The following is a 53,556-nucleotide window of genomic DNA, read 5'->3' as shown; positions in this document are numbered from 1 at the left end:
CGCGAGGGGGTTTACCCCGCGCCGCGGGGCTACGACCGCACCCGCGAGGCCTTCGACTACGTGGCGTTCTACCGGACGGCACCGGTCTCGGCGATCACCCACTTCGCGCCCGTCACCGATCGCGTCGAGCAGTCCCGCGGCGAGTCGGGACCGATGACCGGGGCGGACTGGGCGGCGCTCGTCGACCCCGTCTCCGACGCCGAGACGGTCGTCGTCTTCGAACTCGGCGAGCTCGTCCCCCTCGATTCGCCGGTCGAGAACGACCGCTCCGGCGTCCGCGGGGCGTGGTACTGTACGGTCGCGGACCTTCGGGCGGCGGCCACGCTCTCCGAACTGGCCGGCCGATAGAGTGACTCAGTCCCCGACGGCGTCGGCGAGTGGGTCCTCGATATCGAGCAGGTCGGCGCTCCGTTCCCAGAGCGCCCGCGCCAGCTCGGGGTCGCGGGCGGTGCCCGAAGGGGTCTTCGACCGTTGTTTCGCGAAGTAGCGGCCGGAGACGCCGTCCAGGTCCGGGGCGACGGCGGCGTTGAGCAGGGCCGCGGCGCCGTCTTCGACGCTCGTCACGAGTGGGATGGCCTCGAACAGTTTCAGCGCGCTCGCGACCGGTCCGGGGAGAAAGCGCGCGAAATCGGAGCCGGGAATCGCGCCGGGGTGGACGGCGTTGGCCGTCACGTCGCGCCCCGTCGCTTCGAGCCGGCGGTCCAGTTCCCGCGTGAACAGGACGTTCGCGAGCTTCGAGCGGTTGTACGCGGACAGGCCGGAGTAGGAGTCGACCGACGCGACGGCGTCGAGGTCGAGACTCCCGCCCCGGTGGGCCTCCGAGGCAGTGGTGACGATTCGCCCGCCCTCGGGGACGACGTCGAGTAACTCGGCCGTCAGAAGGTACGGTGCGAGGTGGTTGACGTGGAAGGTGTACTCCACGCCGCTGTCGGTCAGTCGCCCCTCCCGGAAGAAGCCGCCGGCGTTGTTCAGGAGGTGGTCGAGGTCGTCGACGGACTCGCGAACGGTCGTGGCGAGGTCGCGGACGGCGGTCACGTCGGCGAAGTCCGCGCGGACGAACTGCGCGTCCGCCCCCGTCGCGTCGAGGTCCGCGACGACGGCCTCGCCAGCCTCGGCGTCCCGGCCGTGGACGATCACGTCGGCGCCGAGTCGGCCCAGCGCGAGCGCGGTCTCCCGTCCGATGCCGCTGGTCGATCCCGTCACGAGGGCGGTCGTCCCGTCGAGGTCGGCGTCGGCGACGCCGGCCCGTTCCTCCGGTGGTCGTGCCATCACACGCGCTAGGGGCGCGACCGACAAACCGTCGTCGCCGGAACGGGGGCCCCACCCCAGAAGCGGGGGGCTAGTCGGCGTTCTGTTCGTCGCGACGCCGTTTCCGGACGCGCTGTCTGCGAATCCGGTCGGCGACGTCGCCGTCCGTCGAGGCTGTGTCGGTCGTCATGGGGACCACACCGACAGGGCGGCTGTCGGCGTTTCGACGGTCGGAACCTGGAATAAAAGCCTTCACGGAGACTACAACGTCGATTGTACCGACCGGGGCGACACGAAACGCTCATTCGCCTCGCGCGGGGACCCTCGTCCGTGACCGACAGGACCCCGCTCCGGTACGCCCTCCTCGGACTGGGGTCGCTCGCCTACACCTGCCTGATGTTCGTCTGGTTCTCGGTGGCGGCCTTCCTCACCGAAATCGTCGCCGCGCTGTCGCTGTCGCCCACGCAGGCCGGCCTCCTGACCGGCGCCGTCCCGCTCACGTACGTCCCCGTCGCCCTCTTCGCCGGGTATCTCACCGACCGAATCGGCCCCTACCGCGCCATCGGCGGCGGGATGCTCCTGTTCGGCGGGGCACAGGTCGGGCGGGCCGGCGCGACCGGGTTCCCGGCCATGCTCGCGCTCACCGTCGTCGTCGGCCTCGGCGCGACGACCATCACCTTCGGCCTCCCGAAACTCGTCTCCGAACTGTTCCCCACCGACGAGGCCGGCCTCCCCTCCTCGATCTACGTGCTCGGCTCGTTCGCGGGCATCGCGGCGGCGTTCAGCATCGGGAAGGGGGTACTCGGGCCGCTGCTGGGCGGCTGGCGCCCGGTCTTCTCGCTGTCCGGGCTGGTCGTTCTCGGCTACGCCGTCCTCTGGCTGGTCGTCGTCCGACTGGTACCCCTCGACGCGCTCCGGGTGGCCGACGCCGAAGCCGCCGCTGCTGCCGCCGACGGGGGCGGCGAGGCGGGGGCGGCGACGGTGACGGGACTGGCGTCGCTCCGGCGGAACCTCGGGTTCGTGTTCGGGAGCCGCGGGATGCGGCTGCTGGTGGTCGTCGGCGTCGTCTACCTGCTCGTGGTTCACGGCCTCCAGAACTGGCTGGCGACGGTGCTCGAGGCCCGCGGCACGGGGGCGACGCTCGCGGCGACGGTGACGACGGGATTCGTCGCGGCAGAGGCCGTCGGGACGCTCGCGGTGCCGCCGCTGTCGGACCGACTGGGCGACCGCGGGGGCGTCGTCGCGGCCTGTGGCGGGGTCTGTGCGCTCGGGATGACGGCGCTCGCGGTCCCTGGTGTCCCCTTCGCCGGTGCCGTCCTTGGCGCGCTCGTCGTCGGTGTCGGCGTCGGCGGCCTCTCGCCGCTGGTGCGGCTGATTCCCGCGGAACTGGAGGACGTGGGGCCAGCCCGGACCGGCACCGCCGTCGGACTCGTGTTCGCCGTCGGCGAACTCGGCGGCTTCCTCGGCCCGTTCCTCATCGGGTCGCTGTTCGGACTCAGCGGCTCGTACGCGCCCGGGCTGGCGGTGCTCGCGGTCGGCTGTCTCGCGGCGGTCGTCGCCGGCTGGCGGCTCCCGGTGTGAGTCAGGGGACGACGACGGTACTACGGGACTCCCCGCCCCGCGTCACTCGTCGGCGAGCGGGATGGCCGGCGCGGGGGCGTCGCCGCCCCGTTCCTGCTGGTAGCGGTCTGCGAGTGCCTGCTGGTGTTCGCGTCGCCGCTCCTTCGCCGAGTCGGCCATCATCTCCTCGCGCCAGTCCATGCCCGCGTCCGTCGCGAGCGTCACCTCCTCGACGCCGTCCAGCGAGCCGACCCGCTCCTGGGCCTGCTCGATGAAGTAGCCGACCATCATACACGACGGCGACGTGATGCGCAGGTCGATATGAACCGACCCGTCCTCGACCTCGATGGCCTTCAGCAACCCCATCTCGACGATGCTGATGTCGGTACCTCGGGCCTCGCTACAGGGGTCGACGATCTCGTCGAGTCGCTCGCGGACGGCGAGCGGCGACGGTTCCCCGGCCACGTCAGTACACCTCCGCGGCGGCGTTCGTCCGCGAGAAGGCGTCGGCCAGGCCCTGCTCCGAGACCTCTTTGCTGAAGTCGTCGTCGGCGATGGCTTCGCGTGCCTCGTCGATGTCGATGCCCACGAGGTCGGCGTAGTTGCGGCCGAGCATGTTCCGCTTGTGCTCGTCGGTGATCTCGGGCATCGGGCCGAACTCGATACCGCGCTGGCTGATGTCCTCGGGCCAGCTGAAGTCCCGGAGCGCCTCCAGCTCGGGCTGTGGGTGGTAGGCCATCGCGGCCGACCCCCAGTACATCCGGTCGAGAACGGCCTCGCCGCCGATGGAGACGATCTTCGCCAGCGTCTCGGCGAAGGCTCGTTCGTTCGCGGCCAGTTGCACGCCCAGCGTCTCCATGTTGATGTGGAGGTTCGGGAACCGCGCCATCTGCCAGGCGGTCTCCTCGGTGAACGCGAGGCCGCCGTGGACGATGCCGAAGTCAAGCTCCGGGAAGTTCGCACACGCGTCGTCGACGTCGCCGGGGTGGTAGGGGTCCCGCGGAACCGGCCCGAACGGGATGGCCTTGTGCACCTCGATGAGGTCCAGGCCGAGGTCCTTCGCCTTCTCGAAGACGGGGTAGGCCACGTCCTCGTCGTCCATCCGCCAGCCCTCGTGGAAGTCCTCGCCCCAGTGTGAGGGGTAGAGCTTCAGTCCCACGGGGTCGAGGGCGTCGACCTGCTCCTCCAGGGAGTCCTCCCAGCCGTCCCGGAGCGGGTCGACGTTGGCGAAGGGGATGAACCGCTCGCCGTACTCCTCGTCGGCCTCGATGGCCTTGTCGTTGCCCGTCAGTCCGTCGTGGAAGGCGTACAGCGGGAGCGACTGGAACGTCGCCAGGTCCGTGTTGCTCTCCAGGAAGAGCATGTTCGCGGTCTCCTCGACGGTCCAGTCCCGGATGTAGCCGTCGCGGGTCACGCGATAGCCCGGCGGGGACGCCGCGTCGACCGTCCCGTATATCATCTCGGTGATGCCCTGTGCGTGCTGTTCGTTCCGGTAGTTCGACGGCGCGAGGTTGTACGCGTGAACCACCGCGTCGATGATGAAGGTCTCGTCGAGGTCTATCATCGTGTGTCGGGTGTCGTCTGTCGAGTCGCGGGTCGTGTTTGTTGGTAACGATGCCCATGCAAAGATGGGGACGATTTACAAATAGTTACCGGTGAACCGGGGGGCAGTACCGTGGCACGTGGTACCATAACGATTACCTCATCGCCCCCGTATCGTGTGGTCATGTCGGAAGTCCCACCGAACATTCGACCGCCGACGCCGGAGGAGATCAGGGAGAAGGCCGCGAAACACCACATGTCGCTGTCCGACGAGGAGGTCGCCGACTTCGCCGAGGCCATCGCCGGGACGCTCGAGGGGTACGAACGACTCGACGAGATTGCGCCGCCCGAGCGCTCCAGCGAGTACACCGACCGCGACCCGGGCCACCGTCCGGACCGGGAGGAGGACCCGCTGAACGCCTTTGTCAGGAAATGCGAGGTGACGGGGGCGGACTCGGGACCGCTCGCCGGCTACGAGGTCGGGCTGAAGGACAACGTCGCCGTCGCGGGGGTCGAGATGACCTGTGGCTCGAAGATGTTCGAGGGGTACGTCCCGCGCGAGGACGCGACGGTCGTGACCCGCCTGCTCGACGCCGGCGCGACGATCACCGGGAAAACGAACATGGAGGACATGGCCTTCTCGGGGAGCGGCGAACTCTCCGCGACCGGTCCCGTGTTGAACCCCCGGGACGACGACTACATCGCCGGGGGGTCCTCGAGCGGCTCCATCGCCGCCGTCGTGAACGGCGACGTCGACGTTGCCATCGGCGGCGACCAGGGCGGCTCCGTCCGCATCCCGGCGTCCTGGAGCGGGGGCGTCGGCCACAAACCGACACACGGCCTGGTGCCCTACACCGGTATCGCCGGGCTCGGCCGCTCGTTCGACCACACGGGGCCGATGGGTACCTCCGTCGAGGACTGTGCGCGCGTGCTGGACGCCATCGCCGGGGCCGACGGGCTCGATCCGCGCCAGGGCGCGACGCCGACACAGGAGTACGAGGCCGCGCTGGGGAACGATCCGTCGGACCTGACCGTCGGCATCGTGATGGAGGGGTTCGGCCACGAGGAGAGCGAACCGGGCGTCGACGAGACGGTCCGCGAGGCCCTCGACGCGTTCGCGGACGCGGGGGCCGACGTGACGGAGGTCTCGGTCCCGATGCACCTCGACGGCCTGCCCATTTGGAACGGGATCGCGATCGAGGGGACGGCGGCGACGATCGACGCCGACGGCATCGGCCACTACGGCAAGGGCCACTACGACACGGCGTTCATGGACGCGTTCGGTCGGTCGCGGCGGGCCAACGCCGACGACTACCTGAGCACGCTGAAACTCACGCTCGTCCTCGGGCAGTACCTCGCCGACGAGTACCGGAGCCACTACTACGCGAAGGCCCAGAACCTGGGCCGGAAGCTCGCCGACCGGTACGACGAGGCGCTCGCCGACGTGGACGTGCTGGCGATGCCGACGACGCCACAGACCGCACACGAACACCGCGAGCACCTCTCCCGGCTGGAGGTCATCGAGCGGGCGCTGAGCATGCTCCACAACACCGCGCCGTTCGACGTGACCGGCCACCCGGCGCTGTCGGTTCCCTGTGGCACCGCTGACGGACTTCCCGTCGGGCTGATGTTCGTCGGCGAGCGGTTCGACGACGCGACCGTCCTCGGTGCTGGGGATGCCTTCGAGGGGAGCGTCGACTGGCAGTCGAACTGATACCGGCGACCGAGCGCGGCGACGGAGCGAGCGAACGCGTCGGGCGTTGACGGGACGAGGGAAACCTTTTATTCCCGGTTCGGGCGAGAGACGAGTATGCGCGAGGCCTACGTCGTGGGCGCGGCCCAGACCGACTTCGGGTCGTTCCCGCGGGAATCCTACCGATCACTGTTCAAATCGGCCTTCGACCGGGCGGCCGACTCGGTCGACGGCGCGTTCGACCGCACCGAGGTCGACGAGGCCTACGTCGGCACGCTCGGCGTCGGCGGCCGCCAGTTAGGCCTGCCCGGCCCGGCCGTCACGGAGTACGCCGGCCTCGACGGCGCGGCCTGCACCCGCGTCGAGAACGCCTGTGCCGCCAGCGGCACGGCGCTCCGGCAGGCCGTCATCGCCATCCGGGCCGGCGTCGCCGACATCGCCGTCGCCGGCGGCTTCGAGGTCATGACCGACATGAGCGGCGACCGCACCCGCTACTGGCTGGGCGTCTCCGGCGAGACCGAGTGGGAGCGGATGGCCGGCACCACCTTCGCCGGCGTCTACGCCCAGATGGCCGACGCACACATGGCCGAGCACGGGACCACGCGCGAGCAACTCTCCCGCGTGGCGGTCAAGAACCACGGCAACGGGGCGGAAAACCCCCACGCACAACTGGGATTCGAGTGTTCACTGGAGGACGCGATGGACGCGACCGTCGTCGCCGACCCGCTCAACCTCTACGACTGCTGTCCCACCTCCGACGGCGCGAGCGTCGCCATCCTCGCCTCCCGCGAGGCCGCCGAGGCACTCACCGACGACCCGGTGCAGGTCACGGGCGCGGGCCAGGCCAGCGGCCGCGTCGGCCTGTTCCAGCGGCCCACGCTGACGGGCATCCCGGCGACCGGGGACGCCGCCGAGGAGGCCTACGAGGACGCGGGCGTCGAACCCGACGACATCGAGTTCGCGGAGGTCCACGACTGCTTCTCCATCGCGGAACTGCTGGCCTACGAGGACCTGGGCTTCTGTGAAAAGGGCGCGGCCGGCGAGTACATCGAGAGCGGCGCGACGGAGCCCGACGGCGAGCGCCCGGTCAATCTCTCCGGCGGCCTGAAATCGAAGGGCCACCCCATCGGCGCGACGGGGACCGGCCAGGTCGTCGAGGTGTTCAAGCAACTCCGCGGCGAGGCGGGTGATAGGCAGGTCGACGGCCTCGGTCGCGGGCTGGCGCACAACGTGGGTGGCTCGGGCGGGGCCGTCACCGTCCACGTCTTCGAGGAGGGGTGGGCGTGACGGGGATCGCCGCCGCCGGGGCCTACGCGCCCCGGTTCCGGATCACCGCCGACGAATTCGCCGAGGCGTTCGGCTCCTTCGACGCTGCCGGGGTCTCCGAGAAGGCAGTCCCCGCCGCCGACGAAGACAGCGTGACGATGGCGGTCGCGGCGGCCCGTGACGCGCTGGCCGGCGGCCCGGTCGACCGCGACGAGATCGCGGGGCTGGCGGTCGGGTCGACGACGCCGCCGGTCGACGAGGGCGACGTGGCCGCGCGGGTCGCGGAAATCCTCGGACTCGGTCGCGGCGTCGAGACGAGCGTCCACACCCAGTCGACGCGGGCGGGGACGCGGGCGGTCGTCGACGCCGCGCGGATGGACGGCCCGGCGCTGGCCGTCGCGGCGGACGCCCCCCGCGGTGACCCGGACGACGCGCTCGGCCACGCCGCCGGCGCGGGCGCCGTCGCGCTCGTCCTGGCCGACGACGGCCCGGCCTCGGTCGAGGAGACCGCCCACTACACTCGGGAGTTCGCGGGGACGCGCTTCCGGGAACGCGGTTCCGACACCGTCGACGCCTACGACGCGACGGCCTACGAACGGGACGCCTACGCCAGCGTCGTGGCGGGCGCGGTCGACCGCCTCGATTCGGTCGGCGAGGTCGTCGCGCCGACCGCCCCGGACGGGAAACTCCCCTACCGCGCGACGAGCGGTATCGACGCCGACGCCGAGGTGGTGCAGGCCGCGGACGAACTGGGCGACACGGGCGCGGCGAGCCCGCTGTTCGGCCTGTGTGCGGCGTGGGCGGACGGTGCCTCGTCGGTGACTGTCGTTGGCTACGGCGACGGCGCGAGCGCGGACGCGCTGACCGTCTCCGGCACGCTCGCGGCCGACTGGGACCGCGAGACCGAGCAAGTGACCTACGCCGAGTACGCGCGCAAGCGTGGCTACGTGATCTCCGAGGGGGGTGACCACTGATGGGGGCGTACCTGAGCGCCCCGACGTGGTGGCGGAACCTCGACGGCCGCTACCGACTCGTTCTCGGTGAATGCGAGGAGTGTGGCGCGGCCAACTTCCCCGCGGAGGGTGCCTGTGCGGCGTGTAACGCAACGGACGGGTTCACGGAGTTCGAGCCCGAGGGGACCGGCGAGGTGGTCACGCGGACGGTCATCACGGGCGGCGCGCCGCCGGAATTCGGCGACCTCATCGACCGGGAGGGTCCCATCGGGACCGTCATCGTCGAACTCGACGAGGGCGTGCGCGTGCCCGGGATGTTGACCGACTGTGACCCGGAGACGGTCGAGCGCGGCGACCGCGTTCGTGCCGTCGTCCGCCGCATCTACGAACAGGAAGGCGTCGTCCGCTACGGCTTCAAGTTCCGCCCGGGCGAGTGAGTACAGTCGCTCGGCTCGTCGGTTTCGCCGGTCTGTCCTACCACACCAACTGCTCGGGAACTGAGAGAGTGAGAATGTGTCGCCGGGTCGGGGTGGGGGATGACCCGGCGACGGGGGGTGGGGGTGGGGGGTAGCGGCACGTTGCGTGCCGTATCAGTTATTGACCGGTCGAGGGTAATAAAAGCACCCCTCGAATTATCAGTGTTGATTCTACCCCCCGCGGTCGACGGGGAGTGCGTTCCCGAGGCGCCGGCCCAGTTCGTCGCTGGCGGCCGCCGCGACGGCGCGGGCGTCGAGGACGTGCCAGCGGTCGGTGAAGGCGGCCAGCCGCGGTCGCGTCCCGTACTCGCGTGCCGTTCGCCCGGGCGAGACGGCCTCGACGGCCTCGACGTACACGAACTCGGTCCCGCCGAGAGCCACCGTCAGCGGGTCGGACGCGAGCAGCTCCGCCGGGAGGTCCGCCCGGGCCACGAGCGTCGCGCAGTGCCCCTCCGGCATGAGCAGTGCCGTCCGGCAGTCGAACGCGTCGGCGGCGAGCAGGCCGGCCAGGAGGACGGCCTTGTCGTCGCAGTCCCCCTCGCCGTCGACGAGCGTCTCCGCGGGGAAGCGGACGTACTCCAGTCGTCCGGTCGATTCCCGGTCGGTCGCGTAGTCGATTCCGGCGGTCAGGGCCTGCACCGCGCGGAGTCCGGCCCCGCGGCTCGCCGCGAGCCGGCGGATGCGGGCCGCCAGCCGGTCGAGCACGTCCCACCCGCGGGCGGCGGCCATCGCCGCGGCGAACGAGTGGGTCGCGCTCCGGGCGCGGCGGTACCGCCCTGCGGGCACGTCGACGCCGACCCTCTCGTGCCCCTGCTCGGCCGGGACGGTGAACGCCCGCTGTATGGGTTCTTCGCCGCCGCCGGAGCGACCCCTGGCGACACACCCGGCGAGGGCCACCCCCGCGCCGAGAGTGCCGAGCAGTCCCCGCCGCGTCCACCCCGCCCCACCGTCCGTTCGGTCGTCCGTTCGATACGACGGCGTCGAGTGGCGGCGCGACTCGTCCATCGCGTTCGTACGGCAGGGCACACGGTGCGCGAAAAACGACTGCTATGACCGGTATAGCGGTCTGTATTGAGACACGTACACAATAGTCAGCGACGAGAGGCGATCTCCCGGATACGGTCGCTGTCGGCCTCGACGAACCCGCCGTGGTAACAGAGGACCCGCTCGATGCCCCGATCGGCCAGCCGCGCGGCGGAGTCGAGCGCGCGGTCCATCTCCGGCGTGAACTGCTCGCTCGGACCGGCCAGCCCCTCCTCGTCGGCGGTCAGGGCGTCGGCGGCCAGCAGGAGGTCCGCGTCGGGGAAGTACAGGGAGACGTGGCCGGGGGCGTGGCCCGGCGTGAATACGGCGTCCATCGGGCCGGCGTCGGTCCGGAAGCTGACGCCGTCGACCAGTTCCACGTCCACCTCGACCGGCGGGTAGCGCTCGCCCTCCGAGGACTTGATCGGCTCTTTCCGGCCGTCGAGGTAGGGTGCGCAGTTCGCGTGGGCGTAGACGACCGCGCCGGTGCGGTCCACGACCTCCCGGAGCGCGCCGGCGTGGTCGCCGTCCTGGTGGGTGACGAGCACCGCCCGCACGTCGTCGAGGCCGAGGCCAGCGTCCTGGAGTGCCGCGTCGAGCTGGTCGAGCTCGCCCGCGTACCCGGCGTCGACGAGCAGGAGGCCCGTCGGCGTCTCCACCACGGCGGGGTGGATCGTGACCGTCCGGTCGCCCCGCTCGACCGTCTCGGTCAGCGCGTGTACCCCTGGCGTGAGTTCCATGCCCACGGCTACGTAACGGAGCGTGTTACCGTTTACCGTGGGTGCCTACGCGAGCGAGCAGGTCCAGCAGGTCCGCCTCGGTCGCGTTCCCGTCCCGGACGGCCTCCCGCGGGGCGCGGGGGACGGGCGCGTTCTCGACGGCCGTGACGGCATCCGCCGGTGCCAGCCCGCGGTCGTGGACGAGCCACGCGGCGGCGACGACGCCGGTCCGCCCGAGACCCGCGTTGCAGTGGACGGCGGCCCGGCCCCCGTCGGCGGTCGCGGCGTCGAGCCGTTCGAGCGCCCGCCGGAGCCGGTCGGGACTCGGGAGGTGACGGTCGCGGATCGGGACGTGGGCCGTCTCGAAGGCGTCGGCGTAGCGGTCAGGGAGCTTCCAGCGCGAGGCTTCGCCCGCCGAGAGGAGACAGCAGACGGTGTCGACACCGCGGTCGGCGAGTGCGGCCGTCCACGCGTCCACGTCGCCGCCGAGGTGGCCGGGCCGGCAGGCCCCGAAGACGGCGGCGTCGGGGGCGACGGGACCGAGGTTCGCGCGGTTCACAGCCGTCGCTAGGCGGCCGACGACAAAAGGAACGCGGCCCCGCGCCGCGCGGCGGCGCCCCGGTATCGGTGGCGCGCCGCCTCCGGCGAGTGGCGCCCCCGGTTTCGGGTCGGGTCCGGCGAGCCGAACCCCCGGGCGTCGACCGCCTACAGCAGGCGGTCGGCGATGATGTTCTTCTGGATCTCGCTCGTGCCCTCGTAGATCTTCGTGATGCGGGCGTCGCGGTAGTACCGCTCGGCGGCGTGGTCGGTGACGTAGCCGGCCCCGCCGTGGACCTGCAGGCCCTCGTCGGCGACCTCGACGGCGCGCTCGGAGGCGAACAGCTTCGCCATGCTGGCGTACTTCGCGGCGGTCTGGTCGTCGCCCTCCTCGACGTGGGTGGCGGCGCGGTAGGTCAGCGAGCGGGCGGCCTCGACGTCGGTCGCCATCTCCGCGAGCTTGTGCTGGATGGCCTGGAACTCGCCGATCTTCTGGTCGAACTGCTCGCGCTCGCCGGCGTACTCCGTGGCGGCGTCGAGCGCGCCCTGGGCGGCGCCGACGGCCTGGGCGGCGACGCTCGTCCGGCCGGAGGCGAAGAAGTCCATGAGCTGGTAGAAGCCTTTGTTCTTCTCGCCGATGATGTTGTCCGCCGGGACGCGGACGTCGTCGAGGATGACCTCCGCGAGGTCCGAGGCGCGGATGCCGAGCTTGTTGTTGATCTTCTCGGTCTTGACGCCCTCGGTGTCCATCGGGACGAGGAAGGCGGTGATGCCGGCGTGGCCCTCCCCGGGGTCGGTTTTCGTCATGCAGACGCCGACGTCCGCGACCGTCCCGTTCGTGATCCACATCTTGCTGCCGTTGATGACGTACTCGTGGCCGTCCTGCTCCGCGTGGGTCTCGATGCCGGCGACGTTCGAGCCGTGGGCGGGCTCGGAGATCATCGAACAGGACGCGGAGTCGCCGGCCGCGATGGCCGGCAGGTACTCCTCTTTCATCCACTCGTCGCCGTACTTGACGAGCATGTCCGTCCCGAACCCGGCCGAGCCGACCGCGCTCCCGATGCCGGGGTCGGCCCGCCAGAGTTCCTCGGTCACGAGGATCGACGACCCGAGTTCCATCCCGGCACCGCCGTACTCCGTCGGGATGTTCGGCGCGACGAAGTCGTACTCGGCGGCCTTCCGCCGGATCTCCTCGGGATACTCCTTGTTCTCGTCGTGTTCCCGAGCGACCGGCTCGATCTCGTCCTCGGCGAACTCCCGGACGGCCTCCTTGATCGCGCGTTGTTCGTTGGACAGCTGGAACGACATATCCCGTCTTTAGGACTTCACTGTAAAGTAAATTCCGCCAACTAGCAAACGGTGTTAGGTTCATCTGACGACTGTCATTTGCTGTTAAAACGGTCGTGTCGGGCAACATCCCAGAGCTGTCGGGCGGTTTCGGTCGTGACGGTGGGGTTTTGTCGCTCCCGACCCTCGGTTCGGAGGTGGACCGCTCCGAGCGCCGATTCCACCGCCGTCTCGGTCGCGCCGTCGTCGCGGCCGGGGTCCTGCCCCACGAACTCGGGCACGCGCTCCCGGCCGCGCTCGCTCGGCTCCCGTTCAGCGTCACGCTCCTCCCGGAGTGGGAGGGGCGCGGGCGCCCGCTGGGGCGGTTCGACGCCGACATCGACGCCGCGACGCCGTCGTGGCTGATCCGACTTGTCGCCGTCGCGCCCCTCCCGCTGTACGTGGGGCTCGCCGCCGTTCTTCGGGTCGCAGTCCCCCTCCCACGCCCGGCCGCGGTCGCCGTCTTCCTCCTGTGTTCCTACTGGGCGACGCTCTCGGCCGGCGACCTCGCGGTAGCGGCCAGCCCCGACGAGGTCAGGGAAAGCGGGGGCTTCCTCGTCACCGTCGCCGGGTGGGAGACGACCGCCTCCGACATGCTGACGGTCGTCACCGTCCTGGTCGTCGCCGTCGTCACGTTCGCCTGAGCCAGGCCGCCGCCCGCTCGGCGACCGCCGCGTGTCCCGCCCCGTTCGAGTGGACGCCGTCCGCCGTCCGGTCGTGCCACGCCGCGACCGGCCGCGCCACGGACAGGTGCGTCTCCACGGCCGCGGCCAGCAGGTCGTCGTACCGCAGCGACCGCGCCGGCTGCTCGTCGCCGAACGGCACGCTCCCCCGTTCGTCGAGCGGGAGCAGCGGCACGAGGCCGACGAACGCGTGGCGCGCCACGCCCGGCTGGGCCGCGAGCGCGCCGTCGAGGGCAGCCGCCTCCTCGCGGAAGGCTGCTTCTTTGACCCGTGGCTCCTCGCCGCTCACCTGGGCGTCGTTGTGGCCCGCGTGGACGAGGACGACGGTCCCGCCGTCCGCACCGGCGAGCGTCGCCTCGACCTCGTCCACGAGGTCGACCAGCGCCGTCCCCATCCCGCCGTGGACGCGAACCGCCCCCGCGGGCAGCGCCGACACGAGCCCCGGGAGCCGGTCGGGCCAACGCGTCGCGTCGGTCCGCTCGCCGGCGGGCACGCTGTCGCCCAGCACGAGCACCCGCTCGACCATCTCAGTCCTCCGCGACCGTGACCGGGACCGCGCCCTCGTGAGTCCCCTCGCGGCCCGGGAGCCGCCAGTCGACGGCGAGCGCCCGGTCGGGGAACGCCGGCGTCGCGACGACCTCGAAGGTGGCGTCCGCGGCCGCCTCCGTCACCGGCGCCGCGGCCAGCAGCCGAGCCACGTCCGCCCGGGCGACCGCGCCCCACAGTTTCGCGCCCGGCTCGGCCACGGTCACGTCGTCGGTCCGTGCGCCGTCGGTCAGTATCCCCGGCCTGAGGATCGTGTGTCTGAGCGGGGCGTCCCGGACGGCGGCCTCAGTCTCGGCTTTCGCCCGCTGCACCGGGCCGATGAACAGGTCGAACGCCGCCGCCAGCGGACTCGCGGGCTCGTCGCCCACGCCCAGCGCCGACTCCATGACGAACGCCTCGACGCCCGTCTCGACCGCCGCGTCGAGCAACGCCTGTGCGCCCTCGCCGTCGACGAACGGCCCCGCCGAGCGCACGTCGGTCACGCTCGACCCGACCGCGCTCACGACGGCGTCGACGCCGTCGAGGGCACCCGGCAGGTCCGACGGGGCCAGCAGGTCGTCGACGACCACCTCGTCCGCGCCCGCGGCCCGGAGCGCCCGCTCGTTCTCCGGCGAGCGCGTCAGCGCCCGGACGGTCGGGACGCGCGGCCCCAGCAGTCGGAGCAGTTCCCGCCCGGTCCCCCCGCTCGCGCCTGCGACGAACACGGTGTCGACTTCGGATGATTCCATACCCGTCGTTGGGCCGCCAGCCACAAGACCGGTCCGCTCAGTCCTGGGCCCGCTCCTCGAAGCCGACCGCGAGCGCACCGCAGACGAGCGCGAGGACGGCGGTCGCCAGCGACGCCCCACGCCGTCCGTCCCTGCGTGCGAGTACCGCCACCGCCGAGAACGCGCCGGTCAGCGCCCCGAAACTGTACGCCCGTCGCCGCGCCGTCGAGAGCGTCATCGGTGGCTGGTAGGGAATCGACGGGCATGAACGCGGTGCCCGCGGAGGACGGTCCGGAACCGCCGCCTCACGGTGTACGGCCCGGGACCTCGCACTCGCGGTGTACGGCCCGGGACCGTCGCACCGCGTTCAGTCCGCGAGGCCGTGCTCGTCGACCGTCTCGACGTAGGTCAGAAGCGGGCTGTCCTCGCGCTCGACGTACTCGTAGTCGAGCGATTCGAGCGCGTCGAGGATCTCGACGCGGAGCGCGGCCCGGATGCGGTCCTCGTCGGCGTCGCCGTCGATGGCACCGTGGTCGAGCAGTGCGTTGTCGTGGGTCAGGAAGCCGATGCGGTCGACGGCGATCTCGTCGATGGTCTCGAACAGCCGGAGGGCGTTCTCCACGTCCGCCGGCGGGTACTCGTCGGCGGCGTGGTAGGCGTACCCCTCGGTGGTGGGGTTGTCGACCCGCAGGACGACCACGTCGTCGCCGTCCCGGAGCCGCGCGGCCAGGTACGGGTCGTCGAGATCGTCGGGCGTCTCGGTGAGGCGCTGTTCGTAGGACTCGGCCGCCCCGAGCGCGGCGAAGGCGTCGCGGTGGAAGGCCGCGAGTTCCCGGCGGGCGCGGCGCTGGTCGGCCGCGAGGTCGCGGTAGTCGGCCTCGCGTTCGGGGAACAGCGTCGCCGGCCCGACCGAGTCCCGCCGCACGGCTTCCTTCTCGGGCGTCGAGAGCGGGTAGGTCCGCTCGGCGGCGTCGTGGAGCGTCTCGGCGTTGGCCGTGCGGAAGGCCTCGGTCAGCTCCTCGCGCGCCGCCCGTCGCTGCTCGGCGAGATCGCGCTCGACGGCGCGCAGTTCCCGCTCGATATCGAAGGCCTCCTCGAAGGCCAGGTCCGCGTCCATCTACCCCGCCGTACCGGCCCGGAGGCCTTGGCTCTTGGCGTGGTCTCAGCGCTCGCGGTCGGCCGCGGTCAGCACCTGCCGGTAGACCAGGTAGCGATACCCGCCGTAGAGACAGCTGAGGACGCCAAGGATGGTGAGAAAGCGCGCGGACGGCCCGGGCCCGCGAAAGACGAGCAACAGCACGCCGAAGGCGAGCGCGAAGATGCCGATCCGGACGAGCGGCAGGAGGGCGACGTAGGCGGTCTGGACGGCGCGCTGGCGCGGTGTCGTCGACCCGTCGCCCGACTGCCGGGCCGCGATCCGGGCGGCGTGGCGCGGCGGCGACGGCTCCCCGTACTCGGGGAACGGTCGCGCGTACTCCTCGAAGGGGTCGTCCGGTTCCTCCGGCCACGGATCGCCGAGCATACCCCCGATAGGGCCGCCGGTGACAAAAGCTAGAGGTCGGGCTGTTCGACGTGGCGCTCCCAGAAGGCGGGCTGGCTGTACTTGGCGTAGCCGCCGCGATAACCCCGCAGGCGCGCGACCGGCGCGAGCGCGTCGACCAGCGGCTTCGCGATACGCGGGTCCGTCTCCGTGAAGACGGTGTCGCCCTCCAGTCGCTTCAGGAGCGCGGCCTGCTGGAACCGGTCGTCGGCGTCGACCGACGGGTCGTGTGCGAGGCCGCCGAACGTCGGGAGGACGTGCCCGATGCGGCCCGGGGGCGCGATCTCGGTGCGCATCGCCGCCATCCCGCCCTCGGGACAGCGGAAGCCGTGGACGGTCCCCGTGGGCACGGTCAGTGACCCGCCGGCCGAGACGCGCTTTTCGGTCCCGTCGAGGTCGAAGGCGACCGTCCCGTGCTCGACTTCGAAGCGCTCGGTGCTGACCTCGTGGTAGTGCTCCGGCGGGCCCGCGTAGCCGGGACCGAGGACGCTGAGTGCGGTCATCCCATCGCCGCCGTCGGCCGGCGTCGGGAGCGTCCCCCACGACGGCCGGGTCGGGTGGGAGGTCAGGGGCCCCTCGCGCTCGCGGAGGAGGTCGGCGATGGGGCCGTCGGCGTCGACGGTGAACCCCGTCCCGTCGATGGGCTGGCCGTCGGCGTCGAGCGTTCGCCCCGCCGTGATTGAACTCATGTGAGCCAGTTGGGCGCGACGGGCGAAAGCCTTGCTATGGTCGCCGCCGGTCGCGGTCCGGCGGCGAGCTTTAAGTATCAGCGGGGCGAGAGGTGGTGATATGAACGAGACTGACGAGGAGCCGGATCGCGGCCGCTCGCGACGGCGCGTCCTCGCGGCCGCCGGGTCCGCATTCGGCGCGGGACTCGCGGGCTGTGGCGGCGACGGCGGGGCCGAGACGGAGGCGGACGACCCGGACCAGATCGAGACCGACGAGACGACCCCGGAACCGACGGCGACGACCGCGACCACGACGGTGCCCGCCGAGCGAGGCGGCGATGACTTCCCGCCGCTCGGGAACTACCCCGTCGAGGGCGACTCCGTGACGTACGGCTTCACGGTGCCGGTCTCGGGGCCGTTCAGCGCGCTCGGCGAGGCCGAACGCCGGGGGTACGAACTCGCGGTCCAGCACCTCAACGAGGGGGGCGGCTGGGCCGACAGTTGGACGGACCTCTCGGGCGACGGCGTGCTCGGGTACACCGTCGAGGGGGTCGTGCGGGACACGGCGACCGACCCCGCCGAGGCCCGGCAGGCCGCGGCCGAACTCATCGACCGGGACGAGGCGCTTCTCGTCTCGGGCGGCGCGTCGACGGCAGCGGCGTTCACGATCCAGGAGGTCTGTCAGCAGGAGCGCGTCCAGTACATGGCCGCGCTCACGCAGTCGCCGGTCCTGACCGGCGAGCAGTGTGCCAGGTACGGCTTCCGCGAGATGCACACGGTGTCGATGGGCGCCTCGGCGCTGGCGACCACGCTCACCGACGAACTCGGCGAGGACGGGACCTTCTCGGTCCTCTACCCGGACTACGCCTACGGGCAGTCGGTTCAGGAGTCGGTGCGCCGGCAGTTCGAGGGCCGCGGCTGGACGACGGGCGAGACCGTCTCGACGCCGCTCGGCACCGAGGACTACACTACGTTCCTCGAGTCCATCCCACAGAACGAGACCGACGTGCTGGTCCTCGGGCAGTTCGGGAATCGCGGTGCGCAGGTCCTCCGGCGAGCCACCGAGATGGGGCTCGCCACGGACACGACGCTGGCGGTCCCGTTGATAGACCGGACCTTCCTCGAGACCGCCGGGTCCGCTATCGACGGTGTCTACGGCACCGCCGATTGGCACTGGACCCGCGACGAGCGATTCTCGAACGCGTTCACCGAACGGTTCCGTGCAGCGTACGACCAGCCCCCCTCGTCGGCGGCAAGACTGGCCTACGCGGCGACGATGCGGTACTCCGCCGCCGTCGAACGCGCGGGGACCTTCTACCCGCCCGAGGTCATCCGCGAACTGGAGGGCAACAGTTACGCGAACACCGGCCTCGGCAGGGCGCTCTCGCGTGCCTGTGACCACCAGTCGATCCGGAGCGTGTACGTCCTCCGCGGGCAGGAACCCGACTCGGGGCCCGCACCGGTCGAGATCGCCGAGACCGTCGACGGCTCCTCGGTCGCGTACGCCTGTTCCGAGTCGCCGGCCAGCGAGTGCGAACTCGGCGACTACCGGTAAGCCTACCGGCCACGCGGCCCTGTCTCTCGTCGTGTCCACACTCGACCGCGTGCGGGCACGCCTCGCCCGCGCCCCCTCCCGCTACGAGCGTGCCTGGCTGACCAGCGTCAACCTCGTCGGCCTGGTGGTCGTCCTCGGGGTGCTCTTCGATCTCGACCTCGTCCTCGGGAACGGACAGACCGGCATCTTCCGGCGGGCGCTCTACCCGCTGGTCCCGCCCGCGGTCACGCTCGGGGTCGCCCTCTGGGGCGGCCACCGCCGCGGCGCAGGGCTGTCGGCGGCCCTCCTCGTCGGCTACGCCGTCGTTCTCGCGCTCGTCGGCACGCTCGGCCCGATGCTCGCGACGGCACCGGTGTACGCGGCCGTCGGCGTCGCCGGTGCCGCGGTGCTGACGCTCGGGAGCTACCTGCTCGCCGGCTGAGTCACGTGCCGTCCCCGTCTTCCCGCGTCCCCTCGACGACGGCGACGCCGAGCGCGAGGAAGACGCCGGTGGCCGTGACCTTCCAGAGCGGCCCCGGGGCGTAGACCGCCGCCGCCAGCGCCATGCCGAAAAACGAGAGCGCGAACGCCCACACCTCCCACTCCGGCGGGTCGCGGTCACCGTCCGGTCCGTACGGTCGGCTCACGGGCACGGACAGGGACGGCAGGGACAAAGGCGCGGCGGCGCTACGGCTCCAGAACCACGCGGAACCGCGCCTCGTTCTCTATCATGCGGTCGTAGGCCTCGGCCACGTCTTCGAGCGGGAACCGCTCGATCTCGGGGGTCACGTCACGGAGCGCGCTGAACTCCAGGGTGTCCTGTGAGTCGCGGGCGTGGCCCGACCCCCAGCCCTCGACGGCGCCGCGGGTCCCGACGAGATGCTGTGTGTTCACCGGCACCTGCTCGCCGGGGACGCCGACGACGATCACCGATCCGTCGGTGCCGATCCCCTCGACGACCGACGCGACGGCGTCGCTCGCGGGTGCGGTCGTGAGGACGACCTGCGCGCCGCCGAGGGCCTGTAACTCCTCGGCGGGGTCGGTGTCGGCGGCGTTCACGAAGTGGTCCGCGCCGAGGTCGCGGGCCAGCGGTTCCTTGTCGGGACTGCGCGAGATCGCGACCGTCTCGAAGCCGGCGGCGTGGGCGTACTGGACGCCGAGGTGACCGAGCCCGCCGATCCCGAGGACGGCGACGAGGTCGCCAGCCCGCGCGTCGCTGTTGCGCAGGGCGTTGTAGGTGGTGATCCCGGCACAGAGCAGGGGCGCGGCGTCGACGGCGTCCAGGTCGTCCGGGATGGCCGCCAGCGCCTCCGCGGGGACGGTCGCGTACTCGGCGTAGCCGCCGTCGAAGGTGAGGCCGGTGATCTCGCCGTTCTCACACCCGAGGAAGTTACCGCGGCGGCAGGGATCACAGGTGAAACAGTGGCCGCCGTGCCAGCCGGCACCGACGCGGTCGCCCTCGCTCCAGGCGGTCACGTCCGCGCCGACGGCGTCGATCCGGCCCGCGATCTCGTGGCCGGGAATCCGGGGATAGCTCACGCCCGGATAGGTCCCTTCCTTGACGAACTCGTCGCTGTGGCAGATGCCACAGGCCTCGACCGCGACCCGAACTTCCGTCGGTCCGGGGTCGGGCACGTCGCGCTCGACGACCTCGAACTCGCCGCCGGCTTCCGGTACCACCGCTGCACGCATGGTCTCTGACATCGTTTCCTAGACGGCCGACGGTCGCAAAAGCCTGTGTGTCGGCGGCCCGACGGGTCACGAGCGGTACCACGACCGGTGGCTACAGGACGGTTCGGCCCCGAGCCATCGTATGACAGACCGGTCCGGCCGCTTTCGCGTCTACCGCGTCGTCGACTCCGTGCCACACTACAACTTCCAGGCCGTCGACACGCCGACGCTGTACACCGTCTACCAGTCCGGCTACGACGCCCTCCAGCCGGCGGTCGACGACCTCCGGACCGGCGATCTGGTCGCGGCGACGCTGACCGGCGACCCCGGGCGGGAGGACGAACCCTGGCGGCTGACCGACCTCGACCGACGCGACCGCGTGGACATGGCCTTCGCGACCGACGTGACGCCGCCCGAGGCCGCCCGGGACCTCTGGACGCCCGGCACCGAGGAGCCGACGTGTGTGGTCCTGCGGGAGGACGGGACTGCGGTCGGGGTCTGCTGTGTCCAGCCCCGCGCACACCTCCCCGAGGGCGCGTTCGTCCCGAACGTCCTGACCGGCCTCCTCCCGCTCGAATCGCTCCTGATGGACCTGCCGGAGATGGGCGAGCCGGCCGCCGAGGCGCTCTTTCTCGACCCCGACCCGCCGGACGCGGAGGCGTACTCGGCCCCCTACGGCGTTGCCCTGCTGTTCACCGACGACGCCGTGGCCCTCCCCGACCGCTTCCGCGAGGCCTACGACTGTCCGCGCGGCGCCGACACCAGGCCCGATTTCGACCCCTACGGCCTCTAGACCACGACGACGCGGTCGGTCTGCCAGCAGTCCGGAAACGCGCCGGTCGCCTGCAGCGAGACGCCGAACTCGTAGGTCACGGTCCGGCCCTCGCCGGTGACGGTCACGCGCTGGGTCGCGGCGTTGCCCTCGCGCTCGACGGGGCCACGGACCGCCTCCTCGTGGTCGATCAGCGGACTGTACTGCGATGACTCGACCATGCGGACGAAGCGGTCCCGCGGCCCGGTCGCCCGCCGGTTCGCCGGCGAGGCGAAGTTGTAGGCCGTCAGCACGCCCGCGTTCGCCCGCGGCTCGTCGTTGGTGGCGAGCGCGTCCAACTGGAGCGCAACAGCGTCCCCGGGCCCGTACGTCGGGTCCGGGGTCGGCAGGTCCGCCACGGGATAGTCGTCGGACATGGCCCTCGTAAGGCCTCGACGGGCATCAACCGTCCGTCCGGGGCGCGGTAGCACCACTTATCCCGCCGGCGCTCCGTCCCACCGACGATGACGGGCACTCGACGGATCGCGGCCGACACGGGAGGGACCGACCGGTGAAGATACTGCTCACCAACGACGACGGCATCGACGCGCCCGGCCTGCGGGCGCTCGCCGACGCGCTCGCCGACCTGGGCGACGTGACCGTGGTCGCGCCGGCCACGAACCAGAGCGCCGTCGGCCGCGGCCTCTCCTACGGCCGGATGGGACCGGACCGGGACGGCGGCGGCGCCACGGGACTGGGCGAGGGCGACGCCGACCCGTTCACGGTGGAGATTCCCCACGAGGAGCACGACCTCGGCTACGCCGTCCACGGGACGCCCTGTGACTGTGTCATCCTCGGCGTCGGCGCGTTCGACCCCGACATCGTCGTCGCCGGCTGTAACGCCGGCGCGAACCTCGGCGTCCACGTCCTCCCGCGGTCGGGCACCGCCAGCGCCGCGTGGGAAGCGGCCTCGCTGGGCGTCCCCGGCGTCGCCGTCTCGATGGACGTCCTCGGGATGGACCGCGAGAATCTCGCCCCGGCGGACTTCGAGCGGGCCGCCCGGGTCGGGCGCGAGGCGGTCGCCCGCGCCGTCGAGGGCGACGCCTTCGGGACGGCCGACTACCTGAACGTCAACGTCCCGCGGCCGGAGCGCCCGCTCGCGGGCGTGGCGGTCACGGCCCCGACCGACCGCTACGATATGCACGCCGACCTCGCGGACGGCCGGTTCAGCATCCACAACCCCCTGTGGGCGGAGATGGTCAGCGGCGACCTGCCCGACGACGAGGGGACCGACCGGCAGGCACTGCTCGACGACCGGATCAGCGTCTCGCCGCTGACGCTCCCGCAGGGCGGCATCGACGACGCCGCGCGCGAGCGACTGGGGGGGCTGTTCGACGACCTGGTGGAGTAAGTGGCGGGGTGGCGCGGTGGGGCGGCTACCGCGCGGCAGTCACTCGCAGGCCAGCGATTCGGCCAGGTCGACGCTCTCCTCTCTCGAGAGGTCGCCGAAGAGGCTGTACGTGGTGTCCGCACAGGGGAGCACGAGGACCGACGTGGTGGTCTCGTTGTACTCGAACTCGGTGTAGTAGGCGGTGTGGTTGCCGACCGAGGCCGCCTCGTACCTGTCGCTCTCGCCGTAGTCGTAGTCGATGGCGGGCCGTTTCGAGACGTGGAGACGCTCGTCGCCGTCGGTGTACCGGAGTGTGATCGCGTGGTAGTCGTCACCCTCGACGACGGTCCCCTCCTCGAAGTCGAACGCCGCGGGCACGTCCGGGTCGGGGACCGAGCGGTTCGTCCCGTTCCGGAGGGCCGACAGCGAGTCGTAGGTCGTTCGCTCCGGCGTCGAGTAGTCAGGTACCTCGGCGTCCTCGGGAACGTCGATGGTGAACCGGTCCGCTGGGATGGAGGCGTTCAGCGTGACGTTCCGGAACTGGGCGTCCATCTCGTAGTCGAAGCTCTCGCTGTCGGTCTCGACGTGGGCCGCCTCGGGAAAGTACGTCTCCGTGTCGACCCAGACGGTCGCGTCGACGGACCCGGACATCGAGCCCGTGTTCGTCGGCTCGACGCTCAGTCGGTAGGTCGCCTCGCCGTCGAGACGCTCGCGGCCCTCGTAGCCGAGGTCGCTACCGTTGAGCAGTCGGTCGACGGTCGTCCGCGGGCCGGCCTCGCCGTCGTTCTCGAACCGATGGACCCGTTCGTTCTCCACGTCGTAGGTCACCGTCCAGCTCTCGTTACGGACGGTGATGGTCTCGGTCCGGTCGGTCTCGGTCTCGCTCCGGAGCCGGTCGTTCTCGTAGTCGACCCACGTCCGCTGCTCGGTGGACGTCGTCCGATCCCCGTCGACCGTCACGTTCGTCTCGACGGTCATCACGGCCGTCTCTAGCGAGCCGAGACGCTCCCGGAAGCGCTCGACGACCTCGCCACCGGCGGGCGGTGCCGAGTCGTTCGCGTCGTCGTCGGCCGCGCCGTCTGTCGCGTCCGCGGGCGTCGTTGCGTGCTGTTCCGCATCCGTCGATCCGTCGGCGATGGCCGCCGCTCCGGTGCCGATACCGGAGAAAACGACCAGCGCGCTGAAAAGCACCGCCACCGTGGCAGTGCGAAGGGTGTCGGGGACCATTCCGCTCGCACCTCCTGCCCACACCGGAATAAAACGGAACCGGCGGATTCCGACCCGGAACCTCTCCCCCAATATATAAATATGTACAGAAGTCGGGACCGGACTGCGGCGGTCGCCCGGGGGGGAAACCGGTGGACAGCGGTCGGACGTACATGAATCTTCGGGGGCGTGTCCGGCCGGGAAACCCCGCTGTCCGGTTTATGTAGCCGCCCCGACGAGTGACGGGTATGACGGCTATCGACGCCACGGGCGTATCGAAGCGGTACGGCGCGGTCCACGCGCTGGACCGTGTCGACCTCTCGGTCGCGGAGGGGGAGACCTTCGGCTTCCTCGGGCCCAACGGGGCCGGGAAGTCGACGTTCCTGAACATCCTGCTCGACTTCGCGAAACCGTCCTCGGGGTCGGTCGAGATCTTCGGCCGGGACTGCCAGCGCGAGAGCGTCGCGGTCCGGGAGCACATCGGCGTCCTCCCGGAGGGGTATTCGGTGTTCGATCGGCTCACCGGCCGCCAGCACGTCGAGTACGCCATCCGGTCGAAGGGGGCCGACGACGACCCGATGGAGATACTGGATCGGGTCGGTATCGCCGCCGTCGCCGACCGGAAGGCCGGCGGCTACTCGAAGGGGATGGCCCAGCGGCTGATCCTCGGGATGGCGCTGGCCGGCCAGCCTGACCTCCTCCTGCTGGACGAGCCGACGACCGGGCTGGACCCCAACGGTGCCGCGGAGATGCGCCGCATCCTCAAGGAGGAAAACGACCGCGGCGCGACGGTCTTTTTCTCCTCGCACATCCTCGAACAGGTCGAGGCGGTCTGTGACCGCGTGGGCATCCTCCAGGCGGGCGAACTCGTCGCCGTCGACACCATCCAGGGCCTGCGGGAGTCGCTCGGCGGCGGGACCAAACTCGTCATCGAACCGGATCGGCTGGAGAACGGGACGCTGTCGAAGATTCGGCGGATCGAGGGGGTCGAGACCGCCGTCGCCGAGGACGGCCCGACCATCGAGGTGACCTGCACGAACGACGCGAAGATGGACATCCTCGTCGCGCTCCGGGACGCCGGCGTCGAGGTGGTGAACTTCCGCACCGAGGAGGCCTCCCTGGAGGACATGTTCGTCGAGTACACCGGGGGCGGGCGATGACGTGGTCGGTCGTCGCACGCCACGACGGCCGGACGACCGTCGGCGAGCGTTCGGTGCGGCTCCTGCTCGGCCTGCTCGCCTTCGTGATCGTCCTCGCGGGCTACATGTACCCGCTGGCGGGGACGCCGCCGTACACGACCGCCCGCTTCGGCGGCTTCGCCGTCGGCTGGCTCACCACCGTCGTCCCGCTCGTGGGGCTCCTGCTCGGGTACAACGCCGTCGTCACCGACCGCGAGTCCGGGGCGATCCGGCTGTCGCTCTCTCTGCCCCACAGCCGCCGGGACCTCCTTCTCGGCACCGCAGTTAGCCGGGTCGGGCTCGTGGCCGCGACCGTCGTCGCCGCGATGGTCGTCGCCGGCTGGCTCGTCGTCTACCCCTTCGGCGAGCTCGCGCTCCCGCGGTTCGTCCTCTTCGTCTGCCTGTCGGTCGTCTTCGGCGCGATCTGGACCGGACTGGGCATCGCCGTCTCCTTCACCGTCGCCACCAGACGACGCGCGCTGGTGCTCGCGTTCACCCTCTTTTTCCTGTTCGTCCTCGTCTGGGACCCGGCCGTCGAAGTGCTCGAACTCGGGCTGAACACGGTCGGTGCCGTCGACGGCGACCTGCCCGCACCGGTGCGGTTCGTGACGGGGCTCACGCCGGGTAACGCCTTCGAGCGGGCGACGACCGGCCTCGTCGACCCGAGCGCGAGCGTCGACGGGCCCTGGTATCTCGGGCCGTGGGTCGCGCTCGTCCTGCTCGCCGCCTGGGTCGTGGTCCCGATGGAACTGGCCTTCCGTCGCTTCGCCGGGAGTGATCTGGCGTGAGCTGGCGCACCATCGCGCGGAAGAACGTCGCCGACGCCGCCCGGTCGCGGGCGGCGTGGGTGCTCACCGCCCTGCTGGCGCTGCTGTTCGTCGGCTACGCGTTCGCTCACGGCTTCGTGGGGGACCCGACGTTCGTCGCCTTCCTCGACCGGCAGGCGCAGGCGGTCGTGAGCCTCGTGCCTATCATCGCCCTGCTGCTGGGGTACAAGTCGGTCGCGGCCGACCGCGACAGCGGCGCCCTCTTTCTCACCCTCTCGCTGCCCCACAGCCGCCGGGACGTCATCGCCGGCACCTTCGTCGGCCGGACCGTCGTGTTGCTCGTGCCGACGCTCGCCGTCCTGACCGTCGCGAGCGTCGTCGCCGCCGTCCGCTACGGGACCGACGGCGCGCTGGTGTTCCCGTGGTTCCTGCTCGCGACGGCGCTCTATGGAGCCGCGTTCGTCGGCGTCGCGGTCGCGCTCTCGGCCGCCGACTTCACCGACCGCCGGCTCACGATGGCCGCCGTCGGCGCGTACCTCTTTCTCGTCTCGTTCTACGGGAGTTTTCACTCGCTGATCATGGTCCTTCTCCACCGCGGGGAGGTCCAGGTGCTGCAGAACCTCCCGGACTGGGCGCTGCTCTTTCGCCTGCTCCAGCCCGGGGAAGCCTACTACCGGCTCCTCCGACTCGGGTTCGACATCGAGGCGGCGAGCCAGTACATCGCCCCCGACGCGCCGCTGTACGTCGGCTGGTGGATGGGAGCCGTGATCCTCCTCGTGTGGGCGCTCGGGCCGCTGGCGCTTGGCTACCGGCGGTTCCGTGCCGGTGACGTCTGATCCGGGCGCCACCTCGTGGGTCCCGGCCGCCGTCCGCCTCTGGCTTTTTGTGGGACGGGTCCTCACGGACGCACATGAGCGATGCCGAGGACGGCAACGTCGGGGAACGGCGCCAGCGCGAGATCTTCGTCAACGGTGCGGCCGGCGTGGAGCCGGACGTGCCCATCAGTTTCGAGGCCCTGGAGGAGGCGGCCCTCGAAGTCATGGACGACACGGCGGCGGACTACGTCGCCGGCGGCGCGGGCGGGGAAAACACCGTGGGCCGCAACCGCCGGGCCTTCGACCGCTGGCGGATCGTCCCCCGGTTCCTCCGGGACGTGAGCGAGCGGGACCTCTCCGTCGAGGTCTGCGGGCAGGAGCTCCCGGTCCCGCTCATGCTCGCGCCCATCGGCATCCAGTCCATCGCCCACGAGGACGCGGAACTGGCGACCGCCGAGGGCGCCCGCGAGGCCGGCGTGCCGATGGTCCTCTCGTCGGTCTCCTCGGAGACGATGGAGGACGTGGCCGAGGAACTGGGGGAGACGCCGAAGTGGTTCCAGCTGTACTGGTCGTCGGAGCGGTCGGTCGCCGAGAGCTTCCTCGACCGCGCCGAGGCGGCGGGCTACGACGCCGTCGTCGTCACCGTCGACACGCCGGTCCCGGGCTGGAAGGAGCGGGACCTCCAGAAGGGCTACGTCCCGCAACTGGACGGCAAGGGCGTCGCGAACTACTTCACCGACGACGCCTTCCGCGAGTTGCTGGACCAGCCGCCCGAGGACAACGAGTTCGGCGCCATCCAGACGTTCCTCGACGCCTTCGGCGACCCCTCGCTGACGTGGGACGACCTCGACTGGCTCCGCGAGCAGACCGACCTCCCCATCGTGGTGAAGGGGCTGCTCCACCCCGACGACGCCCGGCGGGCAGTCGACCACGGCGCGGACGGCGTGATCGTCTCGAACCACGGCGGCCGGCAGGTCGACGGCGCGGTCTCGGCGCTGGAGGCGCTCCCGGCGGTCGCCGCGGCGCTCGAGGACACCGGCGCGGACGTGCTCTTCGACTCGGGCATCCGCCGCGGCGCGGAGGCGCTGGTCGCGGTCGCGCTCGGCGCGGACGCGGTCTGTCTCGGCCGGCCGTACGTCTACGGGCTGGCCGTCGACGGGGCAAACGGCGTCGAGGCGGTCTGTGAGAACGTCCTCGCCGATCTGGACCTCACGATGGGGCTGACGGGCCGGACCGCCGTCGCCGACATCGACCGCGAGTTCGTGGTCGACGAGCGACGGCTGTTCGCGGACCCGACGGCGCTGGACCGGTAGTGGGCTTTTCCGTCCGGCGTCCCTCGTTCCGGTATGTCCGACCAGCAGTACGTCTACACGACACACGAGACGGACCCGCAGGGCCGCGACGTGGGCGACTTCGACGCCGTCGTCAACGAGTACGCGAGCGAGGGCTGGCGGTTGAGCGAGACGCTCGAACGCGACGGGACGACCGTCGGACTGGTGTTCGAGCGCGCGGTCTGAGACGTTCGAGCGCGCGGTCCGGACGCGAGCCGGACCGGCGACTCGGTACGGTGCGACCGCACCGGTTCCCGGGGGTACGGTCGCACACTGAAGCCGGACGCGGTGGGTCGAGACCGCGGCCGGAACGGACCGGACCACCAGCACCCGCGGACAGCACGTCGCAGGGGCCGGGTAGGTGGAGAGGTAAAAACCCGTACCGGCCCGGGTCGGCGGATGCGTGGAAGTCCACCCGAACGATGGGGCCGATGACACAACCGTCTTCGGTATGGTGTATCATGCCACTCCCAGTTCGGCCCTCAGAGGTTCGCCAGGTCCCAGCCGACGAACTCGGTTTCGAGGTCGACGTCGAGGGCGTCGAAGACGTGTGCTAACCCCAGGTAGTTGCCGGCGAGCGCCCCGACGCCGAGGACCGTCGGCTCGTCGAAGTGCGTGGCGAGGCGGTCGTGGGCGTCGTCGTCGACGGCGCCGGCGACGAACGCGGTCACGTAGTCGACGAGCGCCGCGCCCTCGGGGGAGAGCCGGTCCGGTTCACCGCGGGCGACGGCGAGGATCGTTTCGACACGCAGACCCTCGTCCAGTGCGACCCGGACGTGCTGGTGCCACTCGTAGCGCGAGTCGGTCGCCCGGGCCGTCGCGAGGATCACCAGTTCCCGCTCGTGGGGCGTGAGGCCGGCCGCCGTCCAGACGGTCCCGAGGTACTCCCGGAAGCCCGCCAGGATGGCGGGATTGCGCCCGAGCAGGCGGTAGACGTTCAGGCGGTCGCTCCGCAGGTCGTGGGCGGCGCCGCTGTCACCGCCGTCGTCACTCCCGGGTTCGTCGTCGTCGCCACCGCCGTCCTCGTTCGCCATCGAGTCGAGCAGGTGGCGCTTCTCGGCGGGCAGGTCCTCGGGGTCGGCGTAGTCGATGCGAGCCATGGTCCCTCGTCGGCCCGGAACGGTATATGAGCGGTGGCGCGGCGCGGCCGAACGGCGTGCGGGGTCGCCCCTCGCCGACGCCCGCTTCGTGACACAACCCATATTGTTCCGTACTCCCAGCATGGGATATGGTCGACAGCGAGCGGTTCGGCGCACAGCGGGTCAACGAGGTGTACCGCGAGGGAATGCTCGAGGGCGAAACGACCGACTTCCCGGTGTCCTACGAGGACCTCCGTGAGGCGGCCCACGAGGCGATGAGCGAGGCGGGCGTCGCCTACGTCCACGGCGGCGCCGGGAGCGACGAGACCTTCGACCGCGGGACGGACTTCTCGCAGTGGCGGGTCGTCCCCCGGATGTTGCGCGGCGTCGAGACCCGCGACCTCTCGACGAAGCTCATGGGCACCGAACTCGACGTGCCCGTCGTGTTGACGCCGCTCGGCGTCCAGACGCTCCTCCACGACGAGGCGGAGATCGGCACCGCCGAGGGCGCGGCCGAACTGAACGTCCCGCTCTGTCTGAGCTCGCTGTCCTCGACGCCGATGGAGGACGTGGCCGAGGCGCTGGGTGACACGCCGAAGTTCTTCCAGTTCTACTGGTCCTCGTCGGACGCCATCGCCAAGAGCTTCCTCGACCGCGCCGAGGCGGCGGGCTACGACGGCATCGTCGTCACCGTCGACGCCCCCATCCTCGGCTGGCGGGAACGGCTCATCGAGCGGGGCTACTACCCGTTCCTCGAAGGCGAAGGCGTGGGCAACTACTTTTCCGACCCGGAGTTCCGCGCCCAGCTCGACGAGCCCCCGGAGGACGACCCGGAGGCGGCCGTCGAACACTTCCTCGACATCTTCGGCGACTCCAGTCTGACGTGGGAGGACCTCCAGTTCGTCCACGACAACACGGACCTCCCGGTGTTCATCAAGGGCGTTCTACATCCGGAGGACGCACGGCTGGCGGTCCAGCACGGCGCCGACGGCGTGGGCGTCTCCACCCACGGCGGCCGCCAGGTCGACGGCTCCATCACGGCCGTCGAGGCACTGCCCGAGATCGTCGACGAGGTGGGCGACGAGGCCGACATCACGCTCGACAGCGGCGTCCGCCGTGCCGCCGACGCGTTCAAATCCGTTGCGCTGGGCGCCGACGCCGTCCTCCTCGGGCGGCCGTACGCGTACGCACTGGCCGTCGGCGGTGCCGATGGCGTCGCCACGTACCTCGAGAACTTCGTCGCGGAGTTCGATCTCACGATGGGGCTGGCCGGCCACGACGCCGTCTCCGAAGTCGGGCGCGACGCCGTCCGCCACGAATCGACGCTGGGGCCGGCCGAGTAAGTGCGCTTTACCGGCCCCCGGGCCGATGAGACCGCGGTTACCCAAAACATCCCACGAAGGTAATTCGATGCAGGCGGGGTGATGGATACGGCCGAGCACGTGGCGACCGGGCCGTGCGTGGAAAGGGGCCGTTACGTTCGGTAGTGTTCGGGCAACGTTTGCCGGTGCGAGCGCGTCGTTTTTGAACGAGGGTCAGGGTTTATGCGCGTCATCGTGACAGTGTCGAGTGCGGGGTCCGACACTGGGGCCGCGCGGTCGAGGACGGCCCACGGTGCGGACACGACGTGCAGGTGGCTCGTCCGGGTGTCCGATCCCGACCGGTGCAGTTCCGTACCCGGCTGCACCGGACCCGTTCCCACACCGCTTTTCGCCCGACAGTCACTATACGCTGTAGTCCCTGGCACGCGTATGCGCCTGTTCTGGCACCGACGGGACCTCCGGACGCGGGACAACGCCGGCCTGGCAGCGGCGGCACGGACGGACACCGTCGTCCCGGTCTTCGTCCTCGACGGCGACCTGTTCGCGACCGTCGGCCCGCGACAGCGGGCCTTCTGGATGACCGGCGTTCGCGCCCTGCGACGGCGCTACCGCGAACTGGGGAGCGACCTCGTCGTCCGCGCGGGCGACCCCGCCGAGGTCCTGCCCGCCCTCGTCGAGGAGTACGACGCCGACGCGGTTCACTTCAACGACCACTACCGCGCGGCGCGGCGCAACCGTCGGCGGGCGGTCGAGACCGCTCTGGCCCGCGAGGGGGTCGACACCGACGCCCGGACCGACCTCGTACTGGTCGACCCCGGCCGCCTCGACCCCGAGTATCCGAACCACAGCCGGTTCTACGACGACTGGCAGGCGGTCGAGAAACCGGCCCCGCACCCGGAACCGGACGCCGGCGCGCTTGCGAGCGTCGCCGACGACGCCGGCGTCCCGCCGGGCGAGGCCGACATCGACCTGCCGGCGGCGGGATACGACCCCGCGCGCGAGCGACTCGACCGCTTCTGCGACGATGGTATCTACAGCTACGCCGACACCCGCGACGACCTCGCGCTGGCGGTCGAGAAGCCGACACAGGCCGTCTCCCGGCTGTCGCCGTACCTCGCCGCGGGGATGATCGGCGTCCGGGCGGTGTGGCAGGCGGCCTCCGACGTCTACGAGGCCGTCGACGGCGACGAACGCCGGAACGTCGACAAGTATCGCTACGAACTCTCCTGGCGGGAGCAGAACTATCACCTGCTGTACTACAACCGCGACCTCCCCGTCGCGAACTACAAGTCCTTCCCCGACGATATCGCGTGGCGGGACGACGAGGCGGACTTCGCGGCCTGGAAAGCGGGCGAGACTGGCTACCCGCTCGTCGACGCCGGGATGCGCCAGCTGAATCAGGAGGGGTACGTCCACAACCGCCCGCGGCAGGTCGTGGCGAGCTTTCTCACCAAGCACCTGCTCGTCGACTGGCGGAAGGGCGCTCGTTACTTCACCAAACAGCTCGTAGACCACGATTACGCCGCGAACCACGGCAACTGGCAGTGGATCGCCTCGACGGGGACCGACTCCGTGGACGTCCGTATCTTCGACCCCGTGAGTCAGCTGGCGAGGTACGACGACGGCGCGACGTTCGTCCGGGAGTACGTCCCCGAACTGCGGGACGTGCCGACCGACACCGTGGTGGACTGGCCGACGCTCCCGGCCGCCGAGCGCGCCGACCTCGCGCCCGACTACCCCGACCCCATCGTCGGCCGCAACGAGGGATACGAACGGGCACAGCGAGTCTTCGAGGAGGCGCTCGGGAAACGGTGAGCGGCGGCCGACGCCGCCGACTGACGGCCACTGGCCGTCCCGGGTCACGGTCGCGTGGATTCAAGACTGTCACGCCCTAACGACGGGTATGGACGGGACACCCGACCTGGACGGACGGACGGCGCTGGTCACCGGGAGTGCGACGCGCGTGGGTCGCGAACTGTTGCTCTCGCTGGCTGCCTGTGGCGCGGACGTAGCGGTCCACTACAACGAAAGCGCCGACGCGGCCGCGGAGACGGCCACGGACGCCCGCGGGCACGGCGTGGCGGCGACGACCGTCCAGGGCGACGTGACCGACCCCGACGCGGTCGACGACCTGTTCGCGGCGGCCGAGGCCGACCTCGGCACCGTCGACGTACTGGTTAACAACGTCGGTGACTTCGACGCCCGCCACTGGGAAGAGATCGAGTGGTCGTCCTGGCGCACCGTCGTCGAGAGCACGTTCTACGGGACGGTGCTCTGTGCTCGCCGGGCGCTCACGGGGATGCGCGAAGCGGGCTGGGGCCGAATCGTCAATATCGGCTTCGCGGACAGCGACCGGATGCACGCCCACCCCGTCAACCTCCCCTACTTCGTGGCTAAGACCGGCGTGTTGATGTTCACGCGGATGCTCGCCGCCGACACCCAGGACGACGGAATCACGGCCAACGCCGTCTCACCGTTCGCGGTCGAGAACACCGTCTCCGACGTGTCCGACTACCCACGCGGCCGGGCCGCCGCGTTCGAGGACGTGGCTGCACCGCTGCTCTTTTTCTGCAGTGAGGCCGCGAGCTACATCAGCGGCCAGAACGTCGCCGTCGACGGCGGCCGACTCCCCGAACGGTAGTCAGCCCTCGTCGGTCACGTCGATGGTGATCGGCCCGTCGTCGTGTCCGTGGTCGCCACCGCCCGAATCGTGTGTAGCGTTCGGCTCGCCGCCGTCCATGGCCTCGTCGCCGTCCACGTGGCTGTGGCTCACGCCCTCGTCCAACTGCTCCGCCGGACCGACGCCGGTGAGGCCGTACCCGACCAGGTAGCCGGCGGCGCTGCCGAAGCCGGCTCCGACGCCGGCGCCGACCGGGCCGCCGACCGCGCCGAGCCGCGCCCCGGCCCGGGCACCCGCGCCGGCGAACCGCTGGACACGGTTCACGTCCTCGTCGTCGTCCAGGAACGGTTCCGCGAGTAGAGGTGTTCGACCCATACCCGAGTGTCGGGCGGAGTCCACTTGAGGCCCACGCTGCAGACGGTGAACCGTGGTCCGGCCGGGACGGCAGCCCCGCGACGACCCGGACCGGTTCACCCGCCGCTGGGGCCCCGCCGATTGTTTAAGTGGTTCTGGTCACAAGGTGGGGATATAGACGGAGTCTGCGCCGCCCGTTTTCGGCGCGGGAAACCACGCTCGAAGCGCCAGCGCCGGCGTCGTCAGTCGTCGCTCGGGGACGCGTCGCCGGCCCGCCCGACGACAGGGAGGTTGGGGTCGCGGTAAGGCGAGCGGCCGAAGACGGCGCCTTCGAGGTCGTGTTCGGCCAGCTGGTCTTCGAGCACGTGCTGGAGGCGATTGACGTTCGTCTTGGTGAGGTCGTACCGGCCGAGCAGTCGCCGGAAGCGGCGTTCGTCCTTGATCGACTCGAAGCGGTCGTACAGGTCCTCGAACCGCTCGGGCGGCTGGTCCCCGAGCCACTCCTGGTCGTCGAGGCCGAGGCGGGCGCGCCGCTCGGCGTCGACGACGTGCCGGATGACGACCAGTGCCACCTTCGGGATGGCCCGCTGGCTGCCGAAGGCCGTGAGGTCGATCTCGGTGACGATGCCAAGCGCGCGGTCCCGCTCCCACGGCGTCAGGTCGAGGTAGTTACAGAGTGCCTGCGTGATTCGGGCCTTGTCGAGTTCGTGCATCCGCTCGCTGTGGCCCTGCATGGCCGGGTGCTGTTCGTCGTGGAGCCGCCGGAGGTTCTCGGACACGTCACCGTCGGGACCCTCGGGGCGGCCGATCCGGGTCGCGCTCGGCGTCACCACGTCCCAGCGGCGCGTCACCGTGTCCCGGCGGGCCGCCGCGCGGTCCAGCGTCCCCGACCCCGGGTCCGTCGAGAGCCACTCCTCCGTTCGCTCGCTGGCGTACGGGTGCCGCTCGCGGTCCCGGCGGTCGGCGTGGGTGCTATCCCCGTACCCGACTCCGTCGGCGATCCGTGACCCGTCGCCCACCATTACTCGCCACTCGGGTATCGAGACAATTCAAGGTGTGGGTCAGTCCCCGGCGCGCTGACACGACGCCCTGTGACCGCACGGCTGGCGGACGCGTCGCTCGCCAATCGGCGTTCCGGTCGCCAGAATCCGGCGACCGACTCCGCTCGTAGCTACACCTTGTGACCAGAACTACTTAAAGAACGGTCGGGTGTGGGCCCAGATGCGACCGGCACGATGGGTGACACCGCTGCCCGCGTCGTTAAGCCGTCCGGGTCCCAACCGGAGGTATGAACCGATTACCCGAGGCCGGGGCCGACGCCTGGCGACTCCCCCAGCACGCACACGTCGTCGTCGGCGAGGCGGGCGACGGGAACGAACTGCTCACCATCTACGACTGTGGCGCGGCCCAGAAACCCCCCTCGGCACAGGTGACCGGGAACCTCGTCCGGGTGCGCGTCGACCACGAGACGGTCCGACAGCCGACAGGATACATCGCCAAACTCCGGGCGCCGGCGATCCTCGAACGTCAGGACGACGACCACTGGGTAATCTCGGGAACCGACAATTGAGAGGCTCTCTCGGCCGATTACACCTCTCTCTAAACACAACGCTCGTACATCTATACAGCCGAAGGTGTCCGTATGAACGGCCCAGAAGCGACATTTTCGAACATATTAATCAGAAGTCGTCGCAAACTGGGACAGACGCCGGAGAATTTATGATGTTGTGGGCACAACTGTCGTATAACCCGGAACAGAAACGAACGATGGGACTCACCGACCAGCTCAAAGACAAGTTCGCGACCGGCACACGAACGTACCGTTGCGGGTTCTGCTCACAGCCGCTCGACCGGGAACGGTTGAACTGTCCAGCCTGCGGGAGTTCCGAGATCGTCGCGGACTGACGGCCTACTCGTAGCCGATCTCGGGAGTGAGCTCCTTCTCGCTGCAGTGGAACGAGCCGGTCCCGCGGGCGATCTCGTTGCCCTCGCCGTCGTACGCGACCGCGCCCGCGAGCAACTGGTTGGGGTTGTCGTTGAACACCTCGCCGACGGCTCTGATTTCGCCGGTCGAGACCGGCCGTTCGAGGTAGAGGTCGAAGTCCGTCGTGAGAACGAAGTAGTCCTCGATTAGCGAGTTCGCGGCGAAGAAGGCCGCGTCGTCGAGCGCCTTGAAGTAGAGCGCGCCGTGGACGCCGCCGAGCGCGTGGTGGTAGGATTCGTCGACGGGGACGACGATTTCGGCCTCGCCGTCCCGGACCGTCAGGTCGCTCTCGATGGTGTCGGCGACCGGCGCCTCGTGGTACATCCGTTCGAGTTTGCGGAAGTGCTCGTCGTCGGGCATACCCGTCTCTGGACCCGGTCAGGGAAGACCGTCACGGAGTTCGGCCACGTCGTCGCCGTCGTGCCCGCAGTAGACCGCCGCGTTCTCGGTTCGCTCGATCTCCTTCACGCGCCGGAGGCTGTCCTCCCAGTGGCGCTTGCTCCAGAGCAGGCCGCCGCCCATCGGGTGTTCGTCGTGGTAGTTCGCGCGGACGTAGGCCTGATCGCCGGCGAACACGACCGTCCCGTAGCCGTCGACGTCGAGTTTCGTCCCGAGCAGGCCGGGCGTGTGGCCGGCCAGCCGGAGGAACTGGAGGTCCTCGAAGTGGGTCTCGGTCTCGCCGTGGACGACCTGCCAGTTCAGGTCGTGGTCGAAGTCGCCGGCGACGTAGGCGGCCGAGCCCTCGGTCGTGTTCGCGGAGTAGTAGGCGTATTTCAGCTCTTTCTCGTGGACGTAGACGGGGGTGTCGGTGCCGGCGAAGTTGTGGAGGCCGCCGGCGTGGTCGAGGTGGAGGTGGGTCTGGACGACGGCGTCGATGTCGGAGAGGGCGTAGCCGGCCTCGTCCAGGGCGTCGGGGAGGGCGTGCTCGTCGGCGTCGAAGTGCTCGAAGGCGGCGTACAGTTCATCGGGCCAGTGGCCGTCGCCGCAGTCGGGGTGGGAGCCGGTGTCCCAGAGAATCGTGGCCTCGGGGTGATCGATGACGAGGTTGTAGACCGGGCCCTCGCCCATCCGGATGTCGGGGTTGGGGTCGGCCGCCGACCCCATCACGAACCCTTCGAGCATGTTGTTCACGTCCGCGCGGATCGTCCCCCGGTCGACCAGGGTGACGGTAGCGTCGACCATGCACGCTCCCCGGGCGGTCGGCTGTTAAAGATTGCTCCGCGGCCGCCAGCCATCTTTTTGTGCCGGTCCGGTGAACGTGTACGGGAATGTCACGAGGAGAACGCCTGGACGCGTACCACTTCTACGAGGACGACTGGGACAGCTACGAGGGGTTGCGGGAGGCGTTCGAGTGGGAGGTGCCCGAGCGGTTCAACATGGCCGTCTACTGCTGTGACCGGTGGGCCGAGACGGACGACGAGCGCGTGGCGCTGTACGCCGAGGCCGACGACGGGACGAGCGAGACCTACACCTTCGCGGAGACCCGCGACGTGACGAATCGGCTGGCGAACTACCTCCGCGAGCAGGGGGTCGAGCGGGGCGACCGCGTGGGCGTGAACGCGCCCCAGTGCCCGGAGACGGTGTTCGGCCACCTCGCGGCCTGGAAACTCGGCGCGGTGTCGGTGCCGCTGTCGACGCTGTTTGGCCCCGACGCCGTCGCGTACCGACTGAGCGACTGCGACGCGGTGGCGGCCGTCGTCGACGCGTCCAATATCGAGAACGTCCGGGAGGCACGCGACTCGCTGCCGGGGCTGGATACCGTCCTGACCGTCGGCGTCGACGACCCCGACACCGGGGCTGGCGAGGCCGACCTCTGGGACGCCATCGCGGACCACGATCCGACGTTCGAGCCAGTCGAGACCGCCGCCGAGGACGACGCCATCTTCATCTACACCTCGGGGACGACCGGCGACCCGAAGGGGGTGCGCCACGCCCACCGGATGTTGCTCGGCCACCTCCCGCTTTTCGTCACTACCTTCGGCAATATGCGGATGGCGGAGACGGACGTGTTCTGGACGCCGGCGGAGTGGGCCTGGATCGCCTCCCTGTTCGACGTGGTCTTCCCCGGCCTCTACTACGGCCGGCCGGTGGTGGCCTACGACGGCGGGCAGTTCGACCCCGAGGAGGCCTTCCGGATCGTCGAGACCTACGACGTGACGAACTTCTTCGCCCCGCCGACGGCCCTGCGGATGATGATGCAGGTCGAAGACACCGACCGCTTCGACGCCGACTCGCTGCGGACCATCGCCAGCGGCGGCGAGTCGCTCGGCCAGTCCATCGTCGACTGGGCACAGGACACCTTCGGCGGGACCGCGGTCCACGAGGGCTACGGCCAGACCGAGGCCAACATGCTCGTCGGGGACTGCACCGCACTCACCGAGTTCCGGGAGGGGTACATCGGGCGCGCCGGCCCCGGCCACGAGGTGACTATCGTCGACCCGGACACCGCCGAGCCGACGGTCGATCCCGGCGAGGTCGGCGAGATCGCCCTGCGCTACGAGGGTAATCCCGTCTGTTTCGTGGAGTACTGGAACAAGCCCGAGAAGACCGAGCGGAAGGTGCAGAACGGCTGGCTGCTGACGGAGGACCTCGGGACGATGGACGAGGACGGCTACGTCGCGTTCAAGAGCCGGAAGGACGACGTCATCATCTCGGCGGGCTACCGGATCGGTCCGGAGGAGGTCGAGGACAGCGTCGCGGGTCACGAGGCCGTCGCCGACGCCGCCGTCATCGGTGTCCCCGACGACGAGCGCGGGCAGGTCCCGAAGGCCTTCGTCGTGGTCGCGTCGGGTCTCGGAGCCGACGACGACCTCCGGGAGTCCATCCGCCAGCACGTCCGCGACCGGCTGGCGAAGTACGAGTACCCCCGCGAGATCGAGTTCGTCGACGACCTCCCGAAGACCGCCACCGGAAAGGTCCGCCGGAAACCCCTCCGCGAACGCGAGGGCCTGGAGTAGTCCCCGACTACGACCCGCTTCGCCGCCGTTTCTCTCTTTTGCCCATCACTTGCCACCGCCGTCGGTGCGGCTTCGCTGCCGGCCGCGAAACGCTTTTACCGCCCAACCGACGAACTCTACATCTATGGCACGCGCTACCAAATGTCACGAATGTACCGGGCGGTTCGAGCGCGGTGGGTTCGTCGAGTGCCCGGACTGCGGGCGGTCGTTCCACGAGGCGTGCCTGTCGTACCACCGGGAGTTCGGGTGTCCCGAGGCCGAGGACCCCGCGCTCGACGTGGTGGAGTTCTAGGCCTCCCAGTTGTGCAGGGCGTCCCGGAAGACGTCCTCCACGTCGTCGGCGGTGACGGGGCGGGGGTTCGCGCGCAGGAGCCGCGCCTGCGTCTCGACGGTCTGTTCGGCCAGCGGGCGCACGTCGTCCTCGGTGATGCCCGCGAGTTCGTGGAGGCCACTGGGCAGTGCGTTCAGGTCCTGCTGTAACTGGATGTACTCGGCCTTGAGCGCGTCGGCGGCCTCGTGGGCCTGCATCCCGGTCGTGTCGATACCGAACAGTTCGGCGATGCGCTCGTAGCGGTCGGGGTCGCTCCCGGCGTTGTAGCCGATGGTGCTCGCGGGCGTGAGCGCGGCGATGGTCTCGCCGTGGAAGGTGTGATAGCGGTTGCCGACGGGGTAGGCCATCGCGTGACAGAGGTTCGCGCCGGCGGTCAGGCCGGCGATGGCGCCGAACAGCGCCCCGAGCAGCATGTTCGAGCGGGCTTCGAGGTCGTCGCCGTTGTGGACCGCCTGCCGGACGCTACCCGAGAGCAGGCGGATGGCCTTCTCCGAGAACATCTCGGTAAAGGGCGTGCGGCCGCCGTAGACCGGGCGGTCGGCGGCCTCGCTCGGCCGGAGGAGCGAGTCGTACGAGTGGGTGGTGTACCCCTCGATGGCGTGGCCGAGCGCGTCCATCGCCGTCTTGGCGGTGAGGTCGGCCGGAAGCGTCGTCGTCAGCGTCGGGTCGAGCACCGCGGCGTCGGCCCGGACGTGGTCGCTGGAGATGCCCTCCTTGATGTTCTTCTCCTCGACGGAGAGAATGGCGAGCGGCGAGATTTCGGCGCCGGTCCCCGCGGTCGTGGGCAGGAGGACGAGCGGCGGGCCGCTCTCTTCGAGCGGCTGGCCGTCACCGGTCGGCTCCGCGATGTAATCGAGGGGGCCGCCGCCGTTGGCGATGATCGCGCGGGTCGCCTTCGCGGTGTCCATGACGCTGCCGCCGCCGAGGCCGACGTAGAAGTCGTAGCCGTCGGAGCCCTGCTCGTCGCGGACGACGGACACGCAGTCCTCGATGGCCGCGACGGAGGGTTCTCGCTCCACGTCGGTGTAGCGGTCGATCGTGAAGCCGGCCTCGCTGAGGGTCTCGTGGACGCGCGCGGCGTGGCCCAGGTCGACCAGCGTCTCGTCGGTGACGAGCAGGCCGTCGGCACCGGGTTCGACGCCCATGTCGCGGAACTGGTGGTCGAGTTCGTCGGCGGCCCCGCGGCCGAAGCGGAGGGCGGGCATCTGCACCGCCCAGACGGACTCCGGCAGGGGGTCGTGGGGCTCGGCCGACACCGAGCGGTCGTAGCTCACGCCGCCACCTCCCGCGGGCCGTGGGGGCGTGGTCGTCGTTCGAGCGCGCACTGTCGCGGGGGGGTTCCGGTCGTCTCGACCATGCGGGGCCTACGCACGACCCGATACTCAAAGGTTCCCCCCATCGGTCGGTTCGCTGACGGAAGCTCAGTCCGGTCGCGCGACGAACCGCGCGGGCGCGCCGTCGCCGCCCCGGAGCCGGAGCGGGAAGCCGAACACCTCCGGTCGCGTCCCCGTCAGTGCCGCCGGAATCGAGAGGTGTTCGGCGATGGGGACGCCCGCGGGGAGCAGTGCCCGGTGGATCGGATACGCGTCCCAGCCGTCGGGCCGCATCGCCCGGGGTCGGTCGGGGCTGGGCGTGTCGACCGCGAGCAGTTTGATTCCCCGCTCCAGCAACCACTCGCCCACGTCGTCGGCGAGCCACGGGTACCGCTCGTAGCCGTCCGCTCCGTAACGGTCCCCCCAGCCGGTCCGGAGGACGACGATGTCGTCGGGGCGGACGCCGGCGGCGCTCGTCTCCCGTTCGGCGGCCTCGATGTCGGTGACGGAGATCGGTTCCGGTTCGTCGCGGCGCACGTCGAGGACGACGCCTTCGCCGGCGAACCGCGACAGCGGGAGGTCGTCGATGGTCGCGCCGCCGTCGACCATGTGTCTGGGGGCGTCGACGTGGGTGCCGACGTGGGTCGGGGTGCCGAGCCACTGTGCGTTGACGCCCTCCTCGGCCACGTCGTGGAGCGTCTCGAACTCCGGGGCCGGCAGTGCCGCGGAGTGAGGGGCGTTCTCGTCGAAGGGCTGGGTGAGGTCGACCCACTCGCTGGTCATACGTGAACTCCGGGCGACGGCGCAAGAAAACTTCCGGGGGTCAGAGCGCCGCCGTGTCCGTGCTCCCACACTCCGGGCATTTCGTGAGCGTTCCCAGCGTCGGATGGTCCGCCGTCTCCCACTTCCCGCTGTCGGGCTCGGTCTCGAACCCGCAGTTCAGACATCGCGTTCGCGTCAGGGCCGCTGTCTCACGGTCCATGCGTGTTTTTGACACGCACACGGACATAGTCTTTGCGTGCCCGGGCGGATCACCCGGCTCCGCCGGCCGCTCACTTCTCGTAGCGGACGACGGGTTCGAGTTCGGCCTCGTCCACGTCGGCGAAGGCCTCACGGGCGATGGTGCGTTTGTGGACCTCGTCGGCGCCGTCGACGATACGGAACTGCCGGACGGTCTCGTAGAAGTCCGCGATGGGCAGGTCCTTGGTCATGCCGTTGGCGCCCGTGAACTGGAGCGCGTCGTCGATGGCCTGCTGGGTGACGTTCGCGGCGAACACCTTCGCCATCGAGACCTCGATGCGGGCCTCGTTGCCGGCGGCGATCTGGTCGGCGGCCTGCCGGATGAGCGAGCGCGCGGCCGCCAGCCGCGTGTGGTGTTCGGCGATCCTGTGGCGCGGTCCCTGTTTGTCCGCCATCTTCGAGCCGAAGCCGTCGCGTTCGCTCATGTACGCCTCCGCGATGTTCAGCGAGCGCTCGGCCATCCCCGAGAAGCGCATACAGTGAGTCAGCCGCGCGGGGCCGAGCCGTTCCTGGACGTGTTTGAACCCCTTGCCCTCCTCGCCGAGCAGGTGCTCCTCGGGCACGCGGACGTCGTTGTACTTGATTTCGGCGTGGCCCTTCCCGGTCACCTCGCTGCCGAGGTGGGGGATGTTCCGGACGATTTCGACGCCGCTGGCCTCCTTCGGGACGATGAAGACGGAACAGCCCTCGTAGGGGTGGGCGTCCATGTCGGTGCGGGCGAACACGAGGAGCACGTCGGCCTCGACGCCCTGCGTGGTGTACCACTTGTGGCCGTCGATGACCCACTCGTCGCCGTCTTTCTCGGCGGTGGTCTCGATCATCTTCGGGTCGGAGCCGGCGCCCTGCATCGGCTCGGTCATCGAGAAGCCCGAGCGAATCTCGCCTTTCACGAGCGGTTCGAGGTACTGCTCTTTCTGGAGTTCGGTGCCCTGCAGTTCGAGCAGGTGCATGTTCCCCTCGTCGGGGGCGTCGACGCGCATCGTCATGGCACCCAGAAGCGACCGGCCGGCCTCCTCGAAGACCGGCAGGGCGTCGCGGAAGTCGTGGCCCATGCCGCCGTACTCCTCCTCGATCTGGGGCGCGTAGACGCCGTACTCGCGGGCTTTCTCGCGGAGGTCGGCGACGGTACCGTCGGAGACCGTCATTCCACCGGCCAGTTCACGCTCTTTGGGCAGCACGACCTCCTCCATGAGGTCGCGGGCGCGTGACTGGAGTTTCTCTGCCGTCTCGGAATCGCTGAACGAGAGCATACCCCCCGCTTGCGCGCCACGGTAGTAAATACCGGGGGCCGGTTCTCGGATCGTCGGAACGACCCCGACGGCCGCTCCGTCGGCGGCGCCGGGGCCTCCACGCCCCCACAGACGGGATACCGTCGGCCGCGGTCGAGTCCTCAGACCGCTGTCCGGAGCCAGCCCCGGAGGCACGCATCGTCACAGTACCGGTACGTCGCCGTCCGACTGGTCGCCGTGTCGCGGACGGAGGCGACGAGGTGCCACTCGTCCGCGTAGCCGTGGCCGCCACAGACCGGACAGTCCCAGACCGTCTCGTCGTCCGGATCGCGGCCGACCGACACCGCCGTCAGGTAGTGCGTTCCACCGAGGCGCAGGGGCGTCCCGAGGTCCATCACCCACGCTTGGCCCGCCACGGCCTTCGGTCCGTCGCCGCACGTGTGACAGTCACTGCCAAACATCATGTTCGACCATGAAGTTTATATTCGCCCGTGCCACAGGTAGTCGTGAGAGCAGATGACCGACCGACCTGCGACAGACGCCGACGGACGAATGGATCCGATGGTTCCGGAGATGCCCACGCGACGCGTCCAGACCGACGGTGGACGCATCCGCGACGAGTCGTCCGCGGCGAAACTCGTAGACGAGGTCGACGCCCCGCTGGTCCCCGACCTCTCCTGAGTGAGACCCGACTTTTCTCGCACTCACGCCCGGTAGCCGCCGCTTTCGGCCGACCGAGTCGCCCGTCAGCGTGGTAGCAACTCACAAACATCATGTTCGACCATTATGTTTTATGTAGGACCGAGCCGGAGGGGTGAGTACGGACGACGCGTCCGGGATACACATGATCGAACGGCCTCCGATTGACGCGGACGGACGAATGGACCCGATGGTTCCGGAACTGCCCACGCGACGCGTCCAGCCCGACGGCGGGCGGGCGCGCGAGAACACGGCCGGGATCGAGGAAGTACTCGCGGAGGCCGACGCGCCGCTGGTCCCCGACCTCTCCTGAGCGACCCTGTGACGCTCGGTTTCACCCTCGTGACCGGCGGGACCGGCGGCGACAGACCCGAGTCCGGTTCCAGCCCGCCCGATACTCGCGGCTGTCCCCCGCAGTCCGGCGGTGCCCGGGTCGCTCTAGCACGCCCCACGGAACGTCCTGTCAGTGCGCGACGACTCTGAAAGTATTAAATCACTCCTGCACTATCGTTCGGGTACGATGTCAGAGTCCGGGATGACAGTCCAGAAACCGGTGTCGGCCCTGCCCGACCCGGAGACTGCCGACAACGTCATCTACGATCCGTCGCTCGACCAGCTCCGGGAGTTCTCCAGTCACTTCGAGACGACGACCGAGTTCGGGTCCCCGTCGTACGTCAGCGACTACCGCTCGCGAAGCGCCGACCGCACGCGCAACGCCGTCGACCACGAGTTCGACGACGCGGACTACGCCCACGTCGCCGACGCCGTGACAGCGACCGAGGAGACCGAGATGGTCTGTCTCGACCGGCAGATGGGGCGCCACGAGGACGCCTCGTACGTCTGTCGCTACTACGTCCCGAAGGAGTACGGCCGCATCGCGCTGGCCTGGGCCAAACTGTTCGAGCCCGTCCGGGGCGACCGCGAGCCCGACTTCTACACCGTCCAGGTGCCCGACGCCGACGAGACGGCCATCCGCGTCCTCCCCGACGAGGGCTTTACCGCCGTCCTCGGCTCGGACTACACCGGCGAGGCCAAGAAGTCGTTCCTCCGCCTGTTCATGCTCGACGCGAAACGGCAGGGCGGACTCGGCCTCCACGCCGGCAGCAAGCGCGTCCGCCTCCAGCGCGGCGCGGACGGCGAGGACGACCTCGACACCGTCGGCCAGCTGTTCCTCGGCCTCTCGGGCACCGGCAAGTCCACGCTGACGGCCCACGGCCTCCGGCTGGACGACCCCGAGGATGCGACCATGCGCCAGGACGACGTGTGTGCGCTCCTGCCCGACGGCACCGTCGCCGGCAGCGAGGGCCAGGGGCTGTACATCAAGACCATCGGCCTCGACGAGAGCGAGCAACCACAGCTCCACGGCGCCGCGACCGACGAGTCCGCGGTGCTGGAGAACGTCGACGTGGCCGACGACGGCACGGTCGATTTCGACTCCGACCGCCACACCTCGAACGGTCGCGCGGTCATCCAGCGCTCCGAACTCTCCTCCGCGGGCGAGGAGATCGACCTCCCGGACGTGGATCAGGTCTTCTTCATCACCCGGAACCCGGCGATGCCGCCGGTCGCCAGGCTCGACCCCGCACAGGGTGCGGTCGCGTTCATGCTCGGCGAGTCCGTCCAGACCAGCGCGGGCGACCCCTCGAAGGCCGGGGAGTCCATCCGCGTCGTCGGCACCAACCCCTTCATCGTCGGCCCGGAGGGCGCGGAGGGCAACCGCTTCCGCGACCTCATCGCCGACCTCGACGTCGAGTGTTACGTCCTCAACACCGGCTCCGTCGGCGGCCGCGACGTGGGCGTCGAGGACACCGTGACGCTCCTGCGCGAGATCGCTCGCGGGACCGTCGAGTGGACCCACGACGAGGCCACCGGCCTCACCGTCCCCGGCGAGGTGCCCGGGATGGACGTGACCGACTTCGACGTGGCTGCGAACCTCGACGACCACGAGGAGGCACTCGCGGACCTGCGCGCCGAGCGCGAGGCCTACCTCGACCAGTTCGAGGACCTCGACGACGAGATCCGCGACGCCGTCTACTGAGCGGGGGACGCCTCCCGGGCGCCACCGGCCGCCCGCCGTCGCTGCGGCGGCAGGCGAAATACAACTCTTATTCGAGTAAACACTCACGTTTTAGTCGCTGGACGGCAAGGACGGCGTATGAGCAGGGACTACGCGGGGTTGACGGACCCGAACGCGGAGTACACGATGCGCGATCTGTCGTCGTCGGCGATGGGACTCGGGGCGGACCGCGGGCCCCGCGACGTCGAGATCACGGACGTGCAGACGACGATGGTCGACGGGAACTTCCCGTGGACGCTCGTGCGGGTCTACACCGACGCCGGCGTGGTCGGTACCGGCGAGGCCTACTGGGGTGCGGGGGTCCCCGAACTCATCGAGCGGATGACGCCGTTCGTCGTCGGCGAGAACCCGCTCGACATCGACCGGCTCTACGAACACCTGATCCAGAAGATGTCCGGCGAGGGTTCGGTGGAGGGCGTCACCGTCACCGCCATCTCCGGCATCGAGGTCGCGCTCCACGACCTCGCGGGCAAACTGCTCGAGGTCCCCGCCTACCAGCTGCTCGGCGGGAAGTACCGCGACGAGATGCGCGTCTACTGCGACTGTCACACCGAGGCCGAGGCCGACCCCGAAGCCTGCGCGGACGAGGCCGAACGCGTCGTCGAGGAACTCGGCTACGACGCCCTGAAGTTCGACCTCGACGTCCCCTCCGGCCACGAGAAGGACCGCGCGAACCGCCACCTCCGGCCCGGCGAGATCCGACACAAGGCCGAGATCGTCGAGCGCGTCACCGAACGCGTGCGGGACCGCGCGGACGTGGCCTTCGACTGCCACTGGACGTTCTCCGCGAGCTCGGCCAAGCGGCTCGCGGCCGCCATCGAGGAGTACGACGTGTGGTGGCTCGAAGACCCCGTCCCCCCGGAGAACCTGGCGGTCCAGGAATCGGTCACGGAGTCGACGCTGACGCCCATCGCCGTCGGCGAGAACCGCTACCGCGTGACCGAACTCCGGCGGCTGATCGAGGACGGGGCCGTCGACATCGTCGCCCCGGACATGCCCAAGGTCGGCGGGATGCGCGAGACCCGCAAGATCGCCGACGTGGCGAACCAGTACTACGTCCCCGTGGCGATGCACAACGTCGCCTCCCCCGTCGGGACGATGGCCTCCGCGCAGATCGGTGCGGCCATCTCGAACGCGCTGGCCGTCGAGTACCACTCCTACGAGCTCCCCTGGTGGGGCGACCTCGTCGAGGGGACCGTCATCGAGAACGGGTCCATCGAGATTCCCGAGGAGCCCGGCCTCGGCGTCACGCTCGACCTCGACGCCGTCGCCGAGCACATGGTCGCCGGCGAGACGCTGTTCGATCCGGCGTGAGCAGGACGCGAGCCGCCGTCGGCAGCGTTCTCGTCGCCATCGGTTCGGCCGCCGACAGCGCGAGCGGCCGTCAGCGACCGATGCCGCCGGCGTCGGACTCGGTGACGGCACGGACCTCCGCGGGGGTAACGAGCGCCACGTCGCCGCGAATCTCGCGTTTCAGCGCCGCGGTCGCGGCGCCCCAGGACAGGGCCGTCGGCACGTCGCCGCCCCCGAGGTACTGCGCGAGGAAGCCGCCGACGAAGGCGTCGCCCGTGCCGATGGGGCGGCTGTCGTCGGCGTCGTAGGCCGGTTGCTCGTGGACGGCCCCCTCGTGGAGCGCGAGCGCGCCCTCGCTCCCCCGGGTGACGACCGTCGTCTCGAAGCCGTAGTCGGCGGCGAGGTCGCGGGCGACGGCCTCGGCGTCGCCGTCGTAGTCGAGCACCGCCCGCGCGTCCCGCTGGGCGACGACGAGCACGTCGACGGCCGGCAGCAGGTCGGAAAGCGTCGCCCGCGCCTCGGCGGCGTCCCAGAGCTTCGCCCGGTAGTTCACGTCGAAGACGGTCGTCGCCCCCGCATCCTGCGCCCGGTCGAGCAGGGCCGCGGTCGTCTCCGCGAGCGTCGCCGAGAGCGCGGGCGTGATCCCCGTGGTGTGAAACGCCGCGGCGTCGTCGAGGCGGTCGGTCGCGAGGCCCTCGACCGTCGCGGTCGTGACCGCCGAGTCCGCGCGGTCGTAGACGACGGCCGTCTCGCGCTGGCGGCCGCCCGGTTCGAGGTAGTACGTCCCGACCCGGCCCTCGTCGGCCCAGGTCACGGCCGGGTCGACGCCGTGGCTCCGGAGCGTGTCGGCGATTCGCCGGCCGAGCGGTCCGTCGGGGAGCTTCGACAGCCACGCCGTGTCGAGACCGAGGCGCGCGGCGGCGACGGCCACGTTGCTCTCGGCGCCGGCGACGTGGACCGCGAACTCGTCGGCCCGTTCGAGGCGCTCGCCGTCGGGCGGCGAGTACCGCAGCATCGTCTCGCCGGCGGTGACGAGGTCGGTCACGAGGCTCCCTCCACGCGGTCGCTCGGTGACGGCGTCATAGCTCCGAGAATGCGACGGCGGTCTTGATACGCTTTGGGTCGCCGCCGTCGGTCCGGCCCCCGAAGGCCGCCCGGTAGTCGGCCACGTCGTGGACCGAGGTGACGATGGATTCGAGCAGCGACTCGGGGAGCGCGTCGAGGCTGTCGACCGCCGCCGCGAAGTGCCGGCGGTTCGCGTTCACGCTCCCGACCAGCGCCTTGTTCATCATCACGAGGTCCTTGTGCAGGCGGCCGCCGTCGACCGTGAACTCCCAGGATTCGGGCAGGCCGAGCAGCGCGGCGACGCCGTTGGGCGCCAGCGCCGCGACGGACTCGAAGGCGTGTTTCGCGTAGCCCGTGGCCTCGACGACGAGGTCGGTCTGTTCGTGGGCGGCGGGGAACTCGTCGACCGGCGTCTCCCTGCTGTCGACGTAGGTCGCACCGATCCCCTCGGCGATCTCGATGGTCGGGTCGGGGCGGTCCCGACGACCCAGACAGTACAACCGGTCGTAGCCGCGCTGGTCGAGCAGCGCGAGCGTGAGCAGGCCGAGCGACCCGTTCCCGAGAACGAACCCGCTCTCGGGCCGCCAGTCGAACGTCGACCGCGAGGCCGTCGCCAGGTCCAGTGCCTTCTCCACGACGCTGATCGGCTCCACCAGGAACCCCCACTCGGCGGCTTCGCGGGGGATCGGCACCAGGTTCTCGACGGGGCTCGTGAAGTACTCGCTCATGAACCCGTGGGCACCGTCGATACCCCGCTCCAGGCAGGCCTCGGGCGGCGCCATGTCCGCCTCCCCGCGCTCGAAGTACTCGTTTGGGCCCGCCGCCGGCGGCAGCCTGATCGTCGGTACCACTGCGTCCCCGGGTTCGAGCTCGCTCTCGCCGACCACCTCCTCGACGACGCCGACCGCCTCGTGGCCCAGGACGAGGTGGTCCGCACCCTCCGGAAAGCCGCCGTGACTGCCCCCGATGACCTCCGCGTCCGTCCCGTCGACGCCGACACGGAGCGTCCGCACCAGTGCCTCGCCCGCCCCGGGCGTCGGCCGGTCGATGTCGAGTACCGTCGGCTCGCTCTCCCCGCGACGGATCGCGACTGCGTCCATACCACCGACTTCGCCCTACGCGGCTAAAAAGTTTATTCTACTACGAGTAAATCCTCTTTAGCGCCGTGAGCGTGGCCCGGGTCGCCCGCGCCGCCGCTCACCGACAGCCGACGGAGTCGGCGAGGGCGAGCAGTTCCGCCCGGTCGACGCCGGTCGTCGTGAGCTTGTACTGGGTGCCGTCGCAGGTCCAGACGACGGACCGGTCCGGGCCGAGCGTCCGGTACGTGGCCGCCCGGCCGGCGACCGTGACCCGTTCGCCCTCCGTACTCGGGCGGTAGACCGGCTCGATCTTCGCGAACTCGACCGTCGCGGTCGCGTTGACGTACCGGAGGCCGACGCTCGTGACCCGCTCGCCGTCGGTCCGGGTCGCACTCGCCAGGACGAAGTCGGCGGGCAGGTTCGGCTCCGGCACCGACATCGACGCCGCCGCACGGAGCGCGACGACGGAGCCGTACCGCTGCTGGTCGGGCGCGACGGCTCGCTCGACGGTGGCGTTCGTCGGCGGTTGGAACCGGAAGGTCTCCGCCGGGAACTCGGGGTCGAACGTGACGTTCGTGTACGTCGCGGTGACGACGGTGCGCTCGCCGCCCTGCGTCCAGCCGGTCTGTCGTTTCAGCGGGACGTACCGCTCGGCGTCGAGCCAGAGGGTCTGTGTGTAGTTGGCGACCGGCGTCGCGCCGCCACCCGCGTGAGACACGCTGACGACGAACACATCCCGGCCGCCGACGGTATCGGTCCCCTCGTAGCTGACTGCGTACCCGTCGGTCGCCGCGCCCGCGGGGCCGTCGACGGAGGCGTTGCCGCCCGCGGCCGGGACGACGGGCAGCGGCGACACGCCGCGGGTCGGCGCCCCGTCCGCGGCGTCGGCCGTCCGGTTCAGCCGGGCCAGTAGCTGCGGGATCCGGTCGAAGCCGGCGCCGGCGCTCCCGTTCACGTCGTACCACGTGGCCGTGTTCGCGTCGCGGTCGTACTGCCACCGTCCGGACGCGTTCGCGACGACGAGGTCGACACGTCCCGGACCGGATCGGCGCTCGATCCGGACCGCGTCGCCGAACCGGCGATGCACGCGGTCGACCGTCCGGTGGGTCTCGTTGCCGCGTTCGATCACCGTTTCCCGGGTCGCGGCGAACCCGTCGAGGCTCCGGAGCTGTGCCGCGGCGTCCTCGGCGCTCGGCTGTCGGACCGACTCCCCGCCGGTGGCACCGACGAGCAGTCCGACGCCGACGACACCCACCAGTACGAGGAGGGCGACGAGCAACAGCGGTCGCCGGGGGCTGGACCGCTCGACCATCGTCAATCGAATATTTCGACCAGCCTGAAAGTCGTTTCGAGACTCGACCGCCCGACTGCGGTTCCGTCCCGGACGCGGGTCCGTCACCCCCGCAGCGCGCCGCGTGCCAGCAGGCCCGCGCTCGCGAGCAGGCAGGCCACGAGGCCGGCGAAGGCCACCCGGTAGGAGACGGCCGTGGCGACGACCCCGAGATAGACGGGGCCGAGTGCGCCGACGCCGAGGAAGAGCGCCCGCGCCGCGCCGAGGTCGCCGCCGACGTTTTCGTCCGGTGCCGCGTCGAGCAGGATGGCGTCCGCGATGGGGAACTGCGCCTTGTAGCCGACCGCGAAGACGGCGATGGCGGCGACGACGGGGAGCAGACCGCCGACGGCCTCGACGACCACGAGCGCCCCACCGGCAAAGAGCAGGGTGACGACCGCGACCGGCCGCCGGGGGACCCGGTCCGAGACCGCGCCGGCCAGGGGTTTCGCCCAGATGCCGACGAGGAAGACGACGGCGAACAGGCCCGCCGCCAGCGACTCGGAGAATCCCTTCGATTCGGTCAGGTAGGTCGGGAGGAAGTTCACCCACGCGCCGATGACGAAATAGAAGAGCGCGAACGCGACCAGCGCCTCCCGCTGGGCGCGGGTGGTCGCCAGCCGGCGGACGGTCGCGACCAGCCCGATCTCCGTCCGCCCGAGTTCGTAGGCGTCGCGGTTCCAGACGACGTAGACGACGCCGATCAGCGCGAGCAGGACGGCGACCGGGGCGAACGGCGCCCGCCAGTCAAGCGCCCCCGTCGTGACCGCCTGGGGGAGCCACGCCGCCGCCCCGCCGGTCACGAGCACCCCGACCGCCGACGCGAGGATGCCGCCAACGTCCGTCCCGGCCGAGTAAAGCCCCAGTGCCCGCCCGCGGCGTGCGACGAACAGGTCCGAGAGCAGCGCCCGCGAGGGCACCGCGAAGAGGCCCTTCCCGACGCCGACGACGACCGCCGCGAGCAGGAAGAGGGGGTAGGAGACCGTGACGGAGAGGACGAGGAAGCCGACGGCCAGCGTCCCGAGCCCGGGGACGATCAGCGACGCTCGCGTGAACCGGTCGGAGAGCCGGCCGCTCGGGAACTGCGTGAGTGCGTAGATGCCCTGAAAGGCCCCGAGCGCGACCCCGGCGGCGACCTTCGTAATGCCGAGGTCGTCGATGATGGCCGGCAACAGCGGCGAGAGCAGGAAGCGGCCGAACTGGAGGGTCGCCCACGCGACCGCGAGGCTGACCAGCATCCGCCCGCCGTAGCCCGCGAACAGCCGCTCGTCGTGGGTGCTCACGCCCCGTGTCTGGAACGGCCCGTACTTGTGTGGCTCGGGTCCGCGCGGCCGTGTGGCGGAGTCCCACGCCCGCGCGCTCCATGCTCACCCACGCCCGCGTCACGGCCGCCACACCCCGCCCGCGTCACAGCCCCGCCAGCGTCAGCGTGTTGAGTCCGACCACGACGACCGAGACGACGGCGAAGCCGGCCAGCGCGCGCTCGGCCAGGCGGTCGGGCAGGACCGCCCACGTGACCACGAGGACGACCAGCGCGACGAGTTTGAGCATCCCGATCCCGGGCGTCCCGTAGGTCGCGAGGAAGGCCCGGGCGACGGCGTTGCCCTCCTCGACGCCCAGGCCGAGCCCGGCGATGGTCGTCACCACGTCCAGCGCCGAGGCGACGACGACCACCGTCCAGAGGACGGCGTGGGATTCGGGGAGTCGCCGCTCGACGCGCCAGACGAGCGACACGTCCCCCTCTCCGGCCGCCGAGTCGGACCCACCCATCTCGCCCGTATCGTGGACGCGAGCCGACATAAACGCGGCTCTCGGGTTCTCGCACCGACGGGATATATCAACGCCGGACGGGCGCGAAACGACGCGCCGCCCGGCGGTCGGGGCGGACTGACGGGCGGGCGCGACGGGGCCCGAGCGCGTCCGGGATAGCGGCCCGTCTCGCCGCGAACGCCGGGCGTTAGGCCGGGGGTCGCCTGGTGACGACGATGAGCGCCGATCTGTTCACCCCTCTCTCGCTGTCCGACGCCGAGTCGCCCAACCGCGTGATGGTCTCGCCGATGTGTCAGTACTCCTGTGCGGCCCGCGACGGCCTCGCGACGGACTGGCACTTCCAGCATCTCACCTCCCGCGCCGTCGGCGGCGCCGGCATCGTCATGAGCGAGGCTACCGCCGTCGAGGCACGCGGGCGCATCTCCCCGGAGGACCTCGGTATCTGGAGCGACGAGCACGCCGACGCGCTCGCGGACATCACTGACTTCGTCCGCGAGCAGGGCAGTCTCCCTGGCATCCAGCTGGCCCACGCCGGCCGGAAGGCCGCGACCACCCGGCCCGCCGACGGCCACGACCCGCTCCAACCCGACGAGGGCGGCTGGGAGGCCATCGCGCCCTCGGCAGAGCCGTGGCCCTACGCGGACGCCGACGCGCCGCCGACCCGCGCGATGGACGCCGAGGACCTCGCGACCGTCCGGGGAGCCTTCGCCGACGCCGCCCGCCGGGCCGACGAGGCCGGGTTCGAAATCGCGGAGGTCCACGCCGCTCACGGCTACCTCCTCCACGAGTTCCTCTCGCCGGTGACCAACGACCGGGACGACGAGTACGGCGGCGACTTCGCGAGCCGCATCCGGTACCCGCTGGAGGTCATCGACGCCGTCCGCGAGGTCTGGCCCGACGAGAAGCCGCTGTTCGTCCGCATCTCCGCGACCGACTGGCTCCCGGACCGCGAGTCCTGGACCGTCGACCAGTCCGTCCGCTTCGCCGACCGCATCGCCGCCCACGGCGTCGACCTCGTCGACGTGAGCGCGGGGGCCATCCACCCCGACCAGCAGGTACCCGACACCGGCCCGGGCTACCAGGTGCCATACGCCCAGCGGGTCACCGAGGAGACCGACTCGGACATCCGCGTCGGTGCCGTCGGGGGCATCACCGCACCGGAGCAGGCCGACGCCTTGGTCCGGACCGGTCGGGCCGACCTCGCCATCCTCGGCCGCGAGCACCTCCGGGACCCCTACTTCACGCTCCACGCCGCGCAGGAACTGGACCGGCTGGACGACGTGGACGTCCCTCGCCAGTACTGGCGGGCGTTCTGAGGCTCCGGGACCCGAAACCTCATTCGGCCCCCGCTCGTTCCCCCGTGGGATGACGGATACCAATCGGCAGTGGCACCTCGCGAGCCGTCCGACCGGCGAACCGACGATGGAGAACTTCGAACTGGTCGAAGCCGACGTCCCCGACCCCGGACCGGGCGAGGTCCTCGTCGAATCGCGGTACCTCTCGGTGGACCCGTACATGCGCGGCCGGATGCGCGACGCCGAGTCCTACGCCGAGCCGTGGGACGTGGGCGAGCCGATGAAAGCCGGCGTCGTCGGCGAGGTCGTCGAGTCGAACCACCCGCGCTTCGAGTCCGGCGACATGGCGACCGGCGAACTCCTGTGGGCGGAGTACGCGACCGCCGACGGCGACGCGCTCCAGCCGGTCGACCCCGACCTCGCCCCCGTCTCGACGGCACTGGGCGTGCTGGGGATGCCCGGCCGCACCGCCTACTTCGGGATGCTCGACGTGGCCGAGCCCGAACCCGGCGACACCGTCCTGATTTCGGGGGCGGCGGGCGCGGTCGGCTCCGTCGCCGGCCAGATCGGCAAGCTCAACGGCTGTCGGGTCGTCGGGATCGCCGGTGCCGAGGAGAAGACCGACTGGCTCACCGGCGAACTCGGCTTCGACGACGCGATCAACTACAAGGAGACCGAGAACCTCCGTGCCGCGGTCGCGGAGGCCTGTCCGGAGGGCGTCGACGTGTACTACGACAACGTCGGCGGCCCGATCACCGACGCCGCCTTCGCCAACCTCAACGAGTTCGCACGGGTCGCGGTCTGCGGGCAGATCTCGCTGTACAACGCGACGGAACTGCCGACCGGCCCCCGGAAGCTGACGACGCTCGTCCAGAAGAAGGCCCGCGTCGAAGGGTTCATCGTCAGCGACTTCCAGCCGCACTTCCGGAAGGCCACCGAGCGACTGGCGGGGTGGGTCCAGAGCGGCGACGTGCAGTACAAGGAGACCGTCACCGAGGGCTTCGAGAACATGCCCGACGCCTTCTTCGGCCTGTTCGAGGGCGTCAACATCGGCAAACAGCTGGTGAAGGTCTCGGAATAGAACTCATCCAGTCGCCCGTCTCGATAGTAGTTTATAGCAGTGTGAACAGAGAACAATATCGCTTTCGGCTCTTCCGACTTTCTGAGAGCGATGGAACCCAATATACCTCCACGAGTGGACGATTGCTGTGTGAGCACACAACAACACGATGCTGGCTCGGAAGCGGGACTGATCGAGACGGCGTCGCTGGGAGCGGAACACTGGACCGCGGTCGTACTGGTGGCTGTGACTGGCGTTTTGCACCTGTACGCGGGGGTCGTGGAGGGCGCACCGCCGGTCCTGATCGCTGGCGTCGGCTTTTTCGGCGCGCTGGCGCTCTTTCTCGTCGGGTACCGGCGGCGACTGCTGTACGCCGTCGGCGTGGTCTACACCGGGGTCCAGATTCCGCTGTGGTACGTCGTCAAGGCGGGTGCCTACACGCCCGTCGGCTACGTCGACAAGGCGGTGCAGGTCGTCCTGGTCGCTCTGTTGCTCGGCCTCCTGTGGCGTGATCGGTCGACGTGAGCGGGCGCGGGGCGGGCTATGCTC

The 53,556-nt window shown here is 70.6% G+C and carries 63 protein-coding genes (2 of these 63 cut by a window edge); 30 read left to right on the top strand and 33 right to left on the bottom strand.

The features are described 5' to 3' along the window. Positions 1-348 carry the 3' portion of a DUF8743 domain-containing protein gene (locus MUG96_RS18545; protein ID WP_246985224.1) on the top strand. The gene continues 81 nt to the left of window position 1, outside the view, so only the last 348 of its 429 coding nucleotides appear in the window; the start codon falls outside the window, past its left edge; the stop codon is at positions 346-348. 6 nt (positions 349-354) lie between these two features. Here MUG96_RS18545 and MUG96_RS18540 read toward each other — a convergent pair whose 3' ends face one another. Continuing rightward, the gene (locus tag MUG96_RS18540; RefSeq protein WP_246985222.1) at positions 355-1,269 is read right to left on the bottom strand and encodes an SDR family NAD(P)-dependent oxidoreductase; all 915 of its coding nucleotides are present in this window, start codon (positions 1,267-1,269) and stop codon (positions 355-357) included. Positions 1,270-1,578: 309 nt separating this feature from the next. Between MUG96_RS18540 and MUG96_RS18535 the strand changes: the two genes are divergently transcribed. Beyond that, positions 1,579-2,829 (top strand): MFS transporter, encoded by a 1,251-nt coding sequence (locus MUG96_RS18535; RefSeq protein WP_246985220.1) that lies wholly within the window; start codon positions 1,579-1,581, stop codon positions 2,827-2,829. Positions 2,830-2,871: 42 nt separating this feature from the next. On the opposite strand, the gene MUG96_RS18530 is transcribed toward MUG96_RS18535, so the two are convergent. Next, positions 2,872-3,273, bottom strand: coding sequence for a metal-sulfur cluster assembly factor (locus tag MUG96_RS18530; RefSeq protein WP_246985218.1), 402 nt, complete (start codon positions 3,271-3,273; stop codon positions 2,872-2,874). A 1-nt stretch (position 3,274) separates the two neighbouring features. Next, positions 3,275-4,372, bottom strand: a complete 1,098-nt coding sequence (locus MUG96_RS18525) for an amidohydrolase family protein (protein WP_246985216.1) — start codon at positions 4,370-4,372, stop codon at positions 3,275-3,277. 162 nt (positions 4,373-4,534) lie between these two features. On the opposite strand from MUG96_RS18525, the gene MUG96_RS18520 reads away from it, so the two are divergent. From MUG96_RS18520 to MUG96_RS18505, 4 genes are all read left to right on the top strand, one after another. After that, complete coding sequence (locus MUG96_RS18520) at positions 4,535-6,064, top strand: amidase (RefSeq protein WP_246985215.1); 1,530 nt, start codon at positions 4,535-4,537, stop codon at positions 6,062-6,064. Positions 6,065-6,160: 96 nt separating this feature from the next. Further along, positions 6,161-7,330: a thiolase domain-containing protein gene (locus MUG96_RS18515; RefSeq protein ID WP_246985213.1), complete on the top strand. Its 1,170-nt coding sequence runs from the start codon at positions 6,161-6,163 to the stop codon at positions 7,328-7,330. Then, complete coding sequence (locus MUG96_RS18510) at positions 7,327-8,283, top strand: hypothetical protein (RefSeq protein WP_246985211.1); 957 nt, start codon at positions 7,327-7,329, stop codon at positions 8,281-8,283. Before MUG96_RS18515 ends, MUG96_RS18510 begins: the two co-directional genes overlap by 4 nt. Further along, entirely contained in the window at positions 8,283-8,699 is a 417-nt protein-coding gene (locus MUG96_RS18505) for a Zn-ribbon domain-containing OB-fold protein (protein ID WP_246985209.1), read from the top strand. The genes MUG96_RS18510 and MUG96_RS18505 overlap by 1 nt, the downstream gene beginning before the upstream one ends. 210 nt (positions 8,700-8,909) lie before the next feature. Here MUG96_RS18505 and MUG96_RS18500 read toward each other — a convergent pair whose 3' ends face one another. The 4 genes from MUG96_RS18500 to MUG96_RS18485 form a co-directional block, all read right to left on the bottom strand. Continuing rightward, positions 8,910-9,743 (bottom strand): hypothetical protein, encoded by an 834-nt coding sequence (locus MUG96_RS18500; protein WP_246985207.1) that lies wholly within the window; start codon positions 9,741-9,743, stop codon positions 8,910-8,912. An 86-nt stretch (positions 9,744-9,829) separates the two neighbouring features. Further along, positions 9,830-10,501 (bottom strand): MBL fold metallo-hydrolase, encoded by a 672-nt coding sequence (locus MUG96_RS18495; protein WP_246985205.1) that lies wholly within the window; start codon positions 10,499-10,501, stop codon positions 9,830-9,832. 25 nt (positions 10,502-10,526) lie between these two features. Continuing rightward, positions 10,527-11,039 (bottom strand): protein-tyrosine phosphatase family protein, encoded by a 513-nt coding sequence (locus tag MUG96_RS18490; RefSeq protein ID WP_246985203.1) that lies wholly within the window; start codon positions 11,037-11,039, stop codon positions 10,527-10,529. A 146-nt stretch (positions 11,040-11,185) separates the two neighbouring features. Beyond that, positions 11,186-12,325 (bottom strand): acyl-CoA dehydrogenase family protein, encoded by a 1,140-nt coding sequence (locus MUG96_RS18485; protein WP_246985201.1) that lies wholly within the window; start codon positions 12,323-12,325, stop codon positions 11,186-11,188. Between the two features lie 176 nt (positions 12,326-12,501). On the opposite strand from MUG96_RS18485, the gene MUG96_RS18480 reads away from it, so the two are divergent. Continuing rightward, on the top strand, positions 12,502-12,987 hold the full coding sequence (locus tag MUG96_RS18480) for a hypothetical protein (protein ID WP_246985199.1): 486 nt from the start codon (positions 12,502-12,504) through the stop codon (positions 12,985-12,987). On the opposite strand, the gene MUG96_RS18475 is transcribed toward MUG96_RS18480, so the two are convergent. The 6 genes from MUG96_RS18475 to MUG96_RS18450 form a co-directional block, all read right to left on the bottom strand. Next, the gene (locus MUG96_RS18475; RefSeq protein ID WP_246985197.1) at positions 12,974-13,552 is read right to left on the bottom strand and encodes an SGNH/GDSL hydrolase family protein; all 579 of its coding nucleotides are present in this window, start codon (positions 13,550-13,552) and stop codon (positions 12,974-12,976) included. The genes MUG96_RS18480 and MUG96_RS18475 overlap by 14 nt on opposite strands. Position 13,553: 1 nt before the next feature. Further along, a complete protein-coding gene (locus MUG96_RS18470) occupies positions 13,554-14,300 on the bottom strand; it encodes an SDR family oxidoreductase (RefSeq protein WP_246985195.1) in 747 nt (248 codons plus the stop codon). Between the two features lie 37 nt (positions 14,301-14,337). Then, positions 14,338-14,517, bottom strand: coding sequence for a hypothetical protein (locus MUG96_RS18465; protein ID WP_246985193.1), 180 nt, complete (start codon positions 14,515-14,517; stop codon positions 14,338-14,340). Between the two features lie 129 nt (positions 14,518-14,646). Further along, the gene (locus tag MUG96_RS18460) at positions 14,647-15,396 is read right to left on the bottom strand and encodes a hypothetical protein (protein ID WP_246985191.1); all 750 of its coding nucleotides are present in this window, start codon (positions 15,394-15,396) and stop codon (positions 14,647-14,649) included. 45 nt (positions 15,397-15,441) lie between these two features. Continuing rightward, complete coding sequence (locus MUG96_RS18455; RefSeq protein WP_246985189.1) at positions 15,442-15,801, bottom strand: DUF7322 domain-containing protein; 360 nt, start codon at positions 15,799-15,801, stop codon at positions 15,442-15,444. 29 nt (positions 15,802-15,830) lie between these two features. Beyond that, positions 15,831-16,508 carry a cupin domain-containing protein gene (locus MUG96_RS18450; RefSeq protein WP_246985187.1) on the bottom strand — a complete coding sequence of 226 codons (678 nt, stop codon included), beginning with the start codon at positions 16,506-16,508 and terminating at the stop codon, positions 15,831-15,833. Positions 16,509-16,608: 100 nt separating this feature from the next. Between MUG96_RS18450 and MUG96_RS18445 the strand changes: the two genes are divergently transcribed. Together MUG96_RS18445 and MUG96_RS18440 are read left to right on the top strand one after the other, a co-directional pair. Continuing rightward, complete coding sequence (locus MUG96_RS18445) at positions 16,609-18,042, top strand: ABC transporter substrate-binding protein (protein WP_246985185.1); 1,434 nt, start codon at positions 16,609-16,611, stop codon at positions 18,040-18,042. Positions 18,043-18,073: 31 nt separating this feature from the next. Next, positions 18,074-18,463: a hypothetical protein gene (locus tag MUG96_RS18440; protein ID WP_246985183.1), complete on the top strand. Its 390-nt coding sequence runs from the start codon at positions 18,074-18,076 to the stop codon at positions 18,461-18,463. Between the two features lies 1 nt (position 18,464). On the opposite strand, the gene MUG96_RS18435 is transcribed toward MUG96_RS18440, so the two are convergent. Next, a complete protein-coding gene (locus MUG96_RS18435) occupies positions 18,465-18,668 on the bottom strand; it encodes a hypothetical protein (protein WP_246985181.1) in 204 nt (67 codons plus the stop codon). Positions 18,669-18,708: 40 nt separating this feature from the next. After that, entirely contained in the window at positions 18,709-19,713 is a 1,005-nt protein-coding gene (locus tag MUG96_RS18430; protein ID WP_373222124.1) for an alcohol dehydrogenase, read from the bottom strand. A 121-nt stretch (positions 19,714-19,834) separates the two neighbouring features. Here MUG96_RS18430 and MUG96_RS18425 point away from each other — a divergent pair, with 121 nt between their 5' ends. Further along, positions 19,835-20,485, top strand: coding sequence for a DUF6663 family protein (locus MUG96_RS18425; protein ID WP_246985177.1), 651 nt, complete (start codon positions 19,835-19,837; stop codon positions 20,483-20,485). Here MUG96_RS18425 and MUG96_RS18420 read toward each other — a convergent pair. Beyond that, positions 20,482-20,880 carry a DUF4864 domain-containing protein gene (locus MUG96_RS18420; protein WP_246985174.1) on the bottom strand — a complete coding sequence of 133 codons (399 nt, stop codon included), beginning with the start codon at positions 20,878-20,880 and terminating at the stop codon, positions 20,482-20,484. The genes MUG96_RS18425 and MUG96_RS18420 overlap by 4 nt on opposite strands. A gap of 134 nt (positions 20,881-21,014) precedes the next feature. Between MUG96_RS18420 and surE the strand changes: the two genes are divergently transcribed. Continuing rightward, on the top strand, positions 21,015-21,854 hold the full coding sequence (gene surE / locus MUG96_RS18415) for a 5'/3'-nucleotidase SurE (protein WP_246985172.1): 840 nt from the start codon (positions 21,015-21,017) through the stop codon (positions 21,852-21,854). 39 nt (positions 21,855-21,893) lie between these two features. Here the strand turns inward: surE and MUG96_RS18410 are convergent, their stop codons facing one another. After that, positions 21,894-23,060 (bottom strand): outer membrane lipoprotein-sorting protein, encoded by a 1,167-nt coding sequence (locus tag MUG96_RS18410; RefSeq protein WP_246985171.1) that lies wholly within the window; start codon positions 23,058-23,060, stop codon positions 21,894-21,896. A gap of 227 nt (positions 23,061-23,287) precedes the next feature. Here MUG96_RS18410 and MUG96_RS18405 point away from each other — a divergent pair, with 227 nt between their 5' ends. The 5 genes from MUG96_RS18405 to MUG96_RS18385 all read left to right on the top strand — a co-directional run bounded on the left by MUG96_RS18405 (position 23,288) and on the right by MUG96_RS18385 (position 27,316). After that, positions 23,288-24,199, top strand: a complete 912-nt coding sequence (locus MUG96_RS18405; protein WP_246985168.1) for an ABC transporter ATP-binding protein — start codon at positions 23,288-23,290, stop codon at positions 24,197-24,199. Then, positions 24,196-25,005 carry an ABC transporter permease subunit gene (locus MUG96_RS18400; RefSeq protein WP_246985166.1) on the top strand — a complete coding sequence of 270 codons (810 nt, stop codon included), beginning with the start codon at positions 24,196-24,198 and terminating at the stop codon, positions 25,003-25,005. The genes MUG96_RS18405 and MUG96_RS18400 overlap by 4 nt, the downstream gene beginning before the upstream one ends. After that, entirely contained in the window at positions 25,002-25,820 is an 819-nt protein-coding gene (locus MUG96_RS18395; RefSeq protein ID WP_246985164.1) for an ABC transporter permease, read from the top strand. Before MUG96_RS18400 ends, MUG96_RS18395 begins: the two co-directional genes overlap by 4 nt. Before the next feature lie 74 nt (positions 25,821-25,894). Continuing rightward, the gene (locus tag MUG96_RS18390) at positions 25,895-27,112 is read left to right on the top strand and encodes an alpha-hydroxy-acid oxidizing protein (protein ID WP_246985162.1); all 1,218 of its coding nucleotides are present in this window, start codon (positions 25,895-25,897) and stop codon (positions 27,110-27,112) included. 33 nt (positions 27,113-27,145) lie between these two features. Continuing rightward, on the top strand, positions 27,146-27,316 hold the full coding sequence (locus MUG96_RS18385) for a DUF4177 domain-containing protein (RefSeq protein ID WP_246985160.1): 171 nt from the start codon (positions 27,146-27,148) through the stop codon (positions 27,314-27,316). A gap of 296 nt (positions 27,317-27,612) precedes the next feature. On the opposite strand, the gene MUG96_RS18380 is transcribed toward MUG96_RS18385, so the two are convergent. Beyond that, on the bottom strand, positions 27,613-28,230 hold the full coding sequence (locus MUG96_RS18380; protein ID WP_246985158.1) for a carboxymuconolactone decarboxylase family protein: 618 nt from the start codon (positions 28,228-28,230) through the stop codon (positions 27,613-27,615). Positions 28,231-28,358: 128 nt separating this feature from the next. Between MUG96_RS18380 and MUG96_RS18375 the strand changes: the two genes are divergently transcribed. The 3 genes from MUG96_RS18375 (at position 28,359) to MUG96_RS18365 (ending at position 32,172) form a co-directional block, all read left to right on the top strand. After that, positions 28,359-29,552, top strand: a complete 1,194-nt coding sequence (locus tag MUG96_RS18375) for an alpha-hydroxy-acid oxidizing protein (protein WP_246985156.1) — start codon at positions 28,359-28,361, stop codon at positions 29,550-29,552. Between the two features lie 408 nt (positions 29,553-29,960). Beyond that, positions 29,961-31,346, top strand: coding sequence for a cryptochrome/photolyase family protein (locus tag MUG96_RS18370; RefSeq protein ID WP_246985154.1), 1,386 nt, complete (start codon positions 29,961-29,963; stop codon positions 31,344-31,346). Between the two features lie 88 nt (positions 31,347-31,434). Further along, positions 31,435-32,172 (top strand): SDR family NAD(P)-dependent oxidoreductase, encoded by a 738-nt coding sequence (locus MUG96_RS18365; RefSeq protein ID WP_256465404.1) that lies wholly within the window; start codon positions 31,435-31,437, stop codon positions 32,170-32,172. Here the strand turns inward: MUG96_RS18365 and MUG96_RS18360 are convergent, their stop codons facing one another. Both MUG96_RS18360 and MUG96_RS18355 read right to left on the bottom strand, forming a co-directional pair. Beyond that, positions 32,173-32,526 carry a hypothetical protein gene (locus MUG96_RS18360; RefSeq protein ID WP_246985152.1) on the bottom strand — a complete coding sequence of 118 codons (354 nt, stop codon included), beginning with the start codon at positions 32,524-32,526 and terminating at the stop codon, positions 32,173-32,175. A gap of 221 nt (positions 32,527-32,747) precedes the next feature. Beyond that, on the bottom strand, positions 32,748-33,527 hold the full coding sequence (locus MUG96_RS18355) for a DNA-directed RNA polymerase subunit epsilon (RefSeq protein WP_246985150.1): 780 nt from the start codon (positions 33,525-33,527) through the stop codon (positions 32,748-32,750). A 266-nt stretch (positions 33,528-33,793) separates the two neighbouring features. On the opposite strand from MUG96_RS18355, the gene MUG96_RS18350 reads away from it, so the two are divergent. Further along, entirely contained in the window at positions 33,794-34,075 is a 282-nt protein-coding gene (locus tag MUG96_RS18350; protein WP_246985148.1) for a hypothetical protein, read from the top strand. 197 nt (positions 34,076-34,272) lie between these two features. Continuing rightward, positions 34,273-34,410 carry a hypothetical protein gene (locus tag MUG96_RS18345; RefSeq protein ID WP_246985146.1) on the top strand — a complete coding sequence of 46 codons (138 nt, stop codon included), beginning with the start codon at positions 34,273-34,275 and terminating at the stop codon, positions 34,408-34,410. Positions 34,411-34,414: 4 nt separating this feature from the next. Here the strand turns inward: MUG96_RS18345 and MUG96_RS18340 are convergent, their stop codons facing one another. Together MUG96_RS18340 and MUG96_RS18335 are read right to left on the bottom strand one after the other, a co-directional pair. Next, entirely contained in the window at positions 34,415-34,849 is a 435-nt protein-coding gene (locus MUG96_RS18340) for a PaaI family thioesterase (protein WP_246985144.1), read from the bottom strand. A gap of 18 nt (positions 34,850-34,867) precedes the next feature. After that, the gene (locus MUG96_RS18335; protein ID WP_246985142.1) at positions 34,868-35,671 is read right to left on the bottom strand and encodes an N-acyl homoserine lactonase family protein; all 804 of its coding nucleotides are present in this window, start codon (positions 35,669-35,671) and stop codon (positions 34,868-34,870) included. An 86-nt stretch (positions 35,672-35,757) separates the two neighbouring features. On the opposite strand from MUG96_RS18335, the gene MUG96_RS18330 reads away from it, so the two are divergent. Both MUG96_RS18330 and MUG96_RS18325 read left to right on the top strand, forming a co-directional pair. Beyond that, on the top strand, positions 35,758-37,446 hold the full coding sequence (locus MUG96_RS18330; protein ID WP_246985140.1) for an acetate--CoA ligase: 1,689 nt from the start codon (positions 35,758-35,760) through the stop codon (positions 37,444-37,446). 124 nt (positions 37,447-37,570) lie between these two features. Then, positions 37,571-37,738 (top strand): hypothetical protein, encoded by a 168-nt coding sequence (locus tag MUG96_RS18325; RefSeq protein WP_246985138.1) that lies wholly within the window; start codon positions 37,571-37,573, stop codon positions 37,736-37,738. On the opposite strand, the gene MUG96_RS18320 is transcribed toward MUG96_RS18325, so the two are convergent. The 5 genes from MUG96_RS18320 to MUG96_RS18300 form a co-directional block, all read right to left on the bottom strand. Next, a complete protein-coding gene (locus MUG96_RS18320; protein ID WP_246985136.1) occupies positions 37,735-39,051 on the bottom strand; it encodes a hydroxyacid-oxoacid transhydrogenase in 1,317 nt (438 codons plus the stop codon). The genes MUG96_RS18325 and MUG96_RS18320 overlap by 4 nt on opposite strands. A gap of 147 nt (positions 39,052-39,198) precedes the next feature. Next, on the bottom strand, positions 39,199-39,873 hold the full coding sequence (locus MUG96_RS18315) for a cyclase family protein (RefSeq protein ID WP_246985135.1): 675 nt from the start codon (positions 39,871-39,873) through the stop codon (positions 39,199-39,201). Positions 39,874-39,913: 40 nt separating this feature from the next. Beyond that, positions 39,914-40,072, bottom strand: coding sequence for a hypothetical protein (locus tag MUG96_RS18310; protein ID WP_246985133.1), 159 nt, complete (start codon positions 40,070-40,072; stop codon positions 39,914-39,916). Between the two features lie 70 nt (positions 40,073-40,142). Beyond that, positions 40,143-41,360 (bottom strand): acyl-CoA dehydrogenase family protein, encoded by a 1,218-nt coding sequence (locus tag MUG96_RS18305; RefSeq protein ID WP_246985130.1) that lies wholly within the window; start codon positions 41,358-41,360, stop codon positions 40,143-40,145. A 140-nt stretch (positions 41,361-41,500) separates the two neighbouring features. Continuing rightward, on the bottom strand, positions 41,501-41,755 hold the full coding sequence (locus tag MUG96_RS18300) for a hypothetical protein (RefSeq protein ID WP_246985128.1): 255 nt from the start codon (positions 41,753-41,755) through the stop codon (positions 41,501-41,503). A gap of 100 nt (positions 41,756-41,855) precedes the next feature. Between MUG96_RS18300 and MUG96_RS18295 the strand changes: the two genes are divergently transcribed. The 4 genes from MUG96_RS18295 (at position 41,856) to MUG96_RS18280 (ending at position 45,429) form a co-directional block, all read left to right on the top strand. Continuing rightward, positions 41,856-42,020 (top strand): hypothetical protein, encoded by a 165-nt coding sequence (locus MUG96_RS18295; protein ID WP_246985126.1) that lies wholly within the window; start codon positions 41,856-41,858, stop codon positions 42,018-42,020. Positions 42,021-42,153: 133 nt separating this feature from the next. Continuing rightward, a complete protein-coding gene (locus tag MUG96_RS18290; protein WP_246985124.1) occupies positions 42,154-42,351 on the top strand; it encodes a hypothetical protein in 198 nt (65 codons plus the stop codon). Between the two features lie 207 nt (positions 42,352-42,558). Next, on the top strand, positions 42,559-44,076 hold the full coding sequence (locus MUG96_RS18285; RefSeq protein ID WP_246985123.1) for a phosphoenolpyruvate carboxykinase (ATP): 1,518 nt from the start codon (positions 42,559-42,561) through the stop codon (positions 44,074-44,076). A 117-nt stretch (positions 44,077-44,193) separates the two neighbouring features. After that, positions 44,194-45,429 (top strand): mandelate racemase/muconate lactonizing enzyme family protein, encoded by a 1,236-nt coding sequence (locus MUG96_RS18280; protein ID WP_246985121.1) that lies wholly within the window; start codon positions 44,194-44,196, stop codon positions 45,427-45,429. A gap of 70 nt (positions 45,430-45,499) precedes the next feature. Here the strand turns inward: MUG96_RS18280 and kdgK1 are convergent, their stop codons facing one another. The 5 genes from kdgK1 to MUG96_RS18255 all read right to left on the bottom strand — a co-directional run bounded on the left by kdgK1 (position 45,500) and on the right by MUG96_RS18255 (position 50,652). After that, positions 45,500-46,453 carry a bifunctional 2-dehydro-3-deoxygluconokinase/2-dehydro-3-deoxygalactonokinase gene (gene kdgK1, locus MUG96_RS18275; RefSeq protein WP_246985119.1) on the bottom strand — a complete coding sequence of 318 codons (954 nt, stop codon included), beginning with the start codon at positions 46,451-46,453 and terminating at the stop codon, positions 45,500-45,502. A gap of 34 nt (positions 46,454-46,487) precedes the next feature. Then, a complete protein-coding gene (locus MUG96_RS18270; RefSeq protein WP_246985117.1) occupies positions 46,488-47,573 on the bottom strand; it encodes a glucose 1-dehydrogenase in 1,086 nt (361 codons plus the stop codon). A 97-nt stretch (positions 47,574-47,670) separates the two neighbouring features. Further along, the gene (locus MUG96_RS18265) at positions 47,671-48,864 is read right to left on the bottom strand and encodes a LolA family protein (RefSeq protein ID WP_246985115.1); all 1,194 of its coding nucleotides are present in this window, start codon (positions 48,862-48,864) and stop codon (positions 47,671-47,673) included. Between the two features lie 83 nt (positions 48,865-48,947). Continuing rightward, on the bottom strand, positions 48,948-50,120 hold the full coding sequence (locus tag MUG96_RS18260; RefSeq protein WP_373222123.1) for an MFS transporter: 1,173 nt from the start codon (positions 50,118-50,120) through the stop codon (positions 48,948-48,950). 169 nt (positions 50,121-50,289) lie between these two features. Beyond that, positions 50,290-50,652 carry a DUF5658 family protein gene (locus MUG96_RS18255; protein WP_246985111.1) on the bottom strand — a complete coding sequence of 121 codons (363 nt, stop codon included), beginning with the start codon at positions 50,650-50,652 and terminating at the stop codon, positions 50,290-50,292. Positions 50,653-50,867: 215 nt separating this feature from the next. Between MUG96_RS18255 and MUG96_RS18250 the strand changes: the two genes are divergently transcribed. From MUG96_RS18250 to MUG96_RS18240, 3 genes are all read left to right on the top strand, one after another. Further along, a complete protein-coding gene (locus MUG96_RS18250) occupies positions 50,868-51,968 on the top strand; it encodes an NADH:flavin oxidoreductase/NADH oxidase (RefSeq protein WP_246985109.1) in 1,101 nt (366 codons plus the stop codon). A 49-nt stretch (positions 51,969-52,017) separates the two neighbouring features. Then, positions 52,018-53,028, top strand: coding sequence for an NADP-dependent oxidoreductase (locus tag MUG96_RS18245; protein WP_246985107.1), 1,011 nt, complete (start codon positions 52,018-52,020; stop codon positions 53,026-53,028). A 129-nt stretch (positions 53,029-53,157) separates the two neighbouring features. Then, positions 53,158-53,532: a hypothetical protein gene (locus tag MUG96_RS18240; protein ID WP_246985105.1), complete on the top strand. Its 375-nt coding sequence runs from the start codon at positions 53,158-53,160 to the stop codon at positions 53,530-53,532. A 16-nt stretch (positions 53,533-53,548) separates the two neighbouring features. Here MUG96_RS18240 and MUG96_RS18235 read toward each other — a convergent pair whose 3' ends face one another. Beyond that, positions 53,549-53,556 carry the 3' end of a class I SAM-dependent methyltransferase gene (locus MUG96_RS18235; protein WP_246985103.1) on the bottom strand. The gene runs 598 nt beyond the window's last position, so only the last 8 of its 606 coding nucleotides appear in the window; the start codon falls outside the window, past its right edge — the gene reads right to left on this strand; the stop codon is at positions 53,549-53,551.

It is taken from the genome of Halorientalis marina, assembly GCF_023028345.1.
Classification (GTDB): domain Archaea; phylum Halobacteriota; class Halobacteria; order Halobacteriales; family Haloarculaceae; genus Halorientalis; species Halorientalis marina.
Note: the sequence above shows the minus strand (reverse complement) of the source record. Positions and strands in the feature narration are given on the sequence as shown.

Coding starts and splice junctions, on each gene's coding strand:
- MUG96_RS18540 (WP_246985222.1), bottom strand. CDS start 1,269: ATGGCACGACCACCGGAGGAACGGGCCGGCGTCGCCGACGCCGACCTC.
- MUG96_RS18525 (WP_246985216.1), bottom strand. CDS start 4,372: ATGATAGACCTCGACGAGACCTTCATCATCGACGCGGTGGTTCACGCG.
- MUG96_RS18520 (WP_246985215.1), top strand. CDS start 4,535: ATGTCGGAAGTCCCACCGAACATTCGACCGCCGACGCCGGAGGAGATC.
- MUG96_RS18515 (WP_246985213.1), top strand. CDS start 6,161: ATGCGCGAGGCCTACGTCGTGGGCGCGGCCCAGACCGACTTCGGGTCG.
- MUG96_RS18505 (WP_246985209.1), top strand. CDS start 8,283: ATGGGGGCGTACCTGAGCGCCCCGACGTGGTGGCGGAACCTCGACGGC.
- MUG96_RS18500 (WP_246985207.1), bottom strand. CDS start 9,743: ATGGACGAGTCGCGCCGCCACTCGACGCCGTCGTATCGAACGGACGAC.
- MUG96_RS18495 (WP_246985205.1), bottom strand. CDS start 10,501: ATGGAACTCACGCCAGGGGTACACGCGCTGACCGAGACGGTCGAGCGG.
- MUG96_RS18485 (WP_246985201.1), bottom strand. CDS start 12,325: ATGTCGTTCCAGCTGTCCAACGAACAACGCGCGATCAAGGAGGCCGTC.
- MUG96_RS18475 (WP_246985197.1), bottom strand. CDS start 13,552: ATGGTCGAGCGGGTGCTCGTGCTGGGCGACAGCGTGCCCGCCGGCGAG.
- MUG96_RS18470 (WP_246985195.1), bottom strand. CDS start 14,300: ATGGAATCATCCGAAGTCGACACCGTGTTCGTCGCAGGCGCGAGCGGG.
- MUG96_RS18465 (WP_246985193.1), bottom strand. CDS start 14,517: ATGACGCTCTCGACGGCGCGGCGACGGGCGTACAGTTTCGGGGCGCTG.
- MUG96_RS18460 (WP_246985191.1), bottom strand. CDS start 15,396: ATGGACGCGGACCTGGCCTTCGAGGAGGCCTTCGATATCGAGCGGGAA.
- MUG96_RS18455 (WP_246985189.1), bottom strand. CDS start 15,801: ATGCTCGGCGATCCGTGGCCGGAGGAACCGGACGACCCCTTCGAGGAG.
- MUG96_RS18450 (WP_246985187.1), bottom strand. CDS start 16,508: ATGAGTTCAATCACGGCGGGGCGAACGCTCGACGCCGACGGCCAGCCC.
- MUG96_RS18445 (WP_246985185.1), top strand. CDS start 16,609: ATGAACGAGACTGACGAGGAGCCGGATCGCGGCCGCTCGCGACGGCGC.
- MUG96_RS18430 (WP_373222124.1), bottom strand. CDS start 19,713: ATGCGTGCAGCGGTGGTACCGGAAGCCGGCGGCGAGTTCGAGGTCGTC.
- MUG96_RS18425 (WP_246985177.1), top strand. CDS start 19,835: ATGACAGACCGGTCCGGCCGCTTTCGCGTCTACCGCGTCGTCGACTCC.
- MUG96_RS18420 (WP_246985174.1), bottom strand. CDS start 20,880: ATGTCCGACGACTATCCCGTGGCGGACCTGCCGACCCCGGACCCGACG.
- MUG96_RS18410 (WP_246985171.1), bottom strand. CDS start 23,060: ATGGTCCCCGACACCCTTCGCACTGCCACGGTGGCGGTGCTTTTCAGC.
- MUG96_RS18405 (WP_246985168.1), top strand. CDS start 23,288: ATGACGGCTATCGACGCCACGGGCGTATCGAAGCGGTACGGCGCGGTC.
- MUG96_RS18400 (WP_246985166.1), top strand. CDS start 24,196: ATGACGTGGTCGGTCGTCGCACGCCACGACGGCCGGACGACCGTCGGC.
- MUG96_RS18390 (WP_246985162.1), top strand. CDS start 25,895: ATGAGCGATGCCGAGGACGGCAACGTCGGGGAACGGCGCCAGCGCGAG.
- MUG96_RS18385 (WP_246985160.1), top strand. CDS start 27,146: ATGTCCGACCAGCAGTACGTCTACACGACACACGAGACGGACCCGCAG.
- MUG96_RS18380 (WP_246985158.1), bottom strand. CDS start 28,230: ATGGCTCGCATCGACTACGCCGACCCCGAGGACCTGCCCGCCGAGAAG.
- MUG96_RS18375 (WP_246985156.1), top strand. CDS start 28,359: ATGGTCGACAGCGAGCGGTTCGGCGCACAGCGGGTCAACGAGGTGTAC.
- MUG96_RS18370 (WP_246985154.1), top strand. CDS start 29,961: ATGCGCCTGTTCTGGCACCGACGGGACCTCCGGACGCGGGACAACGCC.
- MUG96_RS18365 (WP_256465404.1), top strand. CDS start 31,435: ATGGACGGGACACCCGACCTGGACGGACGGACGGCGCTGGTCACCGGG.
- MUG96_RS18360 (WP_246985152.1), bottom strand. CDS start 32,526: ATGGGTCGAACACCTCTACTCGCGGAACCGTTCCTGGACGACGACGAG.
- MUG96_RS18355 (WP_246985150.1), bottom strand. CDS start 33,527: ATGGTGGGCGACGGGTCACGGATCGCCGACGGAGTCGGGTACGGGGAT.
- MUG96_RS18350 (WP_246985148.1), top strand. CDS start 33,794: ATGAACCGATTACCCGAGGCCGGGGCCGACGCCTGGCGACTCCCCCAG.
- MUG96_RS18345 (WP_246985146.1), top strand. CDS start 34,273: ATGGGACTCACCGACCAGCTCAAAGACAAGTTCGCGACCGGCACACGA.
- MUG96_RS18340 (WP_246985144.1), bottom strand. CDS start 34,849: ATGCCCGACGACGAGCACTTCCGCAAACTCGAACGGATGTACCACGAG.
- MUG96_RS18335 (WP_246985142.1), bottom strand. CDS start 35,671: ATGGTCGACGCTACCGTCACCCTGGTCGACCGGGGGACGATCCGCGCG.
- MUG96_RS18330 (WP_246985140.1), top strand. CDS start 35,758: ATGTCACGAGGAGAACGCCTGGACGCGTACCACTTCTACGAGGACGAC.
- MUG96_RS18325 (WP_246985138.1), top strand. CDS start 37,571: ATGGCACGCGCTACCAAATGTCACGAATGTACCGGGCGGTTCGAGCGC.
- MUG96_RS18315 (WP_246985135.1), bottom strand. CDS start 39,873: ATGACCAGCGAGTGGGTCGACCTCACCCAGCCCTTCGACGAGAACGCC.
- MUG96_RS18310 (WP_246985133.1), bottom strand. CDS start 40,072: ATGGACCGTGAGACAGCGGCCCTGACGCGAACGCGATGTCTGAACTGC.
- MUG96_RS18305 (WP_246985130.1), bottom strand. CDS start 41,360: ATGCTCTCGTTCAGCGATTCCGAGACGGCAGAGAAACTCCAGTCACGC.
- MUG96_RS18295 (WP_246985126.1), top strand. CDS start 41,856: ATGACCGACCGACCTGCGACAGACGCCGACGGACGAATGGATCCGATG.
- MUG96_RS18285 (WP_246985123.1), top strand. CDS start 42,559: ATGTCAGAGTCCGGGATGACAGTCCAGAAACCGGTGTCGGCCCTGCCC.
- MUG96_RS18280 (WP_246985121.1), top strand. CDS start 44,194: ATGAGCAGGGACTACGCGGGGTTGACGGACCCGAACGCGGAGTACACG.
- MUG96_RS18270 (WP_246985117.1), bottom strand. CDS start 47,573: ATGGACGCAGTCGCGATCCGTCGCGGGGAGAGCGAGCCGACGGTACTC.
- MUG96_RS18265 (WP_246985115.1), bottom strand. CDS start 48,864: ATGGTCGAGCGGTCCAGCCCCCGGCGACCGCTGTTGCTCGTCGCCCTC.
- MUG96_RS18260 (WP_373222123.1), bottom strand. CDS start 50,120: ATGCTGGTCAGCCTCGCGGTCGCGTGGGCGACCCTCCAGTTCGGCCGC.
- MUG96_RS18255 (WP_246985111.1), bottom strand. CDS start 50,652: ATGGGTGGGTCCGACTCGGCGGCCGGAGAGGGGGACGTGTCGCTCGTC.
- MUG96_RS18250 (WP_246985109.1), top strand. CDS start 50,868: ATGAGCGCCGATCTGTTCACCCCTCTCTCGCTGTCCGACGCCGAGTCG.
- MUG96_RS18245 (WP_246985107.1), top strand. CDS start 52,018: ATGACGGATACCAATCGGCAGTGGCACCTCGCGAGCCGTCCGACCGGC.